Origin of the sequence: Alkalispirochaeta alkalica DSM 8900 (assembly GCF_000373545.1) — a bacterium.
In the GTDB taxonomy this organism is placed as follows: domain Bacteria; phylum Spirochaetota; class Spirochaetia; order DSM-27196; family Alkalispirochaetaceae; genus Alkalispirochaeta; species Alkalispirochaeta alkalica.
The window spans coordinates 1-57,671 of sequence record NZ_KB891697.1 but is presented as its reverse complement, the minus strand read 5'-3'; the positions used below and the strand labels follow the sequence as shown (position 1 = coordinate 57,671).

The window sequence follows — 57,671 nt, the reverse complement described above, 5'->3', positions numbered from 1 at the left end:
CGGTTTTTGCGCCGCCTCGCGCTCCTGGGGCGACTCGATCCCGTGGATCACGGCCTGTGAGAGCAACTCCTCCAGGACATTCTCCAGAAGGGCTCCCGTTTCCAGAGGAACCCTCTCGACACCTCCTCCGAAGGAGACGTCCAGCGGTTTCTCCTGGTCCGAAGCTACCCGATCGAGGGCAGCCCGCACCCGATCGGTAATCTCCACCAGAGAGACCGAGAGGAGCTCTTCCAGAGCGTCCCGAAGATCCCCGGGAAGCCACTCTGCGTCGGGAGATACCGCCCCCTCTGCCTGCTCCCGGGGCCGACAATCAAGAAGAAAGCGCAACCGGTCCAGAAGCGAGGGAGAGAGCGAGAGCGGAAAAACCGGCCCGGTCTGCACCCAGGGTTTCACCCCTTCCCGGGAACCGGAAAACCACTGCGGGGAAACCCGACGAAGCTCGCACTCGATCTGCTCCGCCTGATCGTGGAAGACCTCGTGCAGAACGGCTTCCAGGGGAGGCTCTCCGGCGTGCACCACCAGAGCGGTAACCCGCGCGCGTGCCTCGGTCACAACCCCCTTCAGAACGGAAAAATGGTCCTCCAGAACCTGCACAACTCCCGAAGGAACCAGGTCCGTATCGGTCAGGACCATCCGCACCAGGTAGGGGTCCTGGCCCCGACTGAGCGCCCCATCGAGAAGAAACCGGGCCTGTTCATCGAGGCGACTCACCTCGTGCAGGTCGAGCTGGGCATCCCAATCGATGAGGGAAGCTGTACCAGAGCTGTCGGCCTCGCTACGCCGGGGAAGGTGCACCTCCACAGACTGGATCGTCTCCTGGAGCGCAAAGATTTTCGGGAGAAGCTCCTCGGCCGGGATAGNNACACCCGGGGGCTCCCCGGAAAAGGCACCCGCATCGCGAAGAAAGCGATCGACCTCTTCCAGCGCGTCCAGGACAGCATCCTCCTGAAGAAACCGCGCCTCGTCGATCGCCTGGGCGATCATCCCGGCGAGCCCTCGCCCGTTCTGTCCGTTATCACCCGTGTCACCGGCCTTGTCACCGGCTGTATCGCCAGCTCGCTGATCGGTCCCGGCGAGGAGAAGGCCCTGGAGCTCTTCCAGAACAGGCTCCACCAGCGCTGCGATCGCCCCTTCCTTCCTCATGCCGACCACCGCCCCCGCCCAACCGGAAAACGGGAGGCCGCACTGCGGACCGTCTCGTCGGAATCAGCCCGGGCGCAGGCCAGAAGCCTGGGCAGATCCCTGCCCGAGGAGAGAACGGCCTGGANAAGCACTACCCGCCGCGTGGCCGGGAGCTGGTCGAAGAGGTCCAGAGCATCCTCCTCTACACGAACTCCCGCGCACCGCAGAAANCCCCGGGCAGCCTGCGCAGCCACNTGAGGGTCCCTGTCGGCGATTGCCTGCTGCAAGTAGAGCGCCGCCGTTCGCTTCTCCGAGGCCGCCAGCTCCCGGACCGCCTCCAGACGCCGGGCAGAATCGGCCGATTNCANNACGATCCGTCCCAGGGCAAAAATGCGCTGCGACCCCTCGGGAGNAGANCCCGGGGCGGAGGCGGTACTCCGCTCGTCACCGCAAATTCTCCGGTAGGCCTGAACCACCCGGGCCACCCGGGCNGTTCTCCGCGCCTCGGTGAGGGGCACTCCCCCGGCCGTATCGGGATGAAGTTCCTTTACCAGACGGCGATAGCGCCGACGAACCTCCGCCACGGGAGTATCGGGGGAGATCCCCAATTCACGAAACGCCTCATCTGTCCGCATGCACTCCTCCAGCCTCACCACGCGCCATCGTTCTGGCGACAATCTCGAAGACCAGTGTCTCCAGGGCACGAAGTCCCTCACGGAGCAACTCCTCCCCCGATGCATCGGGATCACCGGGCGCACCCTGCACCAGGGAGACCACCTCGGCCAGTTCCGCCGCCAGCCCTGCCGGNGCAGCGTCGTAGAGACGTCGCGCCCGGCGAAGCAGGCTCTCCCTCCAGGCTCCGGGATCACCCTGAACGGGATCTTTCCTGCCCTGGGGACGCGTCCAGGCCACCATCTCTCGGGACGAACCCGATTGCTGATCGTCGGCCCGGACCGAGACTACCCCGTCGGCGTTTACATCGACGGTTACGGCGATTCGGGGTTCGCCCTGCTGAGCCGCCGAAAGCCCCGAGAGAATGAACTTACCCAACGACCGGTTATGACACGCTTCGGGGCGATCTCCCTGAAGCAGATGGATCTCGGCCTGTTCCTGCCAGTCCGAAACCGTTGTAAACAGGCGAGTCCTTCGGGTGGGAATCGTCTGGTTCTTTCTGACGATCGGCACGCAGCTCCCGTCGGAGAGTTCCAGCGCCANCGTTCCCGTCACCACGTCGTGGAGGGTAAAGGCTCCGGAGCTGCGGGAATCGGCCTGCAGGGCCGCTCCTACAGCCACCACCTCATCGGGGTTTATCCTGGATGCCGCCGCAACTTCGGGGTAGCGGTCGGCGATCTTGCGTCGAATCACGGGAAGACGGCTGCTCCCNCCGGAAAAGACCAGGGTATCGAACCCCTGGGTGTCAAAGGATGCGTCTTTCACGGCACGGTCGAGCATGGCCAGAGCCCGGTCGATCACAGGTGCNGTCAGCTCCTCCAGCTCCTGCCTGGTCAGTTCCAGCGCCACATGAACCAACCCTGCGGGCCCCGTCATGAAAGGAATGGANACGGTGGTTTGCGAGAGCTCGGAGAGCTCGATCTTGGCGCGCTCGGCCATCCCCTCCAGCATGTGAGCGAAGGAACGATCCCTGAGCGGGTCAAACCCCGTCTGGGCCTGGACCTCCCGGGCAAGCCGGTCAAAAACAATGCGGTCGATATCGATNCCGCCCAGCTCCCCGTCTCCCACGGTGGCGATAACCGAGAACTCCCGGCCCTCCCGCTCGAGGCAGGTGATATCCAGCGTTCCTCCGCCGAAATCAAANACCACGATCTTCTCCCGGGGGATATCCCGCGAAGCGTAGGGTAAAGCCGCTGCGGTGGGCTCATTCAGCAGGCGCACCTCCCTGAACCCCGCCAGAAGCCCCGCCTCCACCGTGGCCAGACGCTGGCGNTCGTCGAAATGGGCNGGCACGGTGATCACCCCCTGGAGGGGAGCCTCTTCACCGCTGTACCGGGCGTAGTCATCCCTGAGGGANCTCAGGAGAGCCGCTCCTGCCTCCTCGGGGCTGATCCGCTGTTCCCCCAGAGGCAGGGTCACGCGCTCACCCATGGAACGTTTCACCTGCTGAAGCGTTCGACCGGGAGCGCTCACGATCTGGTTCCNCGCGGCCTCACCGGCGATGAGCGTTCCCCGGCTGTCCAGACCGATCACCGAGGGAGTAAGGGTCTTCCCCCNCCCGTTGGGGACCAGATGGACCTGTCCCCCCTCAAAAAATCCCACCGAGGAATTGGTAGTTCCCAGATCTATTCCCAGACTCAGCGCCATAGACGCTTCTCCCTCAAGGAAATAATCAGCTCCACCTCTCCAATGGCGATCCCCGTTCTGGCAGCGATCAGGTCGCTGGAGAGCCCCTGGTTATANAGTTCNATCACCCGGGCCCGCTGGTCGGGCTCACCCGAATCTGCCCGGATCTCACCCTCGGCGAAAGAATTCCTCTCCCGCAACAATTCGCCCTCCGACGCATCGCCCGAGATATGTTCCGACAGATTCTCCCCAGGCGGGACATCTTCGTAATGCCCTGCACGCCCGGTGGTGATACCCCGCGCGCCAGCCCCNTCCCNTGCAGGGGAGGCCCCGTGCGGAAGGCCGGGGCGGTCCGGACCCCGTTCCGGGATAGCCCGTGCCCCCCCCGGGGAACCCGCCGTGGGCGAAGAAACATCCACCGCTCCCCCCCAGGTCTCTGACGGCGGGCGGGCCTGGAGGTGCTCCAGNANCATCCGGGCGTCGTCGATCTGCCGATCCGCCCGGTCCAGAAGGCCCGAGAGGGTGGAGATCCTGTCCTCCAGCAGGGAAATGTGGTGATCGCTGGTTCGGTCCAGATCGGCCACCAGAGCCTGAACCTCCCGGCTCAGATCTTCCAGTATCCGCTCGGGCCTGACCCTGGCGATTACCACACCCCGGAGCCAGAGGGCAAACCCGNTGAAGAGGATCGTCGTTGTGAGAAGATACATTCCAAAGGTCATAGCTAGCCGGAAAGATCGATATGCTGGCCGAGNTCTGGGTCACGAAAGGTCCGGTCCTCGCCCTCACGGTCTGCTCCGGATTCCTCCTGNTGGTCGTCCTTTTTTTCCAGCGGCGGGCGCCGATTGCCNCTTGTCTCCTGATCGTCCACCGTCTCGGGGCCGGGCGAGACATCGCTGGATTCCCCTACGGTGTGCCCCGAATCCTGGGAGCGGCGGGCGATCTCCTCCCCTGTGACGATCTGGTTCTGGGCCACGGCCTGTTTCAGAGCCGCCTGCTCGCGCCCCACGGTACTCAGCCGTACAAAGAGTGTCTGCAGATCAATGGGTTGTATCGCCATCTGCGCCCCCCTTGCCACGAACGGAGATATCGGCCCGGCTCTCCTCGTACTTTGTCACCTTGACCATCCCCGCCTCGGCGATATAGGTCACCGCCCGGGTTTCGCGCCGCACCGTGAGCTGGGCATCCTTGATCATGATCTTCACACCCGGGAAAACCGTTCCCGAAGCACTGACCCGTCCGGTGGTCTTCAGCTCCTCCAGATAGGCGTGGATCGCGGCGATATCCTTTCCGAGCTTCTGTCGCTGTTTCTGGATCTTTTCCCTGCGGGTCTTCATCTCTCCGTAGTGCTTGATCTTGTCCGGCGTAACAGGCTTCTTTTTCTTGCGCATGCCCTCGATGGTGGACATGTTCAGAGTAAGTTCCTCGAGTTCCTTCGAGAGTTCCTCGTCTTCCGCCTCGAGNTCCAGCAGGCGGGCCCGGCTCTTGGGGTCGTAGCCTACCTCGACCAGGGTCTCCACACCGGCGACGGAGCCCAGCGTCTTGGCATCGACCTCTTCGGCGGCACGAATATGGCCACCCACGATGCTCGCGCGTTTTCCCCGGCAGATGATCCGCTTGTCGGAGTAAACCACGCTATTGATGATACCGTCCGAGACGACCACCATCTCCCCCGTCTCGACGTGGGCGTTCTCGATAAACTTGGACCAGACCGTTCCCCCGGCGGTAACACCACCGCTTCCCTTTCCGGCGACACCCTGATGGACGATCACATCGCCCTCGGCCTCGAGCGTACTCCGGCCGACGCTCCCCATAACCTCGATATCCCCGGCGGCGTTGATGCTGAATCCGTCGTCCACATTCCCCTTGACGATGATCGTCCCCAGGAAGCGGATATTACCCTCTTTCACGTTGACATCGCCGTTCACCACGTAAATGGGCTCCACCGTTACCCGGCCGTTCACAAGTTTTACCATGCCGTTGATACCGGCGATGATCATCTTCCCGTCATCGGAGAGGCGCGTGTTCTCACCGATGGGAGGCTCCACATCCTTTCCATCCTTGGCAGGAATCATGCGGCCCGTGACGGTCTGCCCGGGTTGTCCCGCCTCGGCAGGGACCATACGGGCCAGCACCTGGCCCTCCACCACATTCTCGATACGGTTGAGTTCCTTGAAGTCGACCCGGCCGTCCTTGCTCTCCCGGAGGTGAATTTCGCGGTTATCCGTGCGGAAGTTGAACGATGCGCGGCCATCGGCCCCATTCACGGGCCGTGACCCCTCGGCAACCAGTATGGGCTCGCGGTAGCGCGGCCGCTCCTCCAGGGCTCGAAGAAGATCCTCGTTTATGCCGTGCACCACCCCCTGGTTTTCCAGGGCGCGGAGGATCGTCTCCGCACTGGGGTCAGCCCCACCATCACCGGGCGGGCTCATGGTGATCAGGGCCTTCATCTCCCCCTCGGTGACATCGCAGTTGATGTAGGAATCCTCTACGGGAGTGTAGGTGAAGGTACCCACGGGAATCCACTCTGCATCGGCCCGTTTGACAACCCGCGAAACCAGCGTGGCATCGATCTTCCCGGAGGGGGTACGGCTCTCGATGGCTGCTATGGCCTGGCGTTCAGAGACTGCTTCACCCTTACCCTGGGGCGGAAGAACCTTGAGCATGATTCCCTCGGGGGCCATCCTCACCAGGGCCTCACCATCCACGTCCGAGGGGGCCTCCTCCTCAAAGCCAAAATCCATATCCATGGAACCGGCATCGTCTGCGTCGGCGCCCTCTTCCCTGGCGGGGTAGGCAACGAGAAGGACGGGCTTCTTGCCCATTCCCAGAACACCCCGAGTCCCCCGTTCGAGAATTTCGTACTCGATCTTTTTCAGGGGGAGGCTGAGCTCAACCGAGGCTTCCCGGAGCGCTTCTTCCAGGGTTGCGGCGCTGACGTTGACGTACTTCCGCTCGCTGTCCTCGCGAGCTCGCGTCCGCATATACTCCTGAAGCTGCTCCATGGTTACCATCTACATAATTCCCCGCTTTACATTTGTCAGGCGCCCGCGAAGGCGCAAAATCGCCTTCGTATGCAACTGGGATATGCGGGACTCCGTCACTCCCAGGACAGCTCCGATCTCCTTCAGCGTGAGATCCTCGTAGTAATACAGGACAAGCACCTTCTTCTCTTTATCGGGCAACTCCTGGATCGCCTCAACGATGACCCGCTTGATTTCCATCTTTTCGACCACCGCATCGGGATTTCTGCCCTGGGGGCTCTCGATACTGTCACCGATAGTCATGCGATCGTGGTCATCGCCGGCGTACCAGACATCATTCAGGGATAACACCGTGGTGCCGCTAATCTTCAGCATGATCTTCTCGAACTCTTTGGGAGTGATCCCCAGTTCCCGGGATATCTCCTGGTCCGTAGCGGCGCGTCCCAGCTGGGACTCGAGGCGGCGGATCGTCTCTTCCAGCTCCCGTGTCTTCTGGCGCACCGACCGGGGAACCCAGTCGAGCTGCCGCAACTGATCGAAGATCGCACCCCTCACGCGGGTAACTGCGTAGGTTTTGAACTTGACGTGCTTCCCCGGATCGAATTTGCTGATCGCATCGAAGAGTCCGATCACGCCATAGCTCACCAGGTCGTCGAACTCCACGTTTTGNGGCATCCCCACGGCGAGCTTCCCTGCCACGTACTTCACCAGCGGCAGGTACTGCTTCACCAGGCGGTTGCGGATCGCATCGTCCTTGGTCTTGCGGTACGCTTTCCAGAGATCTTCTTCGGTTTTTTCCGTCAGAACGCGGTCGTTCATTCCCCTCCCCAGTGCCCGCTCACGGGATCGTTTCCTCACTCATCACGAGCTATCATCGTCCGCAACGCCTTTGCGATCTGCGCTGCATCGTGGCCATCACTCCCCCTGGAGGATGATCCTTCACCCCTGGCAGGCGAAGGGCCGTCGGAGAACCCTTCTTCCCCCTGCTCTTCCCCGTCATCGCCGGGGGAGACGAAAGAACCGGCGAAACTGCCGATATCGGGCATCTCGTCGAGATCGGAATTATCGATNCGACTGCTACGGTCGNTCTGATCATCTCCGTCGACACCGTCCCCGGAGGAGCCGGGAAGGNCGTGCTCGCCNGAATCCCCCTGTTCCTCCACCTCTTCCACCAGATCGTCNCCCCCGGAAGGCCGGGTNTCGNCCGCAGAGGNCCCCTCCNTCGCNGANGNATCAGACGAGAAAGCCTCTCTCTCTTCCCGGTCTGTCTCCCCGTCGGAAGAACCGNCTTCATCCTCCACGACGATGTTCAGGGTGCTTCCCGGGGAAGGCGATTCATCGCGTTCCCCCGAGGGGTGTTCCCGCCCTTCCTCGGGGCGGGAACCAGCCGTCGAATCCAGGGGATCCATCAGCTCCGGAAGAAACCGTTCCNCAAAAATCGTTATCCCCAGAGCCCCCGGAGCAAAGACAAGAGCGGCCANCAGGGAACGCACCATCACCGCTCCCAAACCAACCCCTCCCAGGAGGCCNGCGAACAGAGCGACAACCACAGCGACTCCGGCCCCCGCTCCGGCAACCTTGAGATACCGTTCCATCACCTACCCCCAGAGTACGGCAAATCGAAAATTGCCGTCAAGTTGCTCCCGGGGCTACTCCAGACGGCCGAAAAGTTTCTTGAGGAACTGGCCAACTCCCCCTCCTTCNCGATATTCCACCCGTTCGAGCCGACCTGCAATCTGATTTATACAAATCGATGCCTTGCATTTGGGGTCCAGGGCAAGAAAGGGCTTCTGCTTGAGAATCGCCTCCTGCACCGTGGGATCGTCGTAGAGGTACCCCAGGTAATCCACCTTGAGATTCAGAAACTGCCCGGCGATATTGATCACTCGCTCGGCCACCTTTTTCCCCTCCGTCACCGATTTAACCCGATTCACAATCAGCTTGAGCCCCAGATTNAGATTATCAATCTCCGTGGCGATAATCTTGATGATCCCGTAGGCNTCGGTTATCGCCGTAGGCTCCGGAGTCGTCACGATCAGCGCCTCGTCGGCGGCCCCTACAAAGGCCAGCACGTTGTTGCTGACGCCAGCCCCGGCATCGATAATGATAATATCCGCATGGGACAGATGATAGAGTTCCTCGATAAATCCCTGTCGTTCATCTTCGCTNAAATTGGCNATTTTCGCAAATCCCGAAGCCCCTGCCACAATCTGTATTCCGTAGTCGGTATCCATAAGGATATCGCTCATTCGCTTNTGTTTCCGGATTACGTGGTACAGATTGTACTTGGGNATGATCCCCAGAACGACGTTCACGTTGGCGAGACCCAGGTCAGCGTCCATGAGGATCACCTTTTTCCCCAGGGCNGCGTAACTGAGGGCCAGGTTCGTGGAGACGTTGGTCTTTCCCACACCGCCCTTCCCGCTTGCNACGGTGATAATGCGCGTCCGTTTTGTCTCTTCTCCCGTCTGGCTNCCGCGCTGCCGCATGATCGCCCGAAGGGTTTCTGCCTGATCTGTCATGCCTATTCCTGCCTTTCCTTGGCTCCCGGAAGCCGGTAGTCTTCATGCCCGGACTCCCGGAGCTCGGGGGAATTCCCGGGAAGATCCTTCAGACGCCGGAGAAAGGTCTCCAGCCGCGCCCGCTCTATATCCTGGGGAACGCTCTGCCCATCGGTGAGAAAGCTCACCGATTTCTGTTTCTCCTTGAGCGCGCTGATGATACCACCAACGCAGGCCGTCTCATCGATCTTGGTGACCACCACAGCCTGGTAGTTGAAGGGCTCGAACTGACGAAGGATTTCCCCCAGATCGGCCCGTTTGGTGGTGGCGCTCACCGCCAGGTGAACCTCCCCACCCGAGGCCCTCACGAGCTGGTTCACCTCGGCGAGNCTGCCAAAATCGTTGGGACTCTTTCCGATGGTATCCACGAAGATAAAATCGGCATCCTGGTGAAGGGCCAACTGGTTCTTCATGTCTCCCACGCTCTCCACGGCATGGACGGGTATGTTCATGATCTCGCCGTATTTCTGGATCTGCTGNAGCGCGCCGATCCGGTAGGTGTCGATGGTCAGGATCCGCACATCGAAGGCAGGATCAGCCACAGCACCGTACATAGCGGCCAGTTTTGCGATNGTCGTGGTCTTGCCCACTCCCGTAGGCCCCACCAGGACAAAAACATGGGGAACCCGGCGGCGTTCCTGCCAGGGGTAGATCGANATCGAATCCCTGATACGAGCCACCACCTCCTGCCCGAGGCAGTCCGCGTCGGAGAGCTGGTCCAGGGTGCAGTCCCGACGCAGGGAGTCCGTTACATCCCTGATATAGGCAGGAGAAAAATCGTTGTCCTCCAGCACAGCCCGAACCGTCTGCAGGGCCGGAGGGTCGCTCCCCCCCCCCNCCTCTCCCCGATGGGCCAGGGTGTCCCGCAAAGCCCTGATCTCGGAGAGGACCGACTCCATAGCCCCATTCGCCGCCGGTGCCACGGCCGGTGATTTCTCGCCGGAGGCTGTCCGGGGNGCTGTCCCCGCCCCCTCGCGATTCAGAACCTGCTCGAGAATTTTGCTTCGCTCTTCCGCCACGGTTCCTCGCGTTACAACCTTCTGTTTTTGCTGCGGGGCGTGGCTGCAATAGCCCGTGACCTCCACGGCCGTACGCCGGAACAGGCCAAGAACACCACCGACGCGAACCTCCTTGCGGGCGAGAATCCGCGCCCGGTCACCGTACTTCCGGCGGATGATCGCGTGAACCTCCTGATCGGTAGGCGCCTGTTCCACAAAATAATCCATCTATCCGTCCTCGCTCTGTGACTGAATCTCGATGTGTCCCAGCGACTCCACCGAGATATCGGGAGAAATCTCGGGAATCGAGAGAACCGCCGTGTCGGGAATATCCCGGAGGAGGCTCTGCTTCACGAGCCTCCGGGCCGCCTCGGAACAAAGGATCACCGGCAAGGCCCCCTGTTCCTGCATCCCGCGGAGCGCCCCCGCCGCCGCATTCAGCCATTCCCGGTGCCGGGCAGGAGGGAGCGCGCTCACGGGGCCACTCGAGGTGTCTACCCGGCTGTCCACAATCTCCTGCTCCAGGGCCGGTTCAATGGTAACAACCCGAAGAAGGTGATCTTCGTCGGCGTACTGCAGACATATCTGCCTCCCCAGGGCCTGACGGGTCTTCTCGATCAAAAAGCTGATCTCCTTGCTCACGGGGGCGTAATCGGCCAGGGCCTCCAGAATGACAACCTGATTGCGGATCGAGACGTGTTCCCGCAGAAGCCCCTGGAGCACCTTCTGGATATCCCCCAACCCGAGGGCATTATGCACCTCTTCCACCACGGCAGGATAATCCTGCTTCAGCTGATCCAGCATCTGGCGAACCTCCTGACGACCCAGCAGGTCCGAGGCGTGGCGCTTGATCACCTCCGTCAGATGGGTGGCCGCGATCGAGGGAGGATCAACCACAGTATACCCCGCCCGCTCGGCCCGTTCCCGGTTTGACTCGGTAATCCACAGAGCAGGCAAACCGAAGGCAGGGTCCCGGGTAGCCTCNCCCTCGACCTCCTCCCGAACTCCACCGGGGTTGATGCTCAGGTAGCGTCCCATGCGGATCGTACCGCGCCCTACCTCGACCCCCCGGATCTTGAGACTGTAGTCGTTGGGCCCGAGTCTCATATTGTCTATTATCCTGATCCTGGGGACCACAAGACCCAATTCCAGGGCCATCTCCCGGCGGATACTGGTAATACGATCCAGAAGCTCGGCCCCCTTCTCCTTGTCCACCAGGGGAATCAGGCCGTACCCCAGCTCCATGGACAGGGGATCCAGGGGAGCCACGTGGGTCGGCTCGGGCTGGGGAGGTGCCTTGGGTGCGGCCTCTGACAGGGCTGCCTCGGCCTCAGCGGCAGCCCGGTCCCTGTTCTGGAGGCGGTACGCNGTAAAAGCCGTTAATCCCGCAAGCGGAACCAGCACGTACCAGGGGAACCCCGGCAGAACAGCCAGAACCAGGAGGAAGGCCGAGGCGATCCANTAGACCCGGGACTGGTTGCCGAACTGGGTCGCCACGTCNTCGCCGAACGTGCCGTCCGAGATGGCCCGGGTCACGATCAGACCCGTGGCGGTGCTGATCAGGAGCGCCGGAAACTGCGAGACCAGACCATCACCGATGGTGAGCGATACGTAGGTATAGAGGGCACTATTGATGGTTTCTCCGTGAATGGTGGTTCCCACAATGANTCCACCGATGATGTTCACCACGGTGATCAGGATCCCCACCTTTACGTTACCCGAGACGAACTTGCTCGCTCCGTCCATGGCCCCGTAGAAATCGACTTCCCGCTCCAGGGCGAGTTTCTTCCGGGTCATCTCCTCTTCCGAGAGAGAGCCGTTATTGTACTCCGCCTCGATGGCCATCTGTTTTCCCGGTAAGGCGTCCAGGGTGAACCGCGCGGCCACCTCGGCGACCCGGGTAGCACCCTTGGTGATCACCACGAACTGAACCGCCACCAGGATGATGAAGATAATCAATCCGATCACCAGCCCCTCGGACCCCTCGGTACCCACCACGAAGGCGGCAAAGGCCCGAACGATCTGACCGGAGAAGAGCTCACCCTGACTCAGAATGAGCCGTGTGGAGGAGACGTTCAGAGCCAGACCGTAGACGGTGGTCACCAGAAGAAGCGTGGGGAAAACGGAGAAATCCAGGGCATCCCGGGTGTAGAGAACGATCAGAATCGTCAGAAGCCCCAGCAGGAGGTTGGCCACCATCAGCGTGTCCAGAAGCACCGTAGGCAGGGGAATGATCAGCATCATGACGATCACCACCACGCCGATCGCCACGATCAGATCGCTCGTGCGACCCATACCCGAGAGAAATCCCGCCTGTTCCGTTCGGGGAGAATCAGCCATACATCACCTTTTTCCCCGTCATTCGGTAGACCTCGCGCAACACAATAACCATCGCTTCAAAATATTTCTCCGGGATCTCGTCCCCTATCTCAACCTCGGCGTAGACAGCCCTGGCCAGGGGCTTGTTCTCGATCAGCGGGACCCCCGCCTCTTCGGCAATACGGCGAATCCTGAAGGCCGCCTCGTCCTGGCCCTTGGCCGTAACGGTGGGAGCGTTCATCGTCGCCGGGTCGTACCGCAGGGCCACGGCAAAGTGAGTGGGGTTCGTCACCACCACGTCGGCGGTCTGCACGTTCTGAACCATGTTCCGCGAGAGCAGATCCTGCATTCGCTGACGCATGCGGTTTTTCACCTGCGGATCACCCTCAAACTGCTTGCGCTCTTCTTTTACTTCCTGCTTGGTCATCTTCAGCTGTTCCCGGTGCTGCTGCCGCTGAAAGGCGTAGTCAAAGAGACTGATAAACAGCAAAAGCAGCGATGCCGTGAGGAGCAGTATGAAGACCGTCTGCGCCACGTAGGCAAAGGANCGNTCGTAGGGCAGACGGATCATGCTGACCAGCGTATCGAAACGGCTCCGCACCAGCACGTAGGAGACCGTGCCGATAAGGATCACCTTACCAATATTCCGCATAAAATTATACAGCGCTTCCACAGAAAGAAAGGACCGTTTTGCCCATTTNCCCACGTTGGGAGCCACACGGTTCAAATCGGGGCTGATCGGCTTTGTGGTGAAGAGAAAGCCGAACTGGACTACATTCCCGAAAATAGCCGCCACAAAGGAGACCATCACCAGGGGCAGAATAATGCGCGGGAAAAACCCGTAGAAGGCCCGCATGAGCACCCCCGATTCTCCCGGATCCAGCTCCCCGGCCCGGGCAAGGTAGAAGAGGGTCATCTCCAGAATAAGATCCATCATGTAGCGCCCCAGAAGCCCCAGGGCCACCACGGAAAAAAGCATCACCACGGCGGAACTCACGTCGGGGCTTTTTGCGACCTTTCCCTCTTCCCGGGACTTGCGGATTTTCTGTTCCGTGGGGTCTTCCGTCCGACCCTCGTCCTCGGCGGCGAACCACTGGAGGTGCATCGTCGCNAGCTGATCCCGCAGGACCGCCTCGGGAAGAAGGGGNCACTCCCGAAGAAGAGCGCGATCCCCCTGGGCGCCCATTCCCGGCGGGCACCGGTCCCGCTCGTCGGGCATCGCTTNCGGGGTCTCCCCGATCAGGGCTCTCACGGCGTTACCTCCGGGGCAGCGCCCCCTCCCGGGGAACCGCTGAAGAGCATATCGATCTGATCGAAGGCGCCGTCGATCACGATCTCGAAGGCCTCCACAAGAAAGGGCATGGTAAGAAAAATAAGCAGAAAGGCCAGCGCGATCGCCATGGGAAAGCCCAGCATGAGGAGGTTCATCTGGGGCGCGGCCTTCCCGAAGAGCCCCATGGTAACCTGCAACAGAAAGAGGGTCCCCAGGATCGGAAAGGAGAGGACCAGGCTCTGCTCGAAGAGCCTCCCCAGGCTTCCCGTGACNAGGGGCAGAACATCGGCTCCCGCCGTGGCGAGATCGGGGGCCGTCATGGCCCCGAAGGTACCCAGGACCCCCTGAAGGAAGATTCGCTGCATCCCCCCGGAGATGATAAAGATCATCATGGCGATCATGTTGAGAAACTGCCCTACCAGGGGGATCTCGATCTGCGCNAGGGGATCAAAGACCTGGGAGGCACCGAACCCCATCTGGAGCGAGAAGAACTGCCCCGCCAGCTGGAACACCGAGAAGAGCAGCACCAGGAACATCCCCGTGAGAATGCCGATAAGCATCTCCCCCACCCCGAGGAGGATGAAATCCAGCCCCCTTTCGGGCAGGGGATAGCCGCCGGCGATCACCGAGGGAAGCACGGCGAAGGCCGTAAAGAAGGCCACGGCCGACCGGGCCAGACCGGGGATCGCCTCGGAGGAGGTGATGGGAGAGACCTTCAGCAACGCGTAGACCCGGACAAAGACGAGGAGGAAGAGCGGTGCGTTCCGAACGATCCCGTCCAGTACCATAACGATTACATGCTCCCGATCTGGTTCAGCAGCATCAGGGTGTACTGCATCAGCATCTGCATGATCCAGGGGCCAAAATAGATCAGGGCCAGGAGAATCGCCGCGATCTTGGGCACAAAGGTGAGGGTCTGCTCCTGAATACTGGTGGTTGCCTGGAGGATACTGATGATCAGACCCGTCACCATGGCGATCAGGAGAATGGGCGATGATACGATGAGGAGTTGGAAGATTCCGCTCCGGAAGATGGTAACGGCCTGACCGAGACTCATAGAAAGCCTCCGAAACCGGCCACGAGCTGCTGGATGATCAAATTCCACCCGTCAACCAGAACAAAGAGAATCAGCTTGAAGGGCATGGAGATCATGACCGGAGGAAGCATGATCATACCCATGGACATGAGCACCGAGGCCACCACCATATCGACCACGATAAAGGGAATAAAAAGAAGAATTCCTATCTTGAACGCCACCGTGAGTTCGTTCAGCACAAAGGCCGGGATCAGCACATGGGTGGGTACATCGGCGAGCGTCTCGGGTCGGTCGAGATCGGCCATGCGCATAAAGAGTTCCACACTGCGGGTGTCGCGTTCCATCTGGCGAAACATGAAGATCCGCAAGGGCCCCTCAAAGCGGCTATAGGCCGTATCCAGGCCGATCTCGCCCTCCCGCAGGGGAACGTAGGCGGTATCGTAGATCTCCTGCAAAGTGGGCATCATGATAAAGACCGTCATAAACAGGGCTATCCCCATCAGGACCTGGGTCGGCGGGACCTGCTGGAGCGAGAGCGCGCGCTTGACAAAATCAAGAACAATGGCGATGCGGAGAAAGCAGGTCATGATAATTATGATCGACGGAGCCAGGCTCAGCACAGCCAGCATCAGCAGGAGCTGGAGCGAGAACGCCACCTCGGCCCCCCCGTCGGGTCCGCGAAGCTGCATATCCAGAAAGGGGATTTGCAGCCCCGTCTCGCCCGGGGCGGGCGCAAGGAGNGGATCCCCCAGGGTATTTACATCGCGATCGCGCACAGACTGGGCCTCGGGCGCCGGCGAGAGAGGCGCCAGAAGAAAGAGAACGAATCCCGCAAGAGCGAACAGGGGGGGACGCTTCATCGTCGCATCTTCCTCAGCCGCTCCTGCTGAGCCCCCAGAAACGAGCGGGGAACCCCTCCGGGGGCGGGAGTACCGGGAACAATGGCGTTCCCCGCGATCCTGCCCAGAAGCGCTCCAAAGGACCCGCCTCCCTGAGCGGCAGCACTTTCCCGGGAGGCCGCGAGAACCAGCTCGTCTATGGTCTCCTGATCCTCCACGCGCGAGATCAGCTGAAGAGACCCTTCGCCGCCACCCAGTAACAGAACTTCCCTGCCCACCATGACCGCATAGAGCCGGGTATTGGCACCCAGATCGCGCGAGGCCAGAATTTTCAGGGGAGAATCATCGTCGCTCCCGACGCGAGGGGCGCGGCGGCGCAAAAAAGCGATGACACCGTAGACAGCCCCCACAACCAGCAGCAGGACCAGGACCATTCGCAGAAGGTCACCGATCCCGAACGCTCTGGTCCCGTTCCCCTGGCCGGGCACATCGTCGGCCTGGCCGGCCGGGGAGGGCTGAAACCGAAACGCCCGCTCGTCGCGGGCCTCCCCGGCGAGGCCCTCCTGGCCGTCTCCGGCGGGGCCCTCCCCGGCAGGGATCCCCTGATCGTCCCCGGGGGCCTCTCCGGAGGGTGCCTCAGGAGAGACCTCCCCGGGAGAAGGATTCCGGGCGAAAACAGGCTGTACCGAAAGAAACGTCACGACTATACAGACAAGCGCGACCGCACGGACGGTCGGCGCACGACGTGGTTGAAACAAGATTCCCCTCCCCTTTCGCTCTCCGGCCCGGTCTGCCGCCCCGGCCGGAAAGAACCTTCTCAGGTCATATCGCTAACCCGCTCCATGGGCGAGACGATCTCCGTCACACGGACACCGAAGTTCTCATCGATGACCACAACCTCGCCCTTGGCGATCAGTTTATGGTTAACCAGGATATCCACGGGTTCTCCCGCCAGTTTGTCCAGCTCGATGATCGTACCCTCTCCCATGCCAAGGATCTCCCGGATCAGCTTCTTCGTTCGCCCCAGCTCGACGGTCATCTCCATGTAGACGTCCATGAGCAGGCCGATATTGCCGTGCTCGGACATGCCCGTGCTCTGCTGGAGGTTGGGAAACTGGACGGACTGGACGTTTGCCCCAGCTCCGAACATTCCTCCACCCGACTGTTGCTGCATACCCCCTCCCATGGGGGCTCCGCCCATGGAGCCTCCGCCGGGAAAACCACCCCCCATGGGGCCACCACCCATCTGTCCCATCTGCCCCATCTGGGCTCCTGAGGCGGCCATGCCACCAGCGTCCATCCCCATACCGCCCATCATATTGGAAGCGCTACCTCCGCCCTCGAGACGGGCAGCGAAGGAGCTCTCGAAGATCTCGTAGATCACCACGGAGTCGCTCTCGCCCAGGGTCACGGCGTAGCGGGCATACACGGGATCTCCGGGAAGGCCGAGAGAATCGGCTGTCACCATTTCTGCCTTGGGGGGTTCGGGCATGATGGTGGCCCCCGTCTTCTCGCTCAGGGTGTTGATCACCGGACCGGAGACCTGGGCGAAGACCTCCTGAACAGCGTTCAGCGAGGCATCGTCGAGTTCCACCCCGTCGAGCCCCATGGAGGCGGCGGCGATCTTCACGGCATCTTCCGACGAGAGAAGATAGGCGTGATCCCCGGCGTCGCCAAAGCGGTAGCTGATGCGGACCACCTGACCGCTGAAGCCGCTGGGAACCCCGGAATTTACCGTGGGAGCGTTCATGCGAACGTCCTGGCTGGTTATCATCGCCATATTGGACTGTTGCTGTTGCACCGTCTCGGAGAGAGCCGCTTTCAGCCCTTCCAGCGACCCTCCCGAAGAGGAAGACCCGCCGGAGGAGCTCTCACCGAGGTCTATGTTGCCCGTGCCGGCCAACAGAGCATCTATTTCGTCCTGGGACAGGGATCCATCACTCATTCCCTACTCTCCTTCTTCCGCCACGAGTTCTTCAAACTCTTCCGTCTCGATCGCCTCGATCCGCCCCGTCACCTGAACGGCAAGCTTGTTGGCGATCTGCCCCGGCTTGCACCAGAACTTCTTCCGGTCTCCCACGCGGAGCGCCATATGGTCGTAGATATGCGAATCCTGAAGCCGGATAACGTCACCCACGGCCAGTGAGAGAACATCCCGGACGGTGAGATCCATGGAGCCGATCTCCACCACCAGGGGAACGGCGATGGTGGAGAGCCGCTCTCTCAGGATGTTCAGGTTTTCCGTTGTGGCCCCGCGCCGTACCGAGGAGTACCAGTACTGGGCCGAAAGTTTGGAAATGATCGGCTCAATGGTAAGGTAGGGAATGCAAAAGTTCATCATTCCCTCGATCTCACCGACTTTTGTCTCGAGTGTCACCAGAACGACCATCTCCGTGGGCGGAACGATCTGGGCGAACTGGGGGTTCGTCTCGATTTGCCCGAGCCGGGGGCGCAGATCNATCACCTGGGACCAGGCCTCCCGCATGTTCCCCAGGATCCGCACGATGATACCCTCCATGACGGAGGTTTCGATATCGGTAAGATCCCGGGTAACCTTGGTTCCTTCGCCCTGCCCTCCAAAGAGGCGGTCGATAATAGAGAAGGTGATCGCCGGGTCAATCTCCAGAATTGCCGACCCCTTGAGCGGATCCATGTTGATCACACCCAGGGTTGTGGGGTTCGGAATTGAACGAATGAACTCCTCGTAGGTAAGCTGATCCACACTCGCCACGTGGACCTGCACGAGGCTCCGCAACTGGGCACTCAGGGCGGTGGTGGTGAGGCGTGCAAAGGTCTCGTGCATGATCGAGACGGTGCGGATCTGCTCCTTGGAAAACTTGTCGGGTCGCTTGAAGTCATANATCTTGATCTTCCGCGATTCCGTGGGCTGAGAAAAATCATCAGTATCCACATCCCCCGACGAGATCGCTGTGAGGAGTTGGTCTATCTCGTCCTGAGACAGAACTTCGTTCATACCGGTTCAAGCCCCCTTCATACCATTTTTTGCATAACCCCTCGCCTTTTGCAAGGCTTTGCAAGGCACGGCCTTCTCTATTCCCCCGGATCCCCGCAGTTTCACGCAGATTTCCGCGTTTTTCCGCAATCCTCCGCACAAAAGGTGCCTTCCCACAAAAAAGAGGCCTCTTTCTGCCCAAANGAAGCCCGTTCCCTGTCGGGCCCGGTTCCCTGCACCGTCCGGCCCTAGAACTCGATAAATTCGTAGCGACTAAAAGCTACATCGCGAACACGGTTCACCATAATCCGGTTGATCTCTTCCCGAAGATCCTGCTTGACCCGCAACCGGTTCTCCACTCCCTCGAGCTCCCGGATGGAGCGGGAAGAAAAATAGATGGCGATCGCCTCACGGATCTGGATCTCCCGCCGGATCAGCTCCTGCAGGGTGGCATCCGATTCGGGACGGTATCCGATGTGGGGGGTGACGATAAAGGTCCGGCGCACCTCGTCCCGGGTGGTTCCCCGGACATCACCGATCTGGCTGAACCAGTCCAGCATCTCGGCCCCGCCCTGCTCGTACTCGCTGTGCAGGGGCAGGCGAGAGGTATCTGCCCGCGCCCCCCCGCCCATGGCTCTGACGGTGATCACCACCACCACCACGATAAAGACGATGGCGCCGATGACGATCGCGCTCCACTTGAGAATATCAATCACGATGGCAGGGAGAAAGCCTATCTTCTTTTTCCCCGCCGCAGGCTTCTCCTCACCACCCGATTCATCTTCCGGATCAAACAAATCATCAGACATCGCCTATCCTCCCGGAACGGAACGCCTCCGCTCCAGACGGTCACAAGTGACCGTCGGTAAGTATTATAACATCAACCCGGCGATTGTACGCCCGTCCCTCGGCGGTTGTATTGTCGTAGAGGGGACGGTGTTCACCGAGCCCCATCACCTGGAACTGGGATTCCTCCACACCGAACTCCGCCAGATAGCGCAACACCGCCAGGGCGCGCTCCGTGGAAAGTTCCCAGTTCGACGGCCAGGGACCGTTCGGNTCTGTAGCAATATTATCGGTATGGCCCTCGATCCGGAAGGTCCTCTCGGAGAGTATTTCCAGAGAGAGCAACCTCGAGAGGCGCTGCAGGATGCCCCGGGTTTGTTCGATCCTGACCCGGGCGCTGGCCGTCTCGAAGAAGGAATCCCCCGCCAGCGATATCACGAGCCCCCGCTCGTCCTCCTGAATGCGCACCATCTCGGACTGTATCTCGGGCTGAAAGATGCTGATCGCCTCGCGGCGGGCCTCGCTCAGGGCCCTGCCCCGTTCCATGGAGGGTAGCGACTCTATGGTGTTGCCCAACTCCGCCAGCGGCCCCGCTTCGAGGGTATTGCCCCCCTCGAGACTCCCCAGGCCGGGAAAGGCCGCCAGGATCAGCCGCAACTGGTGCCCGTCAATGGTGGCCGTGGTCAGAAGCATTACGAAGAAGGTGAGCAGGAGCGTCACCATGTCTCCGTAGGTAAGCATATAGTCAGGAGCACCTTCGGGAGGACATTTTTTGCACTTTTTCCGATCACCTGCCACGGCGAGCACCCCCGGCCTGTTGCTTATCGGTCTCTTCGCGTCCTGCGGTGTGCATCACCTTCTTCACTGCCTCCCCTAGTCGGCACCGCTCTCGCTCCGCACAGCCTGACGCTGCCCCGGAGGAAGAAAGGAAACAAGTTTTTCCAGGAGAATCCTGGGGTTGTCACCGCTCTGGATCGAGAGAACCCCCTCGATAACGATCTCCTTTACCCGGCTTTCCTCCTTGTCCCGGTCTTCCAGCTTGCTCTTCATGGGAATGAGAAAGAGGTTTGCAAAAAACGACCCGTAGAGCGTGGTGATAAGCGCCGTCTGCATACCCCGACCGATGGCCGTTGCGTCACCACCGATATTCCCGAGCATCGCGATGAGCCCTACCAGGGTTCCGATCATGCCGAAGGCGGGAGCGATCTTGGACCAGTCGTCGAAGACCTTGATACCCGTGGCGTGCCGCTCCTGAAGCTGGTCCAGATCAGCGTAGAGAATGCGCTTGATGATATCCGGGTCCGTTCCGTCCACCACGAGCTGGATGCCCTTGCGCATGAACTCGTCTTCCACGGCGTCCAGGTTGTCTTCCAGGGCCAGCAGGCCCTCCTTGCGCGCCCGGTCGGAGAAGGAGACCAGCTGACTGATCAGCTCTTCCTCGTTCCAGGTTGTCACGGTAAAGACGTGGCGGAGATACCCGGTGATCCCCAGCATGCGGCTCAAGGGGTTTGCCACCATCATGGCTCCGAAGGATCCCAGGAGAGTAATGAGGACAGAGTCTATGCTTATGTAGGGACCGATCCCCACACCACCGAGAATGATTCCCACAGAAACCATTACTATCCCGGTAGTAATTCCGATTATTGTTCCCAGATCCATCAGCCCTACTCCTCGTTCTTGAACAGACCGATCATGCGCCGATACTCGACGATGCGCCGGAAGAGCGTCTGGTAGTCCTCGCTGACCACCAGACGCTTGCCGGAGAGCATGACCAGGGTGGTATCGGGATTCAGTTCCACGTACTCAATATGATGAGGGTTCACGTGAAACACCCGCCCGTCCAATCGTGTCAGTTCAATCATCGCTGATCAAGGTACTCCCTTTAGCGCTTCAGTGTTAAGACTTCCTGCAACAACTGGTCTGCTGTCTGGATAGTCTTGCTGTTCGCCTGAAATCCGCGCTGGGTGACGATCATGTCGGTGAACTGCTCCGAGAGGTCCACGTTGCTCATCTCCAGTGCCCCGGCGATGACCGTTCCTTTNCCCGCAACTCCCACGGGAGCGATATCGGGAAGACCGCTGTTTATGGAAACCTGAAAGTTGGTCTCCCCCGTTTTTTCCAGCCCTCCGGGGTTGGTAAAGGAGGCCAGGGCAACCTGCCCCAGGGTCCGGTTGTTTCCGTTGGAATAGATTCCCGTGATGATTCCGCTCTGATCGATCCGGTAATCTTCCAGATAGCCCATGGTGAAACCGTTCTGGTTGAAGACCTTGGTGGAGCTCTCCGAGGCGTACTGGGTCATGCTGTCCACAAAGGCTCCGGCCCTGCCCAGATTCAGGTTGAAGGTCTGAACTTCCACCTCATCCAGGGGGAGTCCCGTCTCGGGGTCCAGAGGGATACTGCTACGGGGAACCTCGAAGGTCACCTGGACCCCCAGATCATCGTCGTTCACGAGGCCGCCCTCGGCGTTCTGCACCGACTGCAGGGTTCCGTCGTTCGCAAACTCGATAATGAAGGTGCNTCCGTCAAGGCTGTCCACACCGCCCACAGAGAGCTGCTGGGGGATCACCTCGTCGCCCTCGGGGGCCAGGGTGGTGGTGGCGATCCACTGGTTCTCGGCGTCGGGGTTGCGGGTAAAATCGATCCGCAGGGTGTGGGTATTTCCGAAGGAGTCGTAAATGTCGTACTCGGCTGTCCAGGTCCCTTCCATAATCTGGGCGTCCGTGGCGTCCTCCGGGATCAGCGGGGTATTCTTGTTCAGGTTCGAGGCCAGAAAGACCTCGGAGGTCGCCTGGGCCGGATCCTTGCTCCCCACGGGGATGACCAGGTCCTCCACACGGGCCGAGGTGTTCACCATGGTCTGACCGTCTACGGTCTGGGCCTGCCAGCCCTGGACCCGCATTCCGCTGGCGGGGTTCACCAGGTTCCCCTGGGCATCGAGCCCGAAGGCTCCGGCCCGGGTGTAGTAGTTCTCTTCACCGGCACGAAGCACAAAGAAGCCCTCGCCCTGGATCGCCAGGTCGCTCTTGACCCCCGTGGTCTGGAGCGATCCCTGGGTATGGAGGGTATCGATGGTAGCCACCTGCATACCAAGCCCCACCTGCTGGGGGTTGACTCCTCCGACACGCTCNCCCGGCCGGGCCGGGCCCTGCATCATCTGGGAGATCATGTCCTGGAAGTTGACCCTGCCGCGCTTGAACCCCGTGGTGTTGACGTTGGATATGTTGTTTCCAATCACATCCATTCGTGTCTGATGATTTTGCAGGCCCGAAACGCCTGAATACAATGAACGCATCATAGGGGTGCTCTCCTCTCGGTCGACTTCTTCACTGGTATCACNTNCANTGGCGTCATCTTCACTGGTATTACCTTCACCAGTATTACCTTTGCCGGCATTGCCTTCATCGGCGCCGGTGTCATCATTATCAATTCAGGATCCTCTGGATCTCGGAATAATCGTAGGTCTGATCATTCACCGTGATCTGGGGGACACTTCCCTGGGTGACCGCCGAGACGGTTCCCCTCGTGGTCTGGCTCCCCTGGGCTATCTCCACGGTCCTTCCCAGAACCTGTACGGCCCGGTCGGCCACGAGGCTCTCGTTCAGCTCGCGAAACCCCGAGGCCACGTTGGTCATCTGCTCCAGGGCGGAAAATTGCGCCATCTGGGCAATGAACTCCTTGTCCTCCATGGGGTTCGTGGGGTCCTGGTTCTGAAGCTGGGTGAGAAGAATCTTGAGAAAATCGTCTCGCCCAAGCTCCTGACCCGATCCCTGTGCTCCGGACAGGGCCCGGTTAAAGGCATCGGCCTGGGATCGAACCCGGGAGGTGTCTGTTGCATTCATCGTCATCGAAATATCCATACTCTGCTCCTTCCTGGATCAGGGGCCCGGCGAGCGGCCTCAGGCAACCAGGTTTATCCGGCGAAGGCCGTAATCGTAGCTGCCAGCGTCCTGAACACTCTTGCCCAGAGCCTCCGCCACCTCCCTGCGGGAGGAACCGGTTTCCCGGTTTTCCTTGCCCCGGGCAGTCTGATCACCCTGCTGCCGGGCATCGCCGCTGCTGACCTCCAGGGATCCCATCTCCAGCCCCGCCTCGGCAAAGGCCCGTTCCAGGGCTGCCAGATTCTGCTCCACCACCTGGCGCACGCTTTGATTATCGACAAGAATCCGCCCGGCTATATGACCCTGTTCCATCTGTAACTGGATTCGTACTCTCCCGAGCTCGGGGGGGCGAATCACCAGGCGAATCTCTGCNNNNTNNGTAGAACCGGTTTCCCGGTCTTCCTTGCCCCGGGCAGTCTGATCACCCTGCTGCCGGGCATCGCCACTGCTGACCTCCAGGGATCCCATCTCCAGCCCCGCCTCGGCGAAGGCCCGTTCCAGGGCTGCCAGATTTTGCTCCACCACCTGACGCACGCTTTGATTATCGACAAGAATTCGCCCGGCTATATGCCCCTGTTCCATCTGTAACTGGATTCGTACTCTCCCGAGCTCGGGGGGGCGAATCACCAGGCGAATCTCTGCCCGGTCGGCATCTTTCATCATTACTTCGGCCTGCCGGACGATCGAATCGCCCAGGGAACCGTTCAGGCGCCTGGCGAGGGTCGCCGTGGCCTCCTGAATCGAGGGAGCTCCCCGATCCTGGGTGGATACGGCGGTATCGAGGCGAACGGAAAAATCCCGCCCCTCCGGGGATGGGGAGGAGTCTTCTCCCGCTGATTCCTCCGAGAGATTCACCACCATCTCACGAACCAGGGCATCCCGGTCCTGGTGTCCTCCCTGCTGATCCCGTGACTCGCCGCTGCGTCGACTTCGCGCCCGCTCGTTGCCGGTGGCGAGTTGCTCTCCGGAAGGCAGTTGTACCCGTCCGTCCCTGGGCCCGGAAGAGTTACGGCTACGCTCCGTCACCGCACCGGAAAGGGGCTCTACCGCTCCCCGGGCCGAAGACTCACCCCGGGCCAGCCTGTTCTCTCCGGCCATTCCTTCCTGGGCCGCCCCGGCCCGAAGAGCCTTGTCTCCGGGGTGATCCCGACCGACACGATCACCGGCATCGGCATCGGCATCCTCGCCGGGATGGATCTTTTCGCCTGCAGATGTTCCTTCCCCATCGGAGGTATCAGCTCCACCCCGGGCAAGACCGTTCCGGGAAACTCCATCCCGAGGGGCAGCTCCTCTACCTTCACGGCCCGAGCCCTCGCCACGACGGGATACGGCCCGATCGGTCTCCCCGGCCTGGGTCTTTGCTGCCCCCCTCGATTCGGACTGGTCGGGATCAACGGGGTNTTGCAGACCGGCCAGGGCCGACAGGAGATCCTCCCGGGAGGGATCGCGCTCGCCCTCTCGGGCATCCCCCTCTTCCCGGCTCTTTCCGAAGGAGCGGAGCCCCTCCTCGGGGAGCCCTTCCAGGGAAACGACCCCGCTCTCCCTTCCAGGGGCGGGGCGCCCCGATTCTTCCGGCCCCTTCGCGTCCCGAGAGGAGACCTGGCTTCTCTCTTTTCCGGAAGGGCCGGAGTCACCGGTTCTGCTTTGTCGGGACAGGCTCCCGCTTTCACGAGCTGTTTTGTATTCTTCTTGATCTTCTGCCGGGGGCTCGTTCCGTTCAGTGGCAACGGGGCTCTCGATATCGGCTCTGGAAGAATCGGTGCTCCCGGCCGCTTCAGACCGGGCATCGGAATGACTGGCATCGGGACGACGGGAAATGGTTTGCAAGTACTCTGCAAAAGAGGTTTCCTGCTCCTGGTGCCCCCGCAGATAATCCCCGGGAGATCCTCCTGAAGCGATACCACCTGGCGTTGCCATCGGTGCAATGATGTGCACGTCCTGGGCACCTCCTCCGTATTATTCGTCAGGCCGAAGCGTCATCTTCCGCTGTATATCGGCAGCCCGCTCGGGGGGCAAACTCGAGAGCCACACCGAGACCAGCGACATCTGGCCGGCCTGGGCTGCAAGCTCTTCCGTTACCCGGAAGGTCTCGATCATTAANTGATCGTCGTAGCCCTTCAGGATCTCCACCGCCTCGGCGGGCCGCATACTCGTGAGATACCGCGAGTTCTGCTCAAGCACTGCTCTTCTATTTTCGTACGCCCGGAGCCGTTCATTGAGCGAAACTTCGCGTTCTTCCATTTCTTTTTCTGCAGCAGCCAGTTCNTGCTCCCGTTTTTCCAGATCCTGCTCATACGAGGCGAGCCGGTCCCGNTGGAGCGACAGCTCTTCGGCCTGCAGNCGGAGGGCCTCCTGAAAAGCCTCGAGGCGCAACCGGTCCATGAGCATAATGTCATCGGGCTCGTCGAAGACCTGGCGCGTCTCCCGNCCCACCAGACGCAGCANGGGAGCAAAGGAGTCACGGGTGTCGATCAACCCGAGATAATCGAACCAGAGCAGCCCTCCCACGGTAAGCCCCAGTACAAGAAGCATAAGGAGCAGGATCTGTGGAAGCGCTCCCATTCTGCTATAGCGTGCTGCCATGACCCATCCTCCGGCTCATNACGATCTCGTCGAGCCTGTTCTGTTCTTCCCGAAGCTGNTCCCGNCGATAGACATCGGCACGGCGCTCCCGCAACCGGTCCAGGACGTCGGCAGCGCGGCGGGCCTCCTGATAGCGCAGGGCAGCCTCCTGGCGCGCTGCCTCGGCGCGTTCCAGCTCTTTCAGGAGGATCNCTTCCTCCCGGCGCAGGCGCAGGGCGTAGGNGGCCTGCGCCATGCGGTAGCCCGTATCCTCAAGACGGGCTCCGGGTTCAGCCAGGGTAAGGGTTCGCCGACACAGGTCGCGGCGCTTCCCGATTTCTCCCGTGATCCGGGAACACTCCGCCGTGGCCGCTCCGAGCTCCAGCCGCCGCTGGTCCTCCTGGTGACGGCGAATATCGAGAATCGCCTGAAGCCGAAAGGCAAACTTACGCATCGCCCCTCTCCATCTCTGCGATCTCCCGAAGGGCTGCACAGGTCTCCTCTATCGAACTCCGTTCGTCCGTCCCCTGCTGCAACAGCTTCAGNATCACCGGCCGTTTCCGGATCGCCTCGTCGATGGCGGGATTGCTCCCGGCAACGTAGACCCCGGCATTAATCAGGTCCTCCGATTCCTTGTAGTCTGCCAGCAGCCGCCGCAGGGCACCTGCGGCATTGCGGTGATCGGGGGTGGTGATCTTGTTTACCAGTCGGCTCACGCTGGCCAGAACATCGATCGCCGGATAGTGGTAGCGCTGGGCCAGTTCGCGACTCAATACGAGGTGACCATCGAGGATACCCCGGACGGCGTCAGAAACGGGTTCGTCCATNTCATCGCCCTCAACCAGAATCGTGTAGAACCCGGTGATCGTCCCCTTTTCACTGGTTCCACACCGTTCCAGGAGCTGGGGCAGGACGGCATCCACCGACGCCGGGTACCCCCGCGAGGCAGGGCCCTCGCCCCGGGCCAGGCCGATCTCGCGCTGGGCCCGGGCGAAGCGTGTAACCGAGTCGAACATGAGCATCACATCCCGTCCCTGGTCCCGGAAAAACTCGGCCACCGCCGTGGCCACGTAGGCGGCCCTGAGACGGGCCAGGGCGGGGGTATCCGAGGTAGAGACCACCACAACGCTCCGGGCAAGCCCTTCCTCGCCCAGATCGTTCTCGATGAACTCCCGGACCTCTCTGCCCCGCTCGCCGATCAGGGCTATCACGTTCACATCGGCCGAGGTGTTCCGGGCGATCATCCCGATCAGGGTGGATTTCCCCACACCGCTTCCGCTGAAGATACCCAGGCGCTGTCCCTTGCCCGTGGGGATGAGACCGTCGATCGCCCGAATGCCCGTCTCGATCTGCTCCTGAATGGGACGCCGGCTCAGCACGTCCGGGGGACGCCGGATCGCCGGATAACGGCGGACACCGGCTATATCACCCAGACCGTCCAGGGGATTCCCCAGACCGTCCAGGACTCTCCCCAGAAGCTGATCTCCCACGGATACGCTCAGGGTCTCGCCCAGGCCGACCACGGGGTTCCCCACCTCGATCCCCTCGATTTCCGCGTAGGGGGCCAGCTGGATGATCCCCTCCCGGGCTCCCACCACCTCGGACAGGACAGTCTGGCCTGTGCCCGAGATGTGTATCTGACAGAGCTCACCCACCCGGGCNTGGGGTCCAAGGCTTTCGATCCGGAGNCCTTCCACGGCCTGGACACGACCGATCTGCCGGATCGTTTCGGTCTGGTCAACGAGAGCCTGATACTTTTCCAGAAACTCTATCGACATGACCGCTCAGCTCCTCTCACCCCGATCCTCCCGGGCGTTTGGGACGATTTTTGATCGGGACCATCTCGAGGATGCGGTCCTCGATCTCCCGAAGTTGCGAACTGATGCGCGCGTCGATCTCGCCGAAATCGGTTTCGATGATGCACCCTCCCGGATCAACCGAGGTATCCTCGGCGATGGTGACGTGTTTCACCCGTTCAGCCATGCGAAGGATCTCTTCGCGGTGACTGGTAACCAGCGGCAGATCGGCCAGGTTGACCCGGACCAGGATATCGCTTTTTTGCTGAAGTTTTTGAAGGGACTGGGAAATATTGTTGATCACCACGTTCTTCTGGTGTTCACTGATCACCTTGATCACCTTCTTGGCGATGCTCAACACCAGGGCAACCACCTGGGACTCGCTCTCCTGGATGATCTCGTTCCGGCGCTCGATAGCCTTGGAGAGAACCAGATGGAAACGGTCGATCACGCGCTGGAGTTCCCCGAGGCCTTCCTGGATTCCCGCTTCCCGACCCTCCTGGTGGCCCCTGCGGGCCGCTTCGGCCTCGATGGTCTGGCTCCTGGACTCGGCTTCGGCGATGATTCGCTCGGCCTCGGCCTGGGCCGCAGCACGGGTAGCATCGGCCTCCTCGCTGGCCCGTCGGCGTTCCTCTGCGGCCTGCTCGGTCTTGTCCCGGATCTGCCGGAAGGCCTCCTCCTCCGCCTTGTGAAGAATTTCTTCCGCCTCGGCCCGGGCGCTGCTGATCATCTCCTCCCGTTCCTGCTCCCACTGCTCCTTGAAGGCCTCGGCCTCGCGCCGCAAGTCATCAGCCGAGGGGCCCGTGTAGTCCTCAACGCTCTCAACTTCATCGACCTCATCGAGGGTCTCCACAGGAAGAGGGGTCCTGTGATGGGGGATAACCGGCCTCGGGGGCTGGAGAAATACCTTGTGGGGCTTGTACTGAACCTCACCCGATCTGAAAACGTTCTTTCCCATCTTTCTTTTTCCTCTCCCCGGGGGCCGAATTCAGCGGGCCGTGCCGCGCGTGCTCCAGCACACCTCTCTCCCTCAGGAACCTGCCTTCCCCCCTTCCCCGGAAGGAACGCAGGGGCACCCCTCAGGAAACCTAGACAACCAGCTCGTCTTCCCCGGCCCGGGCAACGACGATTTCGCCCTGCTCTTCGAGCTTTCGAATGATCGAGACGATTTTCTGCTGGCTCTCTTCCACGTCCTTCATCCGGATGGGCCCCATGTACTCCATGTCGTCCTTCAGGAGCGCCGCAGCGCGCTTCGACATGTTACGGAATATCTTGTCCTGTACCTCGGAGTCCACTGCCTTCAGGGCCTTGCCGAGCTCGGCTGTATCGACTTCCCGCATAACTTTCTGGATCGCCCGGTCGTCGAGCATAACGATGTCCTCGAAGACGAACATCCGCTTCTTGATTTCCTCGGCCAGTTCGGGATCTTCCTCTTCCAGACTCTCGATGATGACTTTCTCCGTGGAGCGGTCCACCAGGTTGAGGATCTCCACGATGCTCTCTACACCACCGGCGACGGAATAATCCTCGCTGGAGATCGAGGCGAGCTTCTTTTCGAGAACCCGCTCAACCTCCCGGAGCGTCTCGGGGGAGGTCCGGTCCATGGTGGCGATCCTCTTTGCCACGTCCGACTGGATCTCGTTGGGAAGGCTTCCCAGGATAACACTGGCCTTCTGGGGCTCCAGATAAGCCAGAATCAGGGCTATCGTCTGGGGATGCTCCTGCTGAATGAAGTTCAGCAGATGGGTGGGGTCTGTCCGGCGGATAAAATCAAAGGGCCGCACCTGCAAACTCGTGGTAAGCCGGTTTATGATGTCCACGGCCTTCTGGGAACCCAGGGATTTCTCCAGAAGCTCCCGAGCGTACTCGATACCCCCGGAGTTGATAAAGTCCTGGGCCATCATGAGTTCCTGGAACTCCTGCAGGACTGATTCCTTCTCCTCGTTGCCGAAATTCTCCATTCGGGCGATCTCGAAGGTCAGGGTCTCGATCTCGTCCTCCCGGAGGTGCTTGAAAATCTCGCTGGAGATCTCGCTCCCCAGGGTTACCAGAAAAACTGCAGCTTTCTGCCGCCCCGAGAGATCTTTCTTGCGCTTTCCGCCCCCCGTTGCGGCCCCGCCACCAACAAGGCCTCCCCCGGCTGCTGCGGATCCCTGCGCTGCCTGCTGTTTCGCCATATCCTTCTACTCCTCCGCGAGCCAGGTCCGGACGAGCTGAGCCACGTCCTCGGGATGCTCCCGGGCCATATTGATAGCCATCTCTTCCAGCTCCATCCGTGTCCGTTCTTCCACGGACATCTCCACTTCGGCGCTCTCTTCCTCGGCGCTCCGCAGGGCAGCTTCCCGCATGGCCTGATGCTGCCGTGCGAGTTCCTCCTCCCGGAGGCGGCGCCGCCGCTCGATCTCGCGGGAAACCAGACGAAACACGATAAAGGAGACCAGAATAACCGCGATACTCACCAGAACATAGAGGACGATCATCTGGACCTGACGCTGCCGCCGGAACCGCTCGTCCTCTTCCTGGAACTGGGCGCTCCGGTCAAACTGAAGATGCCGCACGCTCACAGCGTCACGGCGCCGGTCGCTGAAACCCACGGCGTGTTCCACCAGTTCCCGGGCAGCCTGCAGCTCTTCCGATCCAACGGGGGTATATTCCCGCTGGATGCTTCCGTCGGGGTTGGTCTTCACGTTCCCCCGATCGTCGTAGACCCATCGCCAGGTTCCATCGATGGCCACACTGGCGGTGATTCGTTCGATGGAGGGGCTTTTTTCTTCCATGGTCCGGCGCGTATTGATCTCGTAATTTGTCCGGTCCTCTTCGTTGGACCATCGCCCCACCAGGCCCTCCAGATCCCGGTAGGCCGGGGGTGTCTGCCCCTCCATTCCGGGAGGGCCCTGGGGATTAAAGCCGGTTCCCTCGTACTTCTCGTCGACCCGTTCACGCGAACGGGGGATCGAGAGAACGAACTCCGTCTCGTCAAAGGGAGTATTCGGATTATTGGGGACGGTGATGATCGGGAAGAATTCCTCGGTCTCCTCCGTGCGCTTTCCCATGTCCATGTCGACGTTGATATTCACCACCTGCACGCGATGGCGACCGAAGATCTCCGCCAGGGCGTTCACAATCGCCTGACGGTAGAGCGTCTCCTGCTCCCGGATGATCGCCAGCTCGCGCCGGGTCAACTCAAGACGATCAAACTCCTGGAGGCTCTGAAAATCGTTGAGTACCACACCCGAGGGATCGGTAATGGTGATGTGCTCTGCCCGCAACCCCTCGACACCGAACTGAATCAGTTTTTCAATACCCTGAATTTTCTTCCGATTCTCCCTGATATCGCTTCCCGGCCTGGGGGTTATGATCACCGAGGCGGTCACGGGATTCTGTTCCGAGGTAAAGAGCTGGCGCTCGGGCAGGACGATGGAGACGCTGGCCGCATCAACATCGCTCAGGGCGGTNATGTGCCGCTCCATCTGCCGGGTGATACTTCTGCGCAGGTTCACGTTCCGCTCGAAATCGGTCAGGGTCCAGCGCTCCACATCGAAGAGTTCCCAGGGGTCTGTTCCCGAAGGGATCAGATCCTCCCTCGTCAGGATCGCCCGCATGCGCTGCGCCGTCTGTTCGTCGTCGAGCATGATCCGGTTATCGGGAGTAATGGTGTAGGAGACGTTTTCCTGATCCAGGCGGTTCGCAATATCGTTGAGCTGCTGCGGGTCCGTCACGGGTCGCCGCAGGAGTGGAACCTGGGTGGGGGAGGCGCTGAAGACCGCCAGCATCACCAGCGCAACCAGCGTTACCGCCACGATTCCGCCGAACATGAGCTTTTGCGGTGTCTTCCACTGCCCCCAGAGAGTCTGAACCCGTTCTTTCAGACGTGCAAACATTTCTTTCATCTTCCCCTCCCCTTACGGTGCTCCCCGGCGAGGTTGCCGCTGCCGATCAGCAAACCCGCCACACCCTGTTACGTCTTCTCTCCGGACATCCTTCATCCCGGACATCCTTCTCCCCGGACATCCTTTCCGGGCACTCCGAACAGGAGGCTAGCGCAAACTGGTTATGTCCCGGTAGGCCTGGATAACCCGGTCTACCACGTTTTTTGCAATACTCAAGGACGTGTTGGCCTTNGCTGCCGCGATGGTAAGATCGTGGGCATCGACGCTTTCGGGACGCACAATAGCCTGCACCGAAAGCTCCTCGTGAGCCTTCTGGTGGGCATTCACATCTTCCAGACCTCGCAGGAGCGCGTCCCTGAAATCAGCCGGTTCTCCCCGGGACTGAAGTGGCTCGGTGCGCCCCGGCAGATGATTTTGGTGAGTCCGGGCAACCTGCAGGGCCTGGCGGTTCATTCCCGCCGGATTCATGATACTCATGGCCTATCCTTCCGGGGCTAGCGCCCGATCTCCAGCGCCCGCTGAAACATGGTTCGGGCACCGTTCACCACCGCAACGTTGGCCTCGTAGGCCCGTGAGGCGTCGATCAGATCCACCATCTCGCTCACGATCGTCACGTTGGGGTACTCCACGTAGCCTTCACGAGGTCCGCTCTGGATCGCATCGGGATGGGTAGGATCGTAGACGAGACGCAACTCGGCGTCCATGTCCTTTTCCACGCTCGTAACACGAACCCCCTTCCCCACACCTTCGTCCAGAGGACGGGGAACAAAGGGGCTTCGCCAGGAGACCCCCTCGGTTCGGGGCCTCAGCACGACCCGGGAACGCCGGTAGGGTCCGCCCTCGGTGGTACGAGTCGTGTTGGCGTTGGCGATGTTGTCGGCGATTACATCCTGGCGAAGACGCTGGGCCGTCAACCCCGAAGCCGCTGTGTTAATACTGGAAAAAAGTCCCATACATCACTCCTGAAAANCCTTACCGCAGAATCAGATTGATCCGGGCAAAAGAATCTGCCACGGAACGGGTCATCATCTGGTAGGCGAGCTGATTATTCATCAGGTCCATGGACTCTACGTCGATATCCACATTATTGCCGTTATTTTTGGCCGTTGTGGCAAAATCCAGAACACGCCGCGGACGCACATCACGATAGTCCAGGGGCTTGTGGAAGGGGATGTGCCGATCGTGGGTGATCCGCTCCTGAAAACGGGGTTTGCGGGCAGAGCTCTCCAGCGCATAGGCCAGGCGGGATTCAAAGTTCAGGTCACTCCGCTTGAAGTTGGGTGTATTTGCGTTGGCGATATTGTTCGCTATCACGTTCTGGCGCAGTAAACTCGCATCCATGGACCGGTGCAGGATATCAAGTTGCCTGCCCAGGCTCGTCCCTTCGATCATAACCAACTCCTTCTCCACATCTTCAGATTCCTCTTTCCTATCATCGGCCGTTCCCGCCGGGTTGATTACCCCCGCCGGAACTTATTCGCCCCGCCGGCACCCCGTTACAGGATGTAACGGCTCAAATCCTGATCTTCCACCACGTCGGCCAGGCGGTCCTGCACGTACTGCCGGGTCACAGGAATCGTCTGTCCTGCAAGGTCGGGAGCATTGAAGGAGACCTCCTCCAGCAAAAGCTCCATTATCGTCTGGAGCCGACGGGCCCCGATGTTTTCGGTCCGGCTGTTCACATCGGCGGCAATACGGGAGAGATCCCGGATCGCCTCGTCCTCGAACTCCAGATTCACCCCTTCGGTGAGCAGAAGTTCCCGGTATTGCCGGATCAGGGCGTTCTTGGGCTGGGTAAGAATCCGGTAGAACTCTTCCGCCTCCAGCGCCTCCAGCTCTACCCTCAGGGGAAACCGGCCCTGCAACTCGGGGATCAGGTCGCTGGGTTTACTCATGTGGAAGGCTCCAGCGGCAATAAAAAGGATGTGCGAGGTGTCCACCACCCCGTGCTTTGTATTGACCTGGCAGCCCTCGACGATGGGCAGGATGTCCCGCTGGACCCCCTCGCGGCTGATGTCGGTGGAAGAACGGCCCTCGCGGGTGGCGATCTTGTCGATCTCATCGATAAAGATGATTCCCGTGTTCTCGATCCTGTCACGGGCCAGCTCGGCGGCCCGTTCCGTGTCAACAAGCTTATCCATCTCCTCCTGCAGGAGATAATCCCGGGCCTGGTTGATCGTCATGCGACGCTTTCGCTTTTTTCCACCGAAGAGCCCGCCCAGATTTCCCAGATTAAGATCCAGCTCTTCCACGTTACTGCCCGAGAAGATCTCGATCGCCGGCATGGCCTGCTTGCTCAGCGTGACCTCTACCTCTTTTTCGTCGAGTTTTCCCTGGCGCAGCAGGGCACGGAAGCGCTCGCGGGTATGAGTAGAGACGCCACCGGCAGCAAGATCACCCTCGGCATCGCCGGCAGGCACCAGGGCCTCGAGCCCCTCATCGCCACCGCTTCGACCGCCACCAGGCAACAGGAGATCCAGCAGGAGCTCTTCCGTACGCTGCTGGGCTTTTTCGCGAACCTCCTCGCGCAGTTCCTCCTTCACCATGGTGATGGCCACCGACATGAGGTCCCGCACCATGGACTCCACGTCGCGGCCCACGTAGCCCACCTCGGTATACTTGGTAGCTTCCACCTTCACGAAGGGGGCCCCCGTAAGGCGGGCGAGCCGCCGGGCTATCTCGGTTTTCCCCACACCCGTGGGTCCGATCATGATAATGTTTTTGGGGGCCACCTCATTCTGCAGCTCTTCGGGGAGCTTCTGACGTCGCATCCGGTTTCTGAGGGCGATGGCCACGGCCTTTTTTGCCTTGGTCTGGCCGATGATATGCTTGTCCAGCTCTGCAACAATTTCTGCCGGGGTCAGATCTTCCAGTTTCACGAGAGCTCCTCCACCGTAATGTGGCCGTTGGTGTACACACAGATTTCTCCGGCGATCTTCAGCGACCGCTCGGCGATCTCCCTGGCCGGGAGATCCGTATTGTCCAGAAGCGCCCGGGCAGCAGCGAAGGCGTAGTTTCCGCCTGATCCGATCGCCAGCACCCCGTGCTCCGGCTCGAGCACATCGCCGGTACCGGAAATAAGCAAAATCTTGTGCTTGTCCGCCACCAGGAGCATTGCCTCAAGGCGACGCAGGGTCCTGTCTGTTCTCCAGTCCTTGGCGAGTTCCACGGCACTACGCATCAGATCGCCGCTGTACTCCTTGATCCGGGCCTCGAAACGCTCGAAAAGTGTAAAGGCGTCAGCCGTGGCACCGGCAAACCCCACAGCGATGCGGCCCTCGTAGATCGTTCGGACCTTTCGGGCGTTCCCCTTTACAACGGCTTCCCCCATGGAAACCTGACCGTCACCGGCCACTGCAACAGCATCACCTCGCTGGACCGCCACGATCGTGGTGCTTCGAATCCGGGGAGTTCCCCTGGTAGTACTCATCGCTTCATCCTTTATCGTATAATTCATCGCTCTCCCTCTTGCTGTGCGTCCCGGCTCTTCAGGCTGTCCCGTCGCAACCGGGCGTGGGGGTGAGCGTCACGATAGACCTGCCGAAGCCGGTCCATCCCCACCTGGGTGTATACCTGAGTCGTGGACAAACGACAATGCCCCAGAAGCTCCTGCACCACCCTGATATCCGCACCGTGGTTCAGGAGATGGGTGGCAAAGGAATGCCGGAACCCGTGGGGTGTCAGGTACTTCCCCAGTCCCGAATCGGCAATTCGCCTGGTGATGATACCCGCGGCTCCCCGAGGGGTAAGCCTGCCCCCCCGAAGATTTATAAAGAGCGCCTTGGTCTGCACCAGCCCCCGCTGCACCAGAAACTCGTGACGGTGCGGCAGATACTCCCGCAAAACGTCGAAGGCCGCATCCCCCAGAAAGACAAACCGGTCCTTCCCCCCCTTCCCGTGGACCAGGAGCGCCTGCTTCCGGAAGACCAGATCGTCCACGTTGGCACCGCAGATCTCGCTGATCCGCGCACCCGTGGAATAGAGGATCTCCAGAAGCGCCCGCGTACGCAACCCTGCCAGGTCATGGCGGTCGATCTCCAGAAGCTGGGCCATCTCCTTCTCGAACATCGTGGGCGGCAGACGCCGGGGAGTTTTTACACTGCGCACCGCCTCGGCGGGGTTAAAACGGATCTTTTCTTCCTCCTGGAGGAAGGAGAAAAACCCCTTCACCGCCGAGAGTCGCCTGTTCACACTGGTCGCTGCGATCCCCTGGGATCCCATGGCCCGAACCCAATGGCGGACCAGCCGGGAATCCAGGGTGGCCAGGGAATCGCATTCCTGTTCCGCCAGAAAAGCGCAAAATATGCGCAGATCCCTCTGATACGCCTCCAGACTCGCCGGAGCCAGACGACGAACGTTCCGCAGATACTCCAGATAGCGGAGGGCCTCTTCCGGTATTGTCACCGATGCACCTCCCTTGAAGGAATCTCTCCGGGCGAATCGAAGAGTGCAAGCTTTGTCTGTTCTGCAGCGGCCCCCGGAGACAGGAGCTCTCCGGCCGGGGCCGCTTCTTCCCCCAGGACCCCGGGCCCGATCAGATCCAGTATATCCCGGGCACCCTCCACCAGAGAGGCCCCGGCCTGAAGCAATCGGCGGCATCCGGTCCAGCTGGCCCCCGCTGCATGAACCATTACATCCACCCCAAGCTGAAGCCCGAACTCTGCCGAGATGAGCGCCCCCGACGGTTCGGGAGCCTGAAAGACCACCACACCCGCCGAAAGCCCCACAACAATCCTGTTTCGGGCGGGAAACTGATGACGCTGCGGGGGAACGCCCGGGGGATACTCGCTCAGGATCGCCCCACCCTGATCGAGAATATCCGCTCCCAAAGGGCGATTGCTCGCAGGATATACCGCGTCGATACCGCTTCCCAGAACGGCCAGAGCCGTTCCTCCGGCCCCTGTCGTACCCCGATGGGCAGCAGCGTCTATTCCCCGGGCCAGGCCGCTCACACAAACCACCCCGTGCCGGGCCAGGTCATAGCCCGTGGCGAAGGCGGCTTCCTCCCCCTCCTGGTCGGGCTGGCGCGTCCCCACCAGGGCCACCCCCCGGCGTCCCGCTTCCCGAAGCTGCCCCCAGCCGTAGAGAAGCGCCGGGGGATCGTAGATCTCCCGCAAGTGAGAGGGGTAGCGATCGTCGCCAAACCAGAGGACCCACCTCTCATCGAGGGAAAGCCACCGACGATCAAGCTCCGTATCTGCCAGAAGCTGCCGGGGGTTCCAGGCTGTCCTCCGCAGGGGCCGCCCGATAATCCGCTCTACCTGGTAATGATCCAGACCCAGAAGCTGCTCCGGCTGTGGAGCAGTCACCAGCAACCTGATCCGTTCCAGGGGCCGCAGGGGAGAGAACCGCCCCACCATGAGCAGGGCATCCCGCTCGGGAAAGGGTCCTTCCAGAGCTCGCCGAAGCAGATCATCGCGCGTACAGGCCTGATCCCTCACTGCCAGTCTCTCCTTAACTCATCCCGATTCGCCGCTGCCCGCTGGCGCTGCTCCGTAGCAGGAGCGGTCCGGGCGAGGTCGTCGTAGATCCGGCTGGCTTCGTCGACGTTCCCCGTACGGACCAGCACGTGGGCCAGAAGAAAGCGGACAGCCGGGTCCTTCGTCTCGAGCTCCGCCGTGCGCCGGGCGTATTCAAGAGCATCGGCTGGACGATCCAGCTCAAAGGAAAGCAACACCGCCAGCCCGAACAGGGCAGCCCGGTACCGGGGGTTCAGGGCGATCGCATCACGATAGAGAGCCTCGGAAAGCTCCAGAAACTCCCTGCGCTGCCCGTCAATCCGGTGAGCCCGGGCCGTTCGGGCCGAGGCCACGGCTGCCAGATAGTACAAGACGGGGTTGTCCGTCTGAATCGCCAGAGCCCGCTGCAAGGCCTCCAGAGCTGGTCCGTGCATCCCCTGCTGCATAAGCTCGTTGGCCAGGAGTTTCTGGAAAGACGCTTCCCGGGCCAGCGCCTCCGTTACCTCCTCCACCTTTGACCGGTACCGCCCCACTTCCCGGCGCAACTCGGCGATCCGCTCGGTCGGGACCTCCACCCCCTGATACTCGACCCCCTCGGTGGCACGCAAAAAATCGAGCTCCGGTTCCTTCTCCCCGGGGCAACCCGAGAGGAGCAACGTCACCCCTCCCAGCGCAACCGTCGCCACCACGAAGAGAACGATCGACCTGACCCTTCTCCGCAACGGCTGCGCTTCCCCGGGACGGCAGAACCGGAGCTTGATCATTTCGTCCCTCCTGATCGGGCGAAGGTTCTCATGCCAGCGTATCCTCCCCGTCGGGAGTCCCTCCCCGGGGATGATACTGCCGGTGATAGGCCCGCAGATCCTCGGTATCGATGTGGGTGTATATCTGGGTAGTCCCGATATCGGCGTGCCCCAGAAGCTCCTGGACGGCCCGCAGATCTGCCCCGCCCTCGAGGAGGTGCGTGGCAAAACTATGACGCAGGGTATGCACCTTTGCGTCGATCCCCACAGCCCGGGTGAGCTCGTGAAAGCGTTTCCACATCCCCTTGCGGGAGAGCCTTCCTCCCAGGCGGTTTACAAAAACCGCACGCTCCGAGGCAACCTTCACAAGCCGGGGCCGGGCCTCGGAAAGGTACCGTTGAACCCAGCGGGAAGCCTCCTCCCCCAACGGAACCAGCCGCTCCCTGTCGCCCTTCCCGCGAACCAGCACCAGCCCCTCGTCGAGATACAAATTATAGAGCTCCAGATCCACCGCCTCGGAAATCCTCAAACCGCAGGAATATATCAACTCAAAAAGAGCGCGGTCGCGGACCCCCCCGGGAGACCCCAGATCTATCTGCTCAAGCAGACGGTCCACCTCTTCCACCGAAAGCACTCCCGGCAGGCGATGCTCGCCCCGGGGAGAACTGATCGTCGTGGCAGGATTATCGGGCCGTAACCCCTCGAGAACGCAGAACTGAAAAAACGACCGCAACGCCGAGAGCCCCTTTGCCACAGTCCGGTGGTCCAGAGGCGCATCGGCATGTTGTCGATGGAGGAGATAATCGATCACGTCGGCCGTGGTGAGGAGAGACACCTCCAGCCCCCGCTCCGCTGCGTACCCCTGCGCCGCGACACACTCCCGCAGATAGGTCTCAACGGTCTGCTGCGAGAGACGCAACTCGACCTGCAGGTAATCGGTAAATCGGTCCAGGACCGTGGTGGAAACCATCGCCGCCTCCCTGGCTCTTCTCAGCGACTCCCCGAAAGGCGCCGGTTACGCAGAATTGCCGGAACCCCGAGCCTGATCTCGTCGTCGCTGTCCTCAGCAAAGAGATCATCCTGGTGCGGCTGCGACCTGGTATAGGTATTCCACGAATCGAGGGAGATGAACTCCGGTTCAGCCTCCTTGGGCTCCGCCTTTCCGGGATCCACCGAGGCAGCCGCCAGCTCTTCCTCGCGACAGACACCCGACCGATCGGACTCTCCGAAGCCCGTGGCGATCACCGTCACCCGCACCTGCTCGTCCAGGGTCTGGTCCACGGTTGTCCCGGCGATCACCAGAACCTCGGCATCGGCGTTAGCCGTGATGATCTTCATGATCTCCTCGTATTCCGAGAGGGAGAAACTGGTACCACCGGTGACACTCACCAGGATCTTGTCGGCGCCCTCTATCCGGGCATCCTCGAGAAGCGGATTATTGATCGCGTTCGTTGCCGCATCGACAGCCCGATTGTCCCCGTCCCCGGAGCCAACCCCCATAAGAGCATCACCCTGACCGGCCATGACCGTCCGGACATCGGCGAAGTCGATATTGATCATCCCCTCTTTGGTGATGAGATCGCTGATCCCCTGGACCCCCTGGCGGAGAACATCGTCGGCCACCAGAAATGCATCGGTTATGGGCGTATCCTTGGGAACAATTTTCAGCAGGTGCTGATTCGGGATGGTAATAAGCGTATCCACGGCATCGCGCAACCGGGCGATCCCCTCCTCGGCGAGCTGCTTCTTCCGCCTCCCCTCAAAATCGAAGGGTTTCGTTACCACCGCCACCGTGAGGATACCGAGGCTCCGGGCGATATCGGCGATCACCGGGGCCGCCCCCGTTCCCGTACCGCCCCCCATGCCGGCCGTGACAAACACCATGTCGGCGCCCTCCAGGACCGACCGGACCTGATCCTTGTCCTCCTGGGCAGCCTTCTCGCCGATCTCGGGTTTACCACCCGCACCGAGGCCACCCGTGATCTTGGTTCCCAGGGGAATCCGGACCTCGGCCTGGGACCCCTGAAGCGCCTGCAGATCGGTATTGACCGCGATGAACTCGACGTTCGTCAGCCCCGACTGAATCATCCGATTCACGGCGTTGCTCCCGCCGCCACCAACACCGATAACCTTGATTACCGTGGGACTTGTCCCGCTCGAGGCGATCGAAAGATCGTCCTCATAAACCTGAAAATTCATGCACTACCCTCCCCTTGTGCACAGGATAAAAACATCTCCCGCTTTTTCAAGCGCGCGATTCCATCAAAATTCCATCAAAAAAAGTGCTTCATCCACCGGGTTACACGCTTTAACCCCGCTTTCCTGCGTTCCGTTCCGCCCGGCACATCGCCCGAGCCGCTCTGCCAGGCGTGGAGCACCAGCCCTGCGGCGGTGGAAAACTCCGGACTCTGGTACCGATCGGCCAGTCCGCCGTGACGACTCGGTTGCCCGATTCGCCCACCCAGATCGAACACATCCTGGGCAAGCTCTACCACACCCGGCAACAGAGCCCCCCCACCCGTGAGAACGAGCCCCCCGGCCACCCGGTCCAGCATGCGCTGACGGTCGAGGCGCTCCCGGACCAGCCGGAAGATCTCGCCCATTCGGGGCTGAACGATCTCGCAGATCTGCTCGCGCGTACACTGGATGGGAGCCCGGCCACCAACCCCTGGCACGAGAACGGGCTCACCCTCCTCTACCAGAGCCATGTAGGCGCACCCGTCTTCACGCTTGATCTTCTCGGCCGACTCCATGGACGTACGGAGCATGATCGAGAGATCACCCGTGACCTGGCTCCCGCCCATGGGAAGAACAAAACTGCTGAAGGGAGCCCCGTCCTGGTAAACCATGACGTTCGTGGTCCCCCCCCCGATATCGATCAGGAGAACCCCCAGGTCTTTCTCGTCCTGGGAGAGCACCGCCTCGGCCGCAGCGATGGAGTTGAACACCACCTGCGCTATCTCGAAACCGGCGCGGTTCACGCACTTCACCAGATTCTGCGCTGCCGTCACAGAACCGGTGATGAGATGAACCTCCACCTCCAGACGAACACCAATCATATCGAGGGGGTCCTTTATTCCCCCCTGCTCGTCGATTACGTAGTTCCGGGGTATCACGTGAAGAATTTCCCGATCCATGGGAATCGAAACGGCCCGGGCATTTTCGATAACCCGGGCGATATCCGCCGAAGTTATCTCGCGCCCCCGGCCGGTGACGGCCACGACACCGCTTGAGTTCAACCCGCTGATGTGGCTCCCCGCTATGCCGCTGACAACACGCTTCACCTCGCGCCCAGCCATTTGTTCAGCCGATTCGATCGCGTCTACCACACTGCGAAGCGTGGCCTCGATATTTATCACTACCCCGCGCCGGAGGCCCGACGAGGGCGCGGTCCCGACGCCGATGATCTCCAGGGGTTCTCCTGGCCGGGCCTCGGCGATCACTACAGTGACCTTGCTCGTTCCGATATCGAGCCCCACGATCATATTTTCACCTGCCACGGGCCCCCTCCTTCATGCGGTACACCACCTCTCCTGACCGGAAATCGACCTCTGCCACCTGGTCTGCCCGTTCCTGCTGGGAGAGGATATCCAGAACAACCAGAATCCATCGGCACAGCTCCGGCGATATCCTGTCGCCAATCCGTACAGGTATCCGATAATCTGCGGTAAAGAGCAGAATGTCCACACCCCCCTTGGTCCGGGGGACAACACGAAGTTCGGAAATCCGGTCAAAGAGCTTTGGCTCCTCCAGATGGAGCCGGTGCAGATCATCGAGCAGATGCTGGAGCGTCCCGGGCATGCGGGATCCCACGGGNCCCCCCTGAAAGGTTATCCCCGAGAACACGGGGAGATCCACCGTGGCCAGATGTCCTCCGGCATCAAAGATGATACCCTCTTTATCCACAGCAGCCAGAACATCTCTCCCCTCGCGGGAGAAGATCGTGAGCGCCAGAGGGCGACGGCGAACAAGATCCAGGCGAAGCGCGTTGGGAAAGACCTTCTCGACCTGGGCCTCCCGGATTAGGGGATTTCTCTTGAGCCGGGCAGCAACCTCGCCGGGCCGGAGAAGGAAATAGCTGATCCCTCCGGTAATACCAGCCTGCCGCAGAATTTCTTCCCGGGACATACCAAAATCGGCGTGGACGTGAACGCGGGTTATCCGCATCCAGGGGCCCTCCATGAGTATCAGGATTCCCGGAATGAGAAGAGCAGCAGAAACCAGCCCCCACAGCATCACTCGCCTGCGCCTGGCGGTGACGGCCTGCCGGGACGGCTGTGAAGAGAAGGCCCGGTTCCGGCGGAACGAAGCTGCCTCAGACACGAGAGCCCTCCCACAACCTGGGGCCCCTGGAAGCAGGCTGAGTCGCGGCGTTCATGATCAGACCGCACATGATCATGGTCACCACCAGCGAAGACCCTCCGGACGAAAAGAAGGGCAGGGGAATTCCCGTGGCTGGCAGGAGCCCCGCCACGACAGCCACGTTTATCATGGCCTGAATCGTGATACTCATGGTGAGGCCGTATATCAGAAGGTACCGGAACCAGTCCTCCTGCCGCCGCGCCAGAGCGATCCCCCTCAGGGAAAAAAGCAGAAACGCCAGGAGCACGAGAAAGACGCCGAAAAACCCCAGCTCTTCCCCCAGAACAGCAAAGATGAAGTCCGACTGGACCTCGGGGATTCCACCCATCTTCCGGACTCCCCGGCCGATTCCCGCACCCCAGGGCCCGCCCTCTGCCAGCGCCCTGCGCGCTGCCAGGACCTGGAACCCGCTCCCGGCAGGATCGTAGGAGGGATTCAGAAATGCCGTAATTCGCCGGACCCGGTGCTCCCGGCTGAAGAGAGCGATCATACCCAGGGGAACGATGAGCGCCGTGAAGCGCACAAAATACCGGGTCGGCACACCGGCTGCAAAAAAGAGCAGGAACGTGAGAATCAGCAGAAAAATCGCCGTGGAATAATCATTCTGGAGGAGAACAATTATGGATGAGAGGACCGCCACCACCAGGGGCGGGACGATGTAGAGCCGGTCCCGGGGAAACTCCCCTTCCCGCTTGGAAAGAAGGTGAGCCAGATGGATCACCAGAAGAACCTTGACCAACTCCGAGGGCTGAAAGGAGAAACCCCAGAGAATGATCCACCGGCTCGCACCCATGTAGCGGGCACTGACACCGGGAAGGAAGGTCATCCCCATCAGGACCGCCACACCCAGAACGAGATACTTCAGATGACGACGGATGAGGTCCAGCGGAACCAGGGCGGCAGCAGCACATAACCCGCAACCTGCCACCGCCCAGAGAGCCTGGCGGAGGACGAAGCGGAGAGGTTGACGATAGAGCTGTTCTGCGCGGAACCAGGAGGCGGAGAGAAGCATACCCAGCCCGACCACCAGGAGCAGAATTACCAGCCCCAGGAGAATCGGGTCGAACCGGGAGACCTCGTCATTGCTCTGTTCCACAAAAAAACTGTTACGCCCTATCACCACCGTCACCGAATCTTCAGCGTGGAGAGACTCAGAATCGCAAAGAGCCCCCCCAGTATCCATAAGCGAAGCACCACCTTTGTTTCCGACCACCCCAGGAGTTCGAAATGGTGGTGCACCGGCGCCATGCGAAAGACCCGTTTTCCCCGCAATTTATAAGAGAGAACCTGGACGATCACAGACACCGCCTCCATCACAAAGACCCCTCCCACAATGACCAGGAGGATCTCTTTCTTGATCATCAAAGCCAGAACACCAATAACTCCGCCCAGAGAGAGGCTCCCCGTATCGCCCATCATGATTTCTGCAGGATGGCTGTTAAACCAGAGAAACCCCACGCAGGCTCCCGCCACGGCGAGGCTCAGTACGGCGAGCTCCCCGCCTCCGGGAATATAGGGTATCTGGAGATAATACGCATAATCAACACGGCCACTCACGTAGGTGATGACCCCGAAGGTGAGACTTACCATAAGAACAAGCCCCGTGGCCAGACCATCCAGACCGTCCGTAAGGTTTACAGCATTCGAGGTTCCCACCAGAAGAAGAACCGCGAAAGGAACGTACCAGACCCCCAGATCCAGGAGGGGGCGCTTGAAAAAAGGCACATAGAGTTCGGTGGTGTGTTCGCCGCCAAAGTGGTAGAGCAGGAGCGCGATCACCAGGGCCACNGTAACCTGTCCAAGGATCTTTCCCCACCCGTGAAGGCCATCCTTGTTCTTCAGCAGGATCTTCTGGAGATCATCCACCATCCCGATTGCACCAAATCCCACCACGGCCAGAAGGCCGATGAGACTATAGACCACCGAGATATCNAGCCAGAGCNCCCCCGATACCACGATGGAGAAAATGATCAGGACACCACCCATGGTGGGTGTTCCTGATTTTTGCTGATGCGTTTCCGGTCCATCGGCCCGGATCTCTTCGCCAAAACGAAGTTTCCGTAAATACTGGATGACCCAGGGACCGCAGAGAAAGGTTATGAGCAAGGCCGTTACAGCAGCGTAGGCAGCACGAAAGGTGATGTACTGAAACACGTTGAAGGGCGTGAAATGCCNGCTCAGGGGAAAAAGAAGTTCTTTAAGCATCGTCGGAGGCCTCCGGTTTGAGCGGATGATGGAACGAAGGGGCTGTCTCCGGCGCTTCCGGGTTCGAAGCCGTGACCGGTCCTGCCCCGGCAGGATCGGGATCGACCAGCGAGGGCAAAAGCAGCTCCAGCCCGGCTGAGCGGCTCCCCTTCAGGAGAAGGGTCTCGCCACCGGCAAGGAGCGCTCCCTGAGGAAGCAGAACACCCTGTGCCAGTACGTCCTNCACCGAAGCGAACCGCAGGACTCGGCATTCCCGGTGAAACAATTCCGCCTGGTCCTGCTCCAGCCTGTCCCAGGCCGATTCCTCTGCACCCGAACCCTCGCGGTCCAGGGCACCCACCAGCAGAACCAGAGCAGGTCCCAGGGAAATTGCCTGTTCCAGAACGCTCCTGTGGCCGGAAACCGTCGCCGATCCCAACTCCGCCATCTCACCCAGAATCANAACCAGGTGACTCCCGGCCCCGGCATCACCACGGTGCAACCGCTGGGCATGAAGGGAAGCCACCGTTTCCAGCGCCGCGTGGCACGATTCGGGATTCGCGTTATAGGAGTCGTTCAGAATCAGGATCCCTTCCCGACCCTGAAGCACCTCGCTTCTGCCCGAGGGCAGCCGCAGCGTCCGGAACCCCTGATGCAGGCAATCGGCCCCGATTTCCAGAACTCGGGCCACAGCCACAGCGGCCAGAGCGTTCCGGCCGTTATGAGCACCCTCCAGAGGAAGGGTATACCATTCTCCCTCCACGCAGATTCGCTGTTCACCCGGCTCATCCCCCGCTTCGAAACTCGCCTTCTGGCTTTCTACCCCGAAGGTCAGGACCTGACCGGAGACCCCTTCCTGCAGGAAGGTACAGAAGGGATCATCCTCGGGGACAAGAAGACTCTGGGAACCGTCGAAGCACGAGGCGATCGCCTTTTTTTCCCGGGCGATCGCTTCCTGACTCCCAAGATTCCCGATNTGGGCTACGCCGATATTGGTTATCACCGCCAGGTCGGGCCGCACCATATCTGCCAGCGCAACCATCTCGCCGGGGTTGCTCATGGCCATCTCATAGACGGCGTAGCGAGCCTCCCGGTCGGTCTGAAACAGGGCAAGGGGGACTCCGGTCTCGGAGTTCAGGTTTCCGAAACTTGCACTGGTGGGCCCGGCGCAACGTAGAATCGCGGCGATCATCTCTTTTGTGGTGGTCTTGCCGTTGCTTCCTGTAACGCCGATCCGGAAGATTCCTGCCAGATGCGTCCGGCAGTACCACCCGGCCAGCTGGTGGAGCGCCACGAGCGTGTCCTGGACGCACACCACGGGCAGCGACCACTCCTGACCGCTCAGGGGATCTTCCCGGGTACTCACCACCGCAGCCACAGCCCCCCGACTGAGCGCATCCCCGACGTGGCGATGCCCGTCGGTGCACGCTCCGGGAAGGGCAACAAAGAGAGAACCCTCACGACACTGGCGGGAATCGATACAAACCGAGACCAGGGNCGTCTCCTCGTGCGCCACCGCAGCCGCGGAAAAGAGGACCTCCCCGTGAACCGCCAGNGGGAGNTCTCCAAGCCGAAATAGTTCACGGGGTTCCACGAGCCCCCCCCGAAAGATCAACGCGCTGAATACGATCCGAAGAAAGAGGTTCCAGNGCAAGGGTAGTCTCGGCCAGAGCCCGGATCCTCNGGGGAGAACGAAGGCTCGCAATCCCCACCACAAGCCGCTTGTTCTCTTCGAGAAGAGACTGATGCCTCCTCTGGGTCGCGACAACTTCCCGCTCCAGTTGCACAAACCGGTAGGACTGCCAGACGTTTGCAAAAAAGAGCGTCGAGATCAGCGTTATGGCCGTTCCGATCATCACAATCTTCGTCATGATTCGCTCCCCTGGTTCTCTCCCGGGAATTCCCGCTCCAGAACCCGGAGTTTGGCACTGCGGGAAGCGGGATTGGCAGCTCTCTCCTCTTCCGAGGGAGCGATGGGTTTTTTGGTGATCACCCGAAACCTCTCCTCTTTCGTTACCATCGGCAGATTCAGGGAACCTGAAGAGTCCCTTTGCCGGTACTCCTGCCGGGACGCATCCTGCGATGTATCCCGGGCCAGGTCCCGAAAACGATGTTTCACGATCCGGTCTTCCAGGGAGTGGAAGGTTATGATACCCAACCGTCCCCGGGGNTTCAGAGCTTCCGCAGCCCGGGGGATGACCCGCTCCAGNCGCTGGAGCTCGTCNTTTACCAGAATTCTCAGAGCCTGGAAGGTCTTTGTCGCCGGATGCACCCTGCCCCGCCGGTAGGCCGGAGGCACGGCCCGACGCACCACCTCGGCCAGGTCCGCCGTGGTACCGATTCCCCCGTGGCGAGCCTCTACAATGGCGGCGGCGATACGCCGGGAATAGCGTTCTTCACCGTAACGGAAAATAACATCGGCCAGTTCCTGCTCGCTGCTCTGCAGGATAAATTCCTTCGCCGAAAAGTCCTGACCGGTAGCGTTCAGCCGCATATCAAGGGGCCCCTCTTCCCGAAGGGAGAAACCCCGATCGGGGCTTTTCATATGAATCATGGAGATCCCCAGATCGATCAGGATTCTGTCAAAACCCCTTCGTTCTTCCANGACCTCGTCGAACCACCCGCAGACAAACTCCACCCGGGGATCCGCTCCGAGCCGTTTTCGTGCCCTCTCCAGCATCTGGCTATCCACATCGATCCCGACAACCCGGCAGGTCCCGGAGCGCTCGAGAAAGCGGGCGGTATGCCCCCCTCCCCCCAGGGTGGCGTCACAGATCACCGCTCCCGGTTCCAGCGGAAAAAAGAGCTCTTCCACGGATTGCAATAGCACTGGCTCATGTACAAGATCGGTCATTTCAAAGCGTCTCCGTGATTAAAGCCTTTCTGCACAGAATCTTCAGAAAAAACCGGTCTCAGGCGAAACCGGATCTTCCAGAAGTTCTAGAAGAAGGAGACGGCCCCTCCCAGTTCTTCGGCCGCCTCCTGAAACTCATCCTCGTGTTCCTGGAGATATGCGGAGTATTCATNCACATCCCATATCTCGATGTACTTTTTGATTCCGTGGAGGACACAGTCTTTCCTGAGCCCCACGGTCTCCTTCAGGCTGGGTGGGATGAGAATCCGCCCAGCCTTGTCCAGCTCGATCTCCTGAGCCGGTGCGATAATCCGCCGCTGCAGAAGCCGGGCCCTCCGGGAAAAGGGAGAGGCCGCCTCCATAAGCTGGTCCGACAACTGTTTCCACTCGTCGGGAGGGAAGAGCCACAAACACCGATCGATCCCCGCAGTGACAACCAGGGACGCCCCCGGAATTTCACCGCGCAAACGACTGGGCACGAGTATCCTGCCTTTGTCGTCGAGCGCGCTCCGGTATTGGCCAGTAATCATCCCTTTTTCACCACAAAATCCTAGTATTTCCCACTCTTTACCACATCCATTATATACTAGCGCACCAAACAAAGCTGTCAATGTTTGTAGACAGAATTCCGGAAATCCCCGAAAAAAATTCACCCAAAGAACTACACAAATGTTTCCCCTTCNCCGATTTCATTCCAGGCCACGCCGGACTCCGTCATGAGGGGACTCCCCCTCTCAATCAGGAGAGGTCCGAGGATCTGCGCTGATCGGAGGAAGGAGTTATCACGAGAGAACGGGAAAACGGAAAAACAGGAACGATAGATAACGGGATGAGCGATGNTCAGAAGACCCGGCAGGGCCCGAGAGCCCTGCCGGAGCGATATTTCAACGGTTCANCGGAAGGAAGGGAATCAGGTCAGGTCCCGCAACGCCTCGGTGGTGGCCCGTTTCATCCGCCGGTAGTCCAGATCAGGGAAGAGAGGATGCTTTTTCTCAAGCCGNGTGAGCCATTCTGTTCCCATGTTTCGCTGGGAGAGGGCATCATAGACCCGGGTGAAGTTGTAAAGGTGCTCCTTGAGCCGCCGNTCCGCATAGGTCACAACGGTGCGGGCATTCATGATAAAGGGCCAGTCGGACCCCATGGAGAGCAACACCTCCCGGGCCGCCTGGTTCAGGGCCCGCTCCTTCAACCCCGATTCGTCGGGGAAGCGGGCCACGAGCTCGGCCATACGTTCCACGGCCTGATGGGTATGGCGGTAGATCCAGTCGTTGCTTCCATCCATCCAGACCTGGGCGTACCCCCCGCTTCCCCAGCTGGAAAAAGTGGGACAGACCTGTCCTGCAGTGCCGCAGTCGTCCAGGTAGGCCGAAGGAGTGGTCATGGAAAAGGACACCCCCTCNGCACCGTTTGCCCCCAGGGNTTTCTGCTGATCCTCGTGAGCAACACGAAAGAGCTCCTCCAGCCACAGNGGGCCCTCGAACCACCAGTGTCCAAAGAGCTCCGTATCAAAGGGGCTGGTCATGACGGGTTCTACGGGAAAGATCTCGCTGAGCCGGGCGCTGTGCTCCTTCTGNCGGGTATAGAAATCCAGGGCGTGTTCCCTCGCCTGTCTGCGCCCCGCCTCCTGGTCGTAGAGGACCTTGTCATCGGTAGGGCCGGTAATCGCATGATACTTGAAACCGGTATCGATCCGAACGTTCCCGTCGTGGATAAAGGGGCCCACCTGCTCCAGCGGAAGATCATAGCCGATATCTCGATAGAAATCCCGATACGAAGGGTGGCTGGGATATCCCTGGTCAGAGGACCAGACCCAGGTCGCGGTATAGACATCGCGGGGGAAGACGGCCACGCCCGCCTTCGTGGCAAGAGGTGCATACGTTCCCGTGGCAGGCGAGGGCTCTCCAAAGAGGACGCCGTGAGCAGCCCCCACAAAATACTCTACCCCTGCGTCGGCGAGAATCCTGTCGAGGCCCTCGTAATACCCGCATTCGGGCAACCAGAACCCCCTCGGCGGACGACCGAAGTGCTTCACGTGGCTTTCGATCCCCAGCTCCACCTGACACCGCACAACCTCGGAGTAGTTGCGGTAATTCGGCAGAAAGGCGTGGGTGGCAGCGGTGGCAATGAGTTCGATCGTTCCCTTTCGGGAAAACCGCTCAAACCCCTGGAGAATGTTTCCCCCGTAGAGGGAGTGCAGCTCCTCCCGGTCCGTGGTGTAGCGCGCGTGATACATCTGCGCCAGGGGGGAAAGCTGAGGATCTCCGGCAGTTCTCTCCAGCTCCTGCTCTGCAAGCTCGATCGTTTTGTCCAGGAACTGGCCGTACCGCTCCATGAGCAGGGGATCCTGGAGCATGAAACTCAGGGTGGGAGAGAAACACATCGCCATGGGAGAGGGGATGCCCTCCGTATCAAGTCGATGCAGCATGCGTAGCAAGGGAAGATAGGTTTCGCTGATCGCCTCAAAGAGCCATCGCTCTTCCAGAAAAGTCTCGTACTCGGGGTGGCGCACCAAGGGCAAATGCGAATGAAGGATGAGGACAGATTTTCCCACGATAATGTTACTCCTGCGTCGACTGTGCAGCATCGCTGCCGAAGGGGCTGACTTCCAGGTACTCCATACCGCAGAGCTCAAAGAGCGCCATCTGCCGGGGCGTCATTGCCTCGGGTGTCACCGGCAGGTGGGCGGCCGGAACGTAAATCCTGTTGGAGACAGCGAGCAGCTCCCGGCGATGCTGAATCAGCCCTATCAGCTGAATCCGGTACGAGGTCTTCTGCCGGGGAATATGTATGTACCAGCTGGAATCGCTCAGTTGCACCGGAATTTCAAAGGAATCGCGAATGACGATCTCCTGTTTTTCCCGTTCCACCTCGATAACCCTCAGGGAAATTCCATCGAATCGGGAAGATTCGCTATACTCCCGCTTTTTGGCCGAGCTCAGATCCCAGTAGGCGAAGGCCCAGCGGGGGTCCCGCAGCATCAGGGTGATCTTGTTTATCTCGTAATCATCGGGAAGCTCGAAGCCATCCAACTGTTCCCCCGTCAGGGGCGTATCGTCATCGTTGATCAGGGTAAACTTTTTCTGCTGTATCCGGACGGTAACACTATTGTTCTGTTCCCGGTCTTCCTGATTCTCGGCGATCAGGTCTTCCAGCTCCTCGATAACCGACCCACGATCTGTGTCCGGCCCGAGATCGAGCCCATTCTGCTCAGCCAGGGCAAAGAGGGCCTGCAGGGACAGTTCTTCCAGGCGACGTCTAATCACGCAATCATCTCCAAAGACATTGGGTCATCATGGAAAAAGCCGGGAGAAGTGTCAAGAGCCGGACTGATCAGCGGGCCGCTCCCGGACGGTAAAAGGCAGGGTTCTTCGCTGGATCGTCCTGTCAAAACGAACCGCCTCCACCACCAGACTTCCCCGGCCGGGACGCGCCTCGAACCGTAAGAGTTCGATATCTCCCGAGGGAGTTGCAAGGCGTTCCAGATCGCGGGGGAAGACGAACCGGGCTTCCTCCCTCAGTTCTCCTCTCTCGAGAATCCGGATTTCCCAGGGCAAGCGGGTCACATCGAGTCTTCCCGAAGGGATGCGCAGGACCACCTCTCCCTCCTGAAGGGACGAGGGGACCGAGGGAGAACCCTCCTGAAAGAACTCGAGGGGAGGAATGGCGGTTCGGGCAAATTGTTCTGGATCGGACCAGAGGAGACGGGGATTCACCTGTTCCTGAAGGAGCTCATCCCAGAGCACCACATCTATCCAGGCGTGTGCCTGGGCATCCTTCCCGGGAGGGCCAGGAAAACCCTGGAGCGCCCCCTCACTGAAATAGCCCGCAACAAAACCTTCGTGATGCCTGATGGCGACAAACTCTCTTTCCCGGGGTACGGCGGAACTGCGGAGAATTTCATTTCGCGCAGAGCGGGAGCGGAAAATGACCTCTCCCGGTGCCACAGCCCGGAGGAGACTGTCCCGGGAACGCGGAACGAGACGGTACACGAAACCCGAGGCCGAATCACCCTGACTCACATCAAACGATCCCTCCATGGGCCAGGTCCATCCCTCCCCCGGCCCGCCTTCGCCAAGATCCTCTCCAAAGAGCAACCCGGGAGAGAAAAGGGAAAGCCCAAAAAAGAGGATCCCCGTGATAATGATCATGGCGCTACCTCGAAAGCAAAGAAGCGATCTTTCCGTTCGAGCACCAGAAGATTCTCAGTGGAAGCAGCGAGACGGGCCCCCGGCAAAGACCATGTCAGCGGTCCCCGCCGGTCCTCCCGGGGACGGTCAAAGCCCGCCAGGGTCCACAAGGCCAGGGAGAGACCCTGATCCCGGGCGGTGGCAACCAGAAGATCACCCCGCTCCCCCGGTACCGTTGCAGCAACGGCGCCCGTGGCAGAAACAGTGCTATAGCGGAGGGTCTTTTCGTGAACATCGACGAGAAGAACGGAATCCCTCAGGGCGACCATCACCTGAGACTGATCCAGCTCGTGGAAAACCAGGGGCTCCTCCACGGCGTTGTCGGAATGAACTTCCTCGCGCAAAAGCGGAACCGTCGTGCCGTAGCGGAACAGCTCCACCACCTGGGGGTCCAGCCCCCGCACGACCACCACAAAAGGGGGCTCCCCGGGGAGCAGCTTCACTCCAAAGACGGGACCTTCGGCGGAGGGCAAACGGTATCTCTCCTCGGCTTCATCCTCTGCGGCCCTGGAAAGATCGATCCGGTGCAGAGAGACCTCACCAAAGATATCGCCCATCACCGCGAAGGCTGGACGCTCCCCATCGTCTCCACCGGGAAGCGCGTCAAACGTGGAGAGCGCCTCCCGTCGGGGGAGAGAGACCGTTCCACCGAAACGGCTGTCCCGGAGAAGGATCTCCCGCGCCCCGAACTGCGCCAGAACCGGCCCGTATAACCGGGGCAGTCCCTGTCGTTCGTGAAAGGAGACGGATCCTGTCCTCCCGTCCATGACAGCCCACCGATCGGCGATGGTGCCAGCCTGGTTGATGTAGTAGTTGCCGGATTGCGAGAAAGAGCGATGCCGGATCGCTCCCGAGAGAATTGATCCATCCTCTCTGGCAAAACTCCCCAGGGTATTTGCTCCCACGGCAAAAACAGCGTTCCCCGAGGCCCAGCCTCCGGAATCGGAGAGGATCACCATCTCCTGGGAGAGGTCCTGATCCCAGAGCAGGCGCACCCGTAGTTCTTCTCCCGCCGCGCGGGGCACAACGAGGGCCAGGGCGATCGCGCCAAGACCGAGAAGGAGTATCCGTAAAATCGCTCCCACCGGGGCTACCCTTTGCGTTTTCGCTGTTGCGCCTGATTCTTCTCGTCGGCATCCATCTTTGCCTTCCAGACTTCCATCTTCTTTTTCACTTCCTCCGATTTTTCCGCTTCACCCAACACAACGTAGATTCGGCGCAGAGCGGCCAGAAAGGAAATGGCCCGCTTGAAATCGTCGATACGCAGGGTGGAGAGCTCGTACTTCTCCCGATAGCGGTCGGCCGACTGGCTCAACAGATAGATGATCAGTTCCAGCATGCCCATTCGGGCCTGATACCCTTCTACCTGGGGATCGAGACCGGCGATAAAGGTCTTGAAGTTCACCAGATTCTTTGCCACCGCAGCGTAACGGCCCTCGAGCTCCACAAAGGACCACCGCCACTTTGAGTTGCGCCCGAAGGCGTCTACCACCGACTGGATCGTAAACCCCAGTTTGCGTGCCAGACGATAGCGGTTTTCATCGGAAACGCCTTCTATGGATTCCAGAAAGTCGGAATACTCCGAAAAGGGCAGATCGATGTGGCTCGAAACGACTTCTTCCAGATAAATCACCGACTGGTAGCAACTTTTCCGCGCATCGTTCAGAAAGGCCTCGTTCTTCACCCCCAGAAGCGTTACCGAGAGCGCGTTCTGCAACAGAAAATAGGAGGCCATATTCAGACGCTCCTCTGCCAGAGCCAGATACTTATAGCTGGCACCGCTCTGATCTCCAGCGATCACCTTCAGGAGGCTCTTTTCACGCTGTAAAATCGCCTCGGCAGTGTGCTTGTATTCCTTGATCCGCTCGAAGTACTGTTGCCGAGCCTCGTTACTAATCTTCCCCATGAGCATCTCCCCGATAGCGGTCGAGCAGGGCGCGAGCGTGATCCAGACTATGCGCCTCCTGGCCGTCGCCGGAGAGCATCCGGGCGATCTCCTGCACACAATCCTGATCGGAGAGCTTTCGTGCGGAAATAATCGTACGGTTTCCCTCGACGCTTTTCTCCACCGCTATATGATTATCGGCACGAACGGCGATCGTCGCAAGGTGGGTAATACAAATCACCTGTGTGTGGTCAGCCAGACTGCGCAGGTGAGCGGCCAGAGCCAACGCTACCTGTCCACCGATACCCGTGTCGATCTCGTCAAAAACCAGGGTCCGCAGATCATCGCTCCCGGCCAGAACGGTTTTGATCGCCAGCATGACCCGGGACAGCTCCCCTCCCGAGGCAACCTGGGAGAGCGGTCGCGGTTCCTCGCCGGTATTGGTGGAGATCAGAAAACGAATCCGGTCAGCCCCCTGGGGACCGCAGATCAGACGCCCCGATTCCCCCGTCTTCATCTGGACCGATACGATGAACTCGGCCCGTCCCATGGCAAGCTCCGAGAGAACCGCCCGGATTCGCTCCTCGAGCCCCCCGGCAGCCTCGGTGCGCAGGGAATGAAGTCGGCGCGCCTCCTGACCGATTCGCTGTTCCATCCGGGCTATCTCCCGGGTCAGATTTTCACGGTTTTCTTCGGTCTGGCCCATCTCATCCAGCGATGTTCTGGCCTCCCGGGCGTACTGCAGCACTGCTTCCTCGTCGTCCCCGTATTTCCGGAAGAGCCCTCGCAGGGTGGCCAGCCGCTCTTCGATGGCATCGAGCCGGGCAGGATCGTAGATCATCCCGTCGCGATACNCTGCCACGGAGTGGAGAAGATCCTCCATCTCGTAATAGAGGTTCTCGAGCCGTTCCGCCTCGCCTTCCAGGGACTGGTCTATTCGGGCTGCGCCCGAGAGCTCCTGTCTGGCACTCTTCATCTGGTCCAGCACAGAGAGATCCCCGGCAGGAGACGGCTCGGCCAGACGACAGACGCCCTCGATCTGGGTCGCCAGNTTTTCGTACTGGACCAGTTTTACCCTCTCCGCCTCCAGATCATCCCATTCGCCAGGTCGAATCCCGGCGGACTCGATCTCCCGGAGCGAGAACTCGAGCATTTCCGTCTGCCGATGGCGATCGCTCTCCCGTTCTTTCAGACTCTGAAGGCGTTGCTGCAACTCTCCCAGACGGGAAAAATCCTCACCATAGCGGGCTACGTCCGCCTCGATCCCGGCGTAGCGATCCACCAGACGCCGGTGCGAGACCTCATGAAAGAGAGACTGATGTTCGTGCTGGCTGTGCAGATCCAGCAGGAATCCTGCGAACTCTTCCAGATCNCCCCTGGTCACGGGAAGGTCCTGCATGTAAATAGTNCCGCGNCCGGANGTNTTTACGGTACGGCGGATCAGAATGACCCCCTCGTCGGGTTCGATAGCCCGGGAGGAGAGCCAGGAGGCGCATCCGGCGTGNTCCCTTACATTAAACTCTCCCGCCACCAGGGCTTCCTGGGCCCCGGCCCGGACCAGATCAGCCCCCCCTTTTCCGCCGAAAAGAAGCGAGAGCGCGCCCACGAGGATACTCTTACCCGCCCCCGTCTCCCCCGTGAGGACGGTAAATCCCGGGGTAAAGTCCAGCTCAAGGTGTTCCACCAGTATAAAGTTGCGAACCGTGATGCGCTCAATCATCCAAACCACCCGCCCAATTGAGTTTGCTTCGGAGAACCTCGTAGAAGGTTCTCCGATCGGAGCGAACAATCCGTGCCTTCTTGGGACTCGCACGAACGATGACCGTATCGCCCTGAACCAGAGGAGTCATGGTCTGGCCGTCCACGGTAAGAGCGACCTGTGTCCGCTGTTCCTGCGCTATCTGAATCTCCACAACTTCGTCGGGAGGAATAACGATCGGCCGGTGCGAGAGGGTAAAGGGACAGATCGGGTTAAGGATCATCGCCTCCATCTCAGGGTGGAGGATGGGACCTCCCGCAGCGGCAGAGTAGGCTGTTGACCCTGTGGGAGTAGCCACCATCACGCCGTCAGCCCGGTAAACACCCAGATACTGATCGCTCAGGCGCACCGTGAGCCGCACCATGCGAGATATCCCCTCGGAAGAGACAACGGCGTCGTTGAGCCCCCGGAAAGCGCAGAGACGCCCGCCCTCCCGCAGCACCTCCACATCCAGTACCAGCCGGTCTCCGATATCGATCCCTCCGGCGAGATATCGTTCAAGAGCTTGCTGCCACTCGTCGTGGCCGACCTCACTGATAAAGCCGAAATCTCCCAGGTTCACCGGCAGGATCGGCACATTGTGACCTGCCAGGACCCGGCTTGCGAAGAGGACAGTCCCGTCCCCCCCCAGGGTCACAGCCAGATCGAAACCGTCTTTTTCCGGAAGCGACGAGGCTTCACCATCGTAGAGGACGACCTGGGCCTGCAAGCCTCGACGAATGCAATAGCTCTCGATCTCGCCGGCAAGCTCACGGGCCCCGGGTTTGACGGTATTGGCAATCACCAGCACCGATCTGATCTGGTCTTTCACTGGCATACTCCCCTGCTCTTCAGTACGGGCGCACCCAGGTGCGAAGCTTGTCCCGTGCCGCTCATTTTCGCACACAATGCAACGCCCGGGATAGGCCGACCGTCAGGGAAGCGTGGCGAGGACGCGTTCGATTCGCTCCTGGTCGGCCTTGCTCAAGGCAGGGAAGAGCGGAAAGAGCACCATCCGACCGGCCAGGGAGAGCGCCTGGGGAAAGCGCTTGAGCACCGTCTCGGTCATGGCGGTTGTATCGGTTCCGGAAGGTGACTCCGGGGATTGATCTGCGTCGGAGGAGGAAGGGTCTGTATCGGAGAGAGCATTCAGAATGGTTGTCTGAAAGGCCCTGATCACGGTCACCCCGTGGGTTCGCGCGTAATGTTCCACGTCACGGGGGGAGCTTTCCACCAGCACGGGAAGCGCGCAATAGACGTTTTCCCCATCTCCGGGTTGCACGGGCAGGGAATGACGCGTCCGCTGCAGGGTTCGCACAAACCGCCGGGCGAGATCCCTGCGACGCTCGATAAAGGCTTCGAGCTGCTTCATTTGCGTGAGCCCCAGGGCAGAGTTCATATCGGGCATGGGCAAATCACCGGACTCTCCGTTCACGGCACTGTTCAGGGCAGCGACCCGACGCGTGTTGCTTGTTGCGACCACAGCGCCCCCGCCTGCGGTGATAATGTGTTCCGGCTCGAGCCCGATTATTGTGAGTTCGCCCACACTCCCCGCCATGACAGACCCTGTGTTGCCTCCCAGCCCCTCGGAGATGTCCTCCAGGAGCGGAATCCCGAGCTGGGCGAAGGTATCCAGATCGGGCACAAAGCCAAGCCGGGTATCTACATAGAGCGCGTCCAGCCGAAAGGCCTCGTAATCCACGTTCAGGGGAGAAGGAAGAAGGGGCACGTCTTTCTGCGTGTCGATCAGAACAGTTTCGTAGCCCCTGGCGTCGATCTGGCGCCGAACAGCTTCCGGAGCGAGAACGGAACAACCAATGCGGGCCCCCTCGGGCAGATCCAGTGCCGTCAGGGCCGCCCGGAAAGCCATGCCCCAGCTGCGGAACGAGATCCCGCTACGCCGGTTCAGATGCTTCGCGAGCTTCTGCGAGAACTCACCGGCCAAAACCCCCGAGCCGATAGAGTCTTCGGCAAGGCGGGTCAGGACCGCATCCATATCAGCCCGTCTGATAGTTGGTCGAAATGTGGGAATCATGAGGACCGATCTCTTGTTACCGGGCTATTGTTTCCAGCTGAGCCAGTTCCCGCATGTTGAAAAGGCGATCGATATCAAGGATGATCAGGTACCCTTCCTCGCGAGCAACAACGCCCTCGATATACTCTGCGCCGATTCCCGAAATCATTTGAGGCGGTTGCTGAACCTCCCCGGTGTTCACCGTCAGAACGCGAGAGACCTTATCGATGATAATGGCCACGTGCATTCCCGCTACCCGGATGATCAAAAAGCCCCGCAGGAGTTCATCGTCCTCATCGGCGACGACGCGGGCGAGATGAAACCGCTTGTGCAGGTTTATGACCGGGATGATCTCACCGCGGAGATTAAAGATACCCTCCACGTAGGCTGGTGAGTTCGGTATGGGGCGGACCTCTTTGGTCTCCTCAATACTCTTCACCTGCATAATGTCGATCCCATAGTACTCAGCACCGAGCTGAAACGTTACCAACTGTAGTTCGCTGTTATGATCGCTCATGAAATCCTTCCATACCCAGCATAGCGCCCCAGCCGATGGTTGGCAAGTCGCTACACTACGATTTCCGGGAACTCTTCGCTCCGGAGGTCTCCCGGAGAGGTTTTTGGCCCCGGAGCGTTCTTTCTGACGAAGGCAGACGGTCTCTGGTGCGCGTCTCTGCCAACCGCTGCCCGCGGCTCCGGCTCGGCGCGTTCCTCGGGACGTTGCCCCTGCGGTACGCGCCTGGCACGGTCGTCGCCTTCCAGAGAGTTCTTTTTTATCCCCAGGCCCCTTGCGGGTCTCCTGGGGATACAAAAAAAACGTCTCCTCCGCCGCTGCCCGCGGCTCCGGCTCGGTGCGTTCCTCGGGGCTCCGCCCCTGCGGTACACACCGGGGTACCCAGACGTTTTTTATTGCCCCATTTCCATGTGGGCAATAAAAAACGTCTGGCGACGAC

53 protein-coding genes (1 of these 53 running past the window's edge) are annotated in these 57,671 nt (G+C 60.5%); all 53 read right to left on the bottom strand.

Going from position 1 to position 57,671, the window contains the following annotated elements; all coding sequences use genetic code 11:
- A protein-coding gene (locus B071_RS0104820; protein ID WP_438829572.1) for an ATP-binding protein crosses the window boundary here: on the bottom strand, positions 1 to 633 show its start. 660 nt of this gene lie to the left of the window's left edge; only the first 633 of its 1,293 coding nucleotides appear in the window; its start codon is at positions 631 to 633; its stop codon lies beyond the left edge, outside the window.
- Positions 634 to 1,743: 1,110 nt separating this feature from the next.
- Entirely contained in the window at positions 1,744 to 3,441 is a 1,698-nt protein-coding gene (locus B071_RS15980) for an Hsp70 family protein (protein ID WP_018525975.1), read from the bottom strand.
- 1,016 nt (positions 3,442 to 4,457) lie between these two features.
- Positions 4,458 to 6,401: a FapA family protein gene (locus tag B071_RS0104795; RefSeq protein WP_438829571.1), complete on the bottom strand. Its 1,944-nt coding sequence runs from the start codon at positions 6,399 to 6,401 to the stop codon at positions 4,458 to 4,460.
- A gap of 30 nt (positions 6,402 to 6,431) precedes the next feature.
- Positions 6,432 to 7,220 carry an RNA polymerase sigma factor WhiG gene (gene whiG, locus B071_RS0104790; RefSeq protein WP_018525971.1) on the bottom strand — a complete coding sequence of 263 codons (789 nt, stop codon included), beginning with the start codon at positions 7,218 to 7,220 and terminating at the stop codon, positions 6,432 to 6,434.
- A gap of 830 nt (positions 7,221 to 8,050) precedes the next feature.
- Entirely contained in the window at positions 8,051 to 8,890 is an 840-nt protein-coding gene (locus tag B071_RS0104780) for a MinD/ParA family protein (protein ID WP_245534048.1), read from the bottom strand.
- A 35-nt stretch (positions 8,891 to 8,925) separates the two neighbouring features.
- Complete coding sequence (gene flhF, locus B071_RS15975; RefSeq protein WP_018525968.1) at positions 8,926 to 10,188, bottom strand: flagellar biosynthesis GTPase FlhF; 1,263 nt, start codon at positions 10,186 to 10,188, stop codon at positions 8,926 to 8,928.
- Positions 10,189 to 12,300, bottom strand: coding sequence for a flagellar biosynthesis protein FlhA (gene flhA, locus B071_RS0104770; protein WP_018525967.1), 2,112 nt, complete (start codon positions 12,298 to 12,300; stop codon positions 10,189 to 10,191).
- Positions 12,293 to 13,384 (bottom strand): flagellar biosynthesis protein FlhB, encoded by a 1,092-nt coding sequence (flhB, locus tag B071_RS0104765; protein WP_051075260.1) that lies wholly within the window; start codon positions 13,382 to 13,384, stop codon positions 12,293 to 12,295. Before flhB ends, flhA begins: the two co-directional genes overlap by 8 nt.
- A gap of 143 nt (positions 13,385 to 13,527) precedes the next feature.
- Positions 13,528 to 14,340 carry a flagellar biosynthetic protein FliR gene (fliR, locus tag B071_RS0104760; protein WP_018525965.1) on the bottom strand — a complete coding sequence of 271 codons (813 nt, stop codon included), beginning with the start codon at positions 14,338 to 14,340 and terminating at the stop codon, positions 13,528 to 13,530.
- 5 nt (positions 14,341 to 14,345) lie between these two features.
- Positions 14,346 to 14,609, bottom strand: coding sequence for a flagellar biosynthesis protein FliQ (fliQ, locus tag B071_RS0104755; RefSeq protein WP_018525964.1), 264 nt, complete (start codon positions 14,607 to 14,609; stop codon positions 14,346 to 14,348).
- Positions 14,606 to 15,277 carry a flagellar type III secretion system pore protein FliP gene (gene fliP / locus B071_RS0104750; RefSeq protein WP_498365797.1) on the bottom strand — a complete coding sequence of 224 codons (672 nt, stop codon included), beginning with the start codon at positions 15,275 to 15,277 and terminating at the stop codon, positions 14,606 to 14,608. The genes fliQ and fliP overlap by 4 nt, the downstream gene beginning before the upstream one ends.
- Positions 15,278 to 15,444: 167 nt before the next feature.
- A complete protein-coding gene (locus tag B071_RS0104745) occupies positions 15,445 to 16,128 on the bottom strand; it encodes a flagellar biosynthetic protein FliO (RefSeq protein WP_018525962.1) in 684 nt (227 codons plus the stop codon).
- A gap of 116 nt (positions 16,129 to 16,244) precedes the next feature.
- Positions 16,245 to 16,601 (bottom strand): flagellar motor switch protein FliN, encoded by a 357-nt coding sequence (fliN, locus tag B071_RS20590; RefSeq protein ID WP_493302534.1) that lies wholly within the window; start codon positions 16,599 to 16,601, stop codon positions 16,245 to 16,247.
- A 774-nt stretch (positions 16,602 to 17,375) separates the two neighbouring features.
- Positions 17,376 to 18,401 (bottom strand): flagellar motor switch protein FliM, encoded by a 1,026-nt coding sequence (gene fliM / locus B071_RS0104735; protein WP_018525960.1) that lies wholly within the window; start codon positions 18,399 to 18,401, stop codon positions 17,376 to 17,378.
- Positions 18,402 to 18,628: 227 nt separating this feature from the next.
- Entirely contained in the window at positions 18,629 to 19,189 is a 561-nt protein-coding gene (locus tag B071_RS0104730) for a flagellar basal body-associated FliL family protein (protein WP_018525959.1), read from the bottom strand.
- A gap of 40 nt (positions 19,190 to 19,229) precedes the next feature.
- Positions 19,230 to 19,964 (bottom strand): flagellar motor protein MotB, encoded by a 735-nt coding sequence (gene motB / locus B071_RS0104725; RefSeq protein WP_026244985.1) that lies wholly within the window; start codon positions 19,962 to 19,964, stop codon positions 19,230 to 19,232.
- Positions 19,965 to 20,039: 75 nt separating this feature from the next.
- Entirely contained in the window at positions 20,040 to 20,825 is a 786-nt protein-coding gene (locus B071_RS0104720) for a motility protein A (RefSeq protein ID WP_018525957.1), read from the bottom strand.
- A gap of 5 nt (positions 20,826 to 20,830) precedes the next feature.
- Positions 20,831 to 21,028, bottom strand: a complete 198-nt coding sequence (locus B071_RS0104715) for a flagellar FlbD family protein (protein ID WP_018525956.1) — start codon at positions 21,026 to 21,028, stop codon at positions 20,831 to 20,833.
- Between the two features lie 20 nt (positions 21,029 to 21,048).
- Entirely contained in the window at positions 21,049 to 22,461 is a 1,413-nt protein-coding gene (gene flgE / locus B071_RS0104710) for a flagellar hook protein FlgE (protein WP_026244984.1), read from the bottom strand.
- 127 nt (positions 22,462 to 22,588) lie between these two features.
- Positions 22,589 to 23,023, bottom strand: a complete 435-nt coding sequence (gene flgD / locus B071_RS0104705) for a flagellar hook assembly protein FlgD (protein ID WP_018525954.1) — start codon at positions 23,021 to 23,023, stop codon at positions 22,589 to 22,591.
- A 39-nt stretch (positions 23,024 to 23,062) separates the two neighbouring features.
- Complete coding sequence (locus B071_RS20455) at positions 23,063 to 23,704, bottom strand: flagellar hook-length control protein FliK (protein ID WP_438829570.1); 642 nt, start codon at positions 23,702 to 23,704, stop codon at positions 23,063 to 23,065.
- A 1,296-nt stretch (positions 23,705 to 25,000) separates the two neighbouring features.
- Positions 25,001 to 25,606 (bottom strand): periplasmic-type flagellar collar protein FlbB, encoded by a 606-nt coding sequence (locus B071_RS20240; RefSeq protein WP_018525952.1) that lies wholly within the window; start codon positions 25,604 to 25,606, stop codon positions 25,001 to 25,003.
- Positions 25,607 to 25,610: 4 nt separating this feature from the next.
- Complete coding sequence (locus B071_RS20585; protein WP_018525951.1) at positions 25,611 to 26,060, bottom strand: flagellar FliJ family protein; 450 nt, start codon at positions 26,058 to 26,060, stop codon at positions 25,611 to 25,613.
- A complete protein-coding gene (locus tag B071_RS0104685) occupies positions 26,053 to 27,384 on the bottom strand; it encodes a FliI/YscN family ATPase (RefSeq protein ID WP_018525950.1) in 1,332 nt (443 codons plus the stop codon). Before B071_RS0104685 ends, B071_RS20585 begins: the two co-directional genes overlap by 8 nt.
- A gap of 16 nt (positions 27,385 to 27,400) precedes the next feature.
- Positions 27,401 to 28,360, bottom strand: a complete 960-nt coding sequence (gene fliH, locus B071_RS0104680; protein WP_018525949.1) for a flagellar assembly protein FliH — start codon at positions 28,358 to 28,360, stop codon at positions 27,401 to 27,403.
- Positions 28,361 to 28,490: 130 nt separating this feature from the next.
- The gene (gene fliG / locus B071_RS0104675) at positions 28,491 to 29,579 is read right to left on the bottom strand and encodes a flagellar motor switch protein FliG (RefSeq protein WP_018525948.1); all 1,089 of its coding nucleotides are present in this window, start codon (positions 29,577 to 29,579) and stop codon (positions 28,491 to 28,493) included.
- A 6-nt stretch (positions 29,580 to 29,585) separates the two neighbouring features.
- Positions 29,586 to 31,283 carry a flagellar basal-body MS-ring/collar protein FliF gene (fliF, locus tag B071_RS0104670; RefSeq protein ID WP_498365796.1) on the bottom strand — a complete coding sequence of 566 codons (1,698 nt, stop codon included), beginning with the start codon at positions 31,281 to 31,283 and terminating at the stop codon, positions 29,586 to 29,588.
- A gap of 156 nt (positions 31,284 to 31,439) precedes the next feature.
- Complete coding sequence (gene fliE / locus B071_RS18250; protein ID WP_438829569.1) at positions 31,440 to 31,745, bottom strand: flagellar hook-basal body complex protein FliE; 306 nt, start codon at positions 31,743 to 31,745, stop codon at positions 31,440 to 31,442.
- 41 nt (positions 31,746 to 31,786) lie between these two features.
- Positions 31,787 to 32,245, bottom strand: coding sequence for a flagellar basal body rod protein FlgC (gene flgC / locus B071_RS0104660; RefSeq protein ID WP_018525945.1), 459 nt, complete (start codon positions 32,243 to 32,245; stop codon positions 31,787 to 31,789).
- A gap of 19 nt (positions 32,246 to 32,264) precedes the next feature.
- The gene (gene flgB, locus B071_RS0104655) at positions 32,265 to 32,684 is read right to left on the bottom strand and encodes a flagellar basal body rod protein FlgB (RefSeq protein WP_018525944.1); all 420 of its coding nucleotides are present in this window, start codon (positions 32,682 to 32,684) and stop codon (positions 32,265 to 32,267) included.
- Positions 32,685 to 32,788: 104 nt separating this feature from the next.
- A complete protein-coding gene (hslU, locus tag B071_RS0104650) occupies positions 32,789 to 34,171 on the bottom strand; it encodes an ATP-dependent protease ATPase subunit HslU (protein WP_018525943.1) in 1,383 nt (460 codons plus the stop codon).
- Positions 34,168 to 34,722, bottom strand: coding sequence for an ATP-dependent protease subunit HslV (gene hslV, locus B071_RS0104645; RefSeq protein ID WP_051075259.1), 555 nt, complete (start codon positions 34,720 to 34,722; stop codon positions 34,168 to 34,170). The genes hslU and hslV overlap by 4 nt, the downstream gene beginning before the upstream one ends.
- Positions 34,723 to 34,745: 23 nt before the next feature.
- On the bottom strand, positions 34,746 to 35,696 hold the full coding sequence (locus B071_RS15965) for a tyrosine recombinase (RefSeq protein ID WP_018525941.1): 951 nt from the start codon (positions 35,694 to 35,696) through the stop codon (positions 34,746 to 34,748).
- Positions 35,693 to 36,733 (bottom strand): DNA-processing protein DprA, encoded by a 1,041-nt coding sequence (dprA, locus tag B071_RS15960; RefSeq protein WP_018525940.1) that lies wholly within the window; start codon positions 36,731 to 36,733, stop codon positions 35,693 to 35,695. Before dprA ends, B071_RS15965 begins: the two co-directional genes overlap by 4 nt.
- Positions 36,730 to 37,515, bottom strand: a complete 786-nt coding sequence (locus tag B071_RS20165) for a tetratricopeptide repeat protein (protein ID WP_018525939.1) — start codon at positions 37,513 to 37,515, stop codon at positions 36,730 to 36,732. The genes dprA and B071_RS20165 overlap by 4 nt, the downstream gene beginning before the upstream one ends.
- 28 nt (positions 37,516 to 37,543) lie before the next feature.
- Positions 37,544 to 38,464, bottom strand: coding sequence for a site-specific tyrosine recombinase (locus tag B071_RS0104625; RefSeq protein ID WP_018525938.1), 921 nt, complete (start codon positions 38,462 to 38,464; stop codon positions 37,544 to 37,546).
- A gap of 20 nt (positions 38,465 to 38,484) precedes the next feature.
- Positions 38,485 to 39,693: a cell division protein FtsZ gene (gene ftsZ / locus B071_RS0104620; protein ID WP_018525937.1), complete on the bottom strand. Its 1,209-nt coding sequence runs from the start codon at positions 39,691 to 39,693 to the stop codon at positions 38,485 to 38,487.
- A gap of 74 nt (positions 39,694 to 39,767) precedes the next feature.
- The gene (gene ftsA, locus B071_RS0104615) at positions 39,768 to 40,994 is read right to left on the bottom strand and encodes a cell division protein FtsA (RefSeq protein WP_018525936.1); all 1,227 of its coding nucleotides are present in this window, start codon (positions 40,992 to 40,994) and stop codon (positions 39,768 to 39,770) included.
- On the bottom strand, positions 40,984 to 41,661 hold the full coding sequence (locus B071_RS0104610) for a cell division protein FtsQ/DivIB (protein WP_438829568.1): 678 nt from the start codon (positions 41,659 to 41,661) through the stop codon (positions 40,984 to 40,986). Before B071_RS0104610 ends, ftsA begins: the two co-directional genes overlap by 11 nt.
- A gap of 148 nt (positions 41,662 to 41,809) precedes the next feature.
- Positions 41,810 to 42,985, bottom strand: a complete 1,176-nt coding sequence (gene ftsW / locus B071_RS15955; protein WP_018525934.1) for a putative lipid II flippase FtsW — start codon at positions 42,983 to 42,985, stop codon at positions 41,810 to 41,812.
- A complete protein-coding gene (gene mraY / locus B071_RS0104600) occupies positions 42,982 to 44,061 on the bottom strand; it encodes a phospho-N-acetylmuramoyl-pentapeptide-transferase (RefSeq protein ID WP_018525933.1) in 1,080 nt (359 codons plus the stop codon). Before mraY ends, ftsW begins: the two co-directional genes overlap by 4 nt.
- Positions 44,054 to 45,556 carry a UDP-N-acetylmuramoyl-tripeptide--D-alanyl-D-alanine ligase gene (locus B071_RS18245; RefSeq protein WP_169336299.1) on the bottom strand — a complete coding sequence of 501 codons (1,503 nt, stop codon included), beginning with the start codon at positions 45,554 to 45,556 and terminating at the stop codon, positions 44,054 to 44,056. The genes mraY and B071_RS18245 overlap by 8 nt, the downstream gene beginning before the upstream one ends.
- A 351-nt stretch (positions 45,557 to 45,907) precedes the next feature.
- Positions 45,908 to 46,894 (bottom strand): 16S rRNA (cytosine(1402)-N(4))-methyltransferase RsmH, encoded by a 987-nt coding sequence (gene rsmH, locus B071_RS0104585; RefSeq protein WP_026244981.1) that lies wholly within the window; start codon positions 46,892 to 46,894, stop codon positions 45,908 to 45,910.
- A gap of 86 nt (positions 46,895 to 46,980) precedes the next feature.
- Positions 46,981 to 47,424, bottom strand: coding sequence for a division/cell wall cluster transcriptional repressor MraZ (gene mraZ, locus B071_RS0104580; RefSeq protein WP_026244980.1), 444 nt, complete (start codon positions 47,422 to 47,424; stop codon positions 46,981 to 46,983).
- A gap of 380 nt (positions 47,425 to 47,804) precedes the next feature.
- Positions 47,805 to 49,478: a glycoside hydrolase family 57 protein gene (locus B071_RS0104575; protein WP_051075257.1), complete on the bottom strand. Its 1,674-nt coding sequence runs from the start codon at positions 49,476 to 49,478 to the stop codon at positions 47,805 to 47,807.
- Positions 49,453 to 50,157 carry a DUF4912 domain-containing protein gene (locus B071_RS0104570; protein ID WP_018525927.1) on the bottom strand — a complete coding sequence of 235 codons (705 nt, stop codon included), beginning with the start codon at positions 50,155 to 50,157 and terminating at the stop codon, positions 49,453 to 49,455. Before B071_RS0104570 ends, B071_RS0104575 begins: the two co-directional genes overlap by 26 nt.
- Before the next feature lie 51 nt (positions 50,158 to 50,208).
- The gene (locus B071_RS0104565; protein WP_018525926.1) at positions 50,209 to 51,042 is read right to left on the bottom strand and encodes a hypothetical protein; all 834 of its coding nucleotides are present in this window, start codon (positions 51,040 to 51,042) and stop codon (positions 50,209 to 50,211) included.
- Positions 51,039 to 52,166 carry a hypothetical protein gene (locus B071_RS0104560; RefSeq protein ID WP_018525925.1) on the bottom strand — a complete coding sequence of 376 codons (1,128 nt, stop codon included), beginning with the start codon at positions 52,164 to 52,166 and terminating at the stop codon, positions 51,039 to 51,041. The genes B071_RS0104565 and B071_RS0104560 overlap by 4 nt, the downstream gene beginning before the upstream one ends.
- 5 nt (positions 52,167 to 52,171) lie before the next feature.
- On the bottom strand, positions 52,172 to 52,987 hold the full coding sequence (locus tag B071_RS0104555) for a TP0443 family flagellar-associated protein (RefSeq protein WP_018525924.1): 816 nt from the start codon (positions 52,985 to 52,987) through the stop codon (positions 52,172 to 52,174).
- Complete coding sequence (recN, locus tag B071_RS0104550) at positions 52,974 to 54,686, bottom strand: DNA repair protein RecN (protein ID WP_018525923.1); 1,713 nt, start codon at positions 54,684 to 54,686, stop codon at positions 52,974 to 52,976. The genes B071_RS0104555 and recN overlap by 14 nt, the downstream gene beginning before the upstream one ends.
- On the bottom strand, positions 54,679 to 55,542 hold the full coding sequence (locus B071_RS0104545) for an NAD(+)/NADH kinase (RefSeq protein WP_438829567.1): 864 nt from the start codon (positions 55,540 to 55,542) through the stop codon (positions 54,679 to 54,681). Before B071_RS0104545 ends, recN begins: the two co-directional genes overlap by 8 nt.
- A 96-nt stretch (positions 55,543 to 55,638) precedes the next feature.
- A complete protein-coding gene (locus tag B071_RS0104540; protein ID WP_083914486.1) occupies positions 55,639 to 56,739 on the bottom strand; it encodes a DegT/DnrJ/EryC1/StrS family aminotransferase in 1,101 nt (366 codons plus the stop codon).
- Positions 56,740 to 56,755: 16 nt separating this feature from the next.
- Positions 56,756 to 57,235 (bottom strand): chemotaxis protein CheW, encoded by a 480-nt coding sequence (locus B071_RS0104535; RefSeq protein ID WP_026244979.1) that lies wholly within the window; start codon positions 57,233 to 57,235, stop codon positions 56,756 to 56,758.
- Positions 57,236 to 57,671 lie beyond the last annotated feature (436 nt).

Excerpts from the sequence above, each read along its gene's own strand:
- hslV (WP_051075259.1), bottom strand. The coding sequence starts at position 34,722 with ATGAGTACTACCAGGGGAACTCCCCGGATTCGAAGCACCACGATCGTG.
- B071_RS0104545 (WP_438829567.1), bottom strand. The coding sequence starts at position 55,542 with ATGCCAGTGAAAGACCAGATCAGATCGGTGCTGGTGATTGCCAATACC.
- B071_RS0104720 (WP_018525957.1), bottom strand. The coding sequence starts at position 20,825 with ATGGATCTGGGAACAATAATCGGAATTACTACCGGGATAGTAATGGTT.
- B071_RS0104565 (WP_018525926.1), bottom strand. The coding sequence starts at position 51,042 with ATGATCATTATCACGGGGATCCTCTTTTTTGGGCTTTCCCTTTTCTCT.
- fliP (WP_498365797.1), bottom strand. The coding sequence starts at position 15,277 with ATGCAGCTTCGCGGACCCGACGGGGGGGCCGAGGTGGCGTTCTCGCTC.
- flgB (WP_018525944.1), bottom strand. The coding sequence starts at position 32,684 with ATGATCGAAGGGACGAGCCTGGGCAGGCAACTTGATATCCTGCACCGG.
- fliN (WP_493302534.1), bottom strand. The coding sequence starts at position 16,601 with ATGCAGCAACAGTCGGGTGGAGGAATGTTCGGAGCTGGGGCAAACGTC.
- flgC (WP_018525945.1), bottom strand. The coding sequence starts at position 32,245 with ATGGGACTTTTTTCCAGTATTAACACAGCGGCTTCGGGGTTGACGGCC.
- B071_RS0104535 (WP_026244979.1), bottom strand. The coding sequence starts at position 57,235 with ATGAGCGATCATAACAGCGAACTACAGTTGGTAACGTTTCAGCTCGGT.
- B071_RS0104730 (WP_018525959.1), bottom strand. The coding sequence starts at position 19,189 with ATGTCTGATGATTTGTTTGATCCGGAAGATGAATCGGGTGGTGAGGAG.
- B071_RS0104555 (WP_018525924.1), bottom strand. The coding sequence starts at position 52,987 with ATGGGGAAGATTAGTAACGAGGCTCGGCAACAGTACTTCGAGCGGATC.
- B071_RS0104625 (WP_018525938.1), bottom strand. The coding sequence starts at position 38,464 with ATGGTTTCCACCACGGTCCTGGACCGATTTACCGATTACCTGCAGGTC.
- fliH (WP_018525949.1), bottom strand. The coding sequence starts at position 28,360 with ATGGGAAAGAACGTTTTCAGATCGGGTGAGGTTCAGTACAAGCCCCAC.
- fliG (WP_018525948.1), bottom strand. The coding sequence starts at position 29,579 with ATGGCGAAACAGCAGGCAGCGCAGGGATCCGCAGCAGCCGGGGGAGGC.
- B071_RS20165 (WP_018525939.1), bottom strand. The coding sequence starts at position 37,515 with ATGATCAAGCTCCGGTTCTGCCGTCCCGGGGAAGCGCAGCCGTTGCGG.
- fliQ (WP_018525964.1), bottom strand. The coding sequence starts at position 14,609 with ATGAGTCTCGGTCAGGCCGTTACCATCTTCCGGAGCGGAATCTTCCAA.
- ftsZ (WP_018525937.1), bottom strand. The coding sequence starts at position 39,693 with ATGAATTTTCAGGTTTATGAGGACGATCTTTCGATCGCCTCGAGCGGG.
- B071_RS0104540 (WP_083914486.1), bottom strand. The coding sequence starts at position 56,739 with ATGATTCCCACATTTCGACCAACTATCAGACGGGCTGATATGGATGCG.
- flgD (WP_018525954.1), bottom strand. The coding sequence starts at position 23,023 with ATGGATATTTCGATGACGATGAATGCAACAGACACCTCCCGGGTTCGA.
- B071_RS0104715 (WP_018525956.1), bottom strand. The coding sequence starts at position 21,028 with ATGATTGAACTGACACGATTGGACGGGCGGGTGTTTCACGTGAACCCT.